54 protein-coding genes, 2 tRNA genes and 1 pseudogene (1 of these 57 cut by a window edge) are annotated in these 55,471 nt (G+C 63.4%); 34 read left to right on the top strand and 23 right to left on the bottom strand.

Annotation, left to right across the window (positions count from 1 at the left end; all coding sequences use genetic code 11):
- The 3 genes from NKJ15_RS13675 to NKJ15_RS13665 all read left to right on the top strand — a co-directional run.
- Window positions 1-644 carry the end of a DUF445 domain-containing protein gene (locus tag NKJ15_RS13675; protein ID WP_352614010.1) on the top strand. Its footprint begins 661 nt before the window's first position, so the window shows 644 of its 1,305 coding nt (coding positions 662-1,305); the start codon falls outside the window, past its left edge; it ends in the stop codon at window positions 642-644.
- Window positions 645-727: 83 nt separating this feature from the next.
- Window positions 728-1,156, top strand: a complete 429-nt coding sequence (locus NKJ15_RS13670; protein ID WP_352614011.1) for a phasin family protein — start codon at window positions 728-730, stop codon at window positions 1,154-1,156.
- A gap of 138 nt (window positions 1,157-1,294) precedes the next feature.
- Complete coding sequence (locus tag NKJ15_RS13665; protein WP_023676428.1) at window positions 1,295-1,792, top strand: MaoC family dehydratase; 498 nt, start codon at window positions 1,295-1,297, stop codon at window positions 1,790-1,792.
- A 30-nt stretch (window positions 1,793-1,822) separates the two neighbouring features.
- Here NKJ15_RS13665 and NKJ15_RS13660 read toward each other — a convergent pair whose 3' ends face one another.
- Window positions 1,823-3,226, bottom strand: coding sequence for an aminotransferase-like domain-containing protein (locus NKJ15_RS13660; RefSeq protein ID WP_352614012.1), 1,404 nt, complete (start codon window positions 3,224-3,226; stop codon window positions 1,823-1,825).
- A 104-nt stretch (window positions 3,227-3,330) separates the two neighbouring features.
- On the opposite strand from NKJ15_RS13660, the gene NKJ15_RS13655 reads away from it, so the two are divergent.
- The gene (locus NKJ15_RS13655; protein WP_352614013.1) at window positions 3,331-4,224 is read left to right on the top strand and encodes a DMT family transporter; all 894 of its coding nucleotides are present in this window, start codon (window positions 3,331-3,333) and stop codon (window positions 4,222-4,224) included.
- Between the two features lie 43 nt (window positions 4,225-4,267).
- Here NKJ15_RS13655 and NKJ15_RS13650 read toward each other — a convergent pair whose 3' ends face one another.
- On the bottom strand, window positions 4,268-5,719 hold the full coding sequence (locus NKJ15_RS13650) for an MFS transporter (protein WP_502906900.1): 1,452 nt from the start codon (window positions 5,717-5,719) through the stop codon (window positions 4,268-4,270).
- A 139-nt stretch (window positions 5,720-5,858) separates the two neighbouring features.
- Between NKJ15_RS13650 and NKJ15_RS13645 the strand changes: the two genes are divergently transcribed.
- Complete coding sequence (locus NKJ15_RS13645; RefSeq protein ID WP_352614065.1) at window positions 5,859-6,752, top strand: LysR family transcriptional regulator; 894 nt, start codon at window positions 5,859-5,861, stop codon at window positions 6,750-6,752.
- Window positions 6,753-6,771: 19 nt separating this feature from the next.
- Here NKJ15_RS13645 and NKJ15_RS13640 read toward each other — a convergent pair whose 3' ends face one another.
- From NKJ15_RS13640 to NKJ15_RS13630, 3 genes are read right to left on the bottom strand one after another with little or no spacing between them, the layout of a single operon-like run.
- Window positions 6,772-7,812, bottom strand: coding sequence for a zinc-dependent alcohol dehydrogenase family protein (locus tag NKJ15_RS13640; RefSeq protein ID WP_352815711.1), 1,041 nt, complete (start codon window positions 7,810-7,812; stop codon window positions 6,772-6,774).
- Between the two features lie 34 nt (window positions 7,813-7,846).
- Window positions 7,847-8,497 carry a maleylacetoacetate isomerase gene (gene maiA, locus NKJ15_RS13635; RefSeq protein WP_352815709.1) on the bottom strand — a complete coding sequence of 217 codons (651 nt, stop codon included), beginning with the start codon at window positions 8,495-8,497 and terminating at the stop codon, window positions 7,847-7,849.
- Entirely contained in the window at window positions 8,494-9,204 is a 711-nt protein-coding gene (locus NKJ15_RS13630) for a fumarylacetoacetate hydrolase family protein (protein WP_352451939.1), read from the bottom strand. The genes maiA and NKJ15_RS13630 overlap by 4 nt, the downstream gene beginning before the upstream one ends.
- Before the next feature lie 372 nt (window positions 9,205-9,576).
- On the opposite strand from NKJ15_RS13630, the gene NKJ15_RS13625 reads away from it, so the two are divergent.
- A complete protein-coding gene (locus NKJ15_RS13625; RefSeq protein WP_352815707.1) occupies window positions 9,577-10,599 on the top strand; it encodes an acyltransferase family protein in 1,023 nt (340 codons plus the stop codon).
- A 19-nt stretch (window positions 10,600-10,618) separates the two neighbouring features.
- Here NKJ15_RS13625 and NKJ15_RS13620 read toward each other — a convergent pair whose 3' ends face one another.
- Together NKJ15_RS13620 and NKJ15_RS13615 are read right to left on the bottom strand one after the other, a co-directional pair.
- A complete protein-coding gene (locus NKJ15_RS13620; protein ID WP_352815705.1) occupies window positions 10,619-11,116 on the bottom strand; it encodes a GNAT family N-acetyltransferase in 498 nt (165 codons plus the stop codon).
- A 19-nt stretch (window positions 11,117-11,135) separates the two neighbouring features.
- Window positions 11,136-11,900, bottom strand: a complete 765-nt coding sequence (locus NKJ15_RS13615) for a copper homeostasis protein CutC (RefSeq protein ID WP_352815703.1) — start codon at window positions 11,898-11,900, stop codon at window positions 11,136-11,138.
- Between the two features lie 241 nt (window positions 11,901-12,141).
- On the opposite strand from NKJ15_RS13615, the gene NKJ15_RS13610 reads away from it, so the two are divergent.
- On the top strand, window positions 12,142-12,597 hold the full coding sequence (locus tag NKJ15_RS13610; protein ID WP_352771471.1) for a carboxymuconolactone decarboxylase family protein: 456 nt from the start codon (window positions 12,142-12,144) through the stop codon (window positions 12,595-12,597).
- A 27-nt stretch (window positions 12,598-12,624) separates the two neighbouring features.
- On the opposite strand, the gene NKJ15_RS13605 is transcribed toward NKJ15_RS13610, so the two are convergent.
- Window positions 12,625-13,533, bottom strand: coding sequence for a LysR family transcriptional regulator (locus NKJ15_RS13605; RefSeq protein ID WP_352815701.1), 909 nt, complete (start codon window positions 13,531-13,533; stop codon window positions 12,625-12,627).
- Window positions 13,534-13,661: 128 nt separating this feature from the next.
- Here NKJ15_RS13605 and NKJ15_RS13600 point away from each other — a divergent pair, with 128 nt between their 5' ends.
- From NKJ15_RS13600 to NKJ15_RS13585, 4 genes are all read left to right on the top strand, one after another.
- Window positions 13,662-14,165, top strand: a complete 504-nt coding sequence (locus NKJ15_RS13600) for a nuclear transport factor 2 family protein (protein WP_352614021.1) — start codon at window positions 13,662-13,664, stop codon at window positions 14,163-14,165.
- 59 nt (window positions 14,166-14,224) lie between these two features.
- A complete protein-coding gene (locus NKJ15_RS13595) occupies window positions 14,225-15,208 on the top strand; it encodes an alpha/beta hydrolase (RefSeq protein ID WP_352614022.1) in 984 nt (327 codons plus the stop codon).
- The gene (locus NKJ15_RS13590; protein ID WP_352815699.1) at window positions 15,205-15,759 is read left to right on the top strand and encodes a nuclear transport factor 2 family protein; all 555 of its coding nucleotides are present in this window, start codon (window positions 15,205-15,207) and stop codon (window positions 15,757-15,759) included. Before NKJ15_RS13595 ends, NKJ15_RS13590 begins: the two co-directional genes overlap by 4 nt.
- A 130-nt stretch (window positions 15,760-15,889) precedes the next feature.
- Window positions 15,890-16,336, top strand: a complete 447-nt coding sequence (locus NKJ15_RS13585) for a nuclear transport factor 2 family protein (RefSeq protein WP_352815697.1) — start codon at window positions 15,890-15,892, stop codon at window positions 16,334-16,336.
- Between the two features lie 55 nt (window positions 16,337-16,391).
- Here the strand turns inward: NKJ15_RS13585 and NKJ15_RS13580 are convergent, their stop codons facing one another.
- Both NKJ15_RS13580 and NKJ15_RS13575 read right to left on the bottom strand, forming a co-directional pair.
- Entirely contained in the window at window positions 16,392-16,847 is a 456-nt protein-coding gene (locus NKJ15_RS13580; RefSeq protein WP_352815831.1) for a cupin domain-containing protein, read from the bottom strand.
- A 45-nt stretch (window positions 16,848-16,892) separates the two neighbouring features.
- A complete protein-coding gene (locus NKJ15_RS13575) occupies window positions 16,893-17,723 on the bottom strand; it encodes an AraC family transcriptional regulator (RefSeq protein WP_352614024.1) in 831 nt (276 codons plus the stop codon).
- A gap of 84 nt (window positions 17,724-17,807) precedes the next feature.
- On the opposite strand from NKJ15_RS13575, the gene NKJ15_RS13570 reads away from it, so the two are divergent.
- Window positions 17,808-19,007, top strand: coding sequence for an amidohydrolase (locus tag NKJ15_RS13570; RefSeq protein ID WP_352815695.1), 1,200 nt, complete (start codon window positions 17,808-17,810; stop codon window positions 19,005-19,007).
- Here NKJ15_RS13570 and NKJ15_RS13565 read toward each other — a convergent pair.
- The 7 genes from NKJ15_RS13565 to NKJ15_RS13535 form a co-directional block, all read right to left on the bottom strand.
- Window positions 18,946-21,207 (bottom strand): xanthine dehydrogenase family protein molybdopterin-binding subunit, encoded by a 2,262-nt coding sequence (locus NKJ15_RS13565; RefSeq protein ID WP_352815693.1) that lies wholly within the window; start codon window positions 21,205-21,207, stop codon window positions 18,946-18,948. The genes NKJ15_RS13570 and NKJ15_RS13565 overlap by 62 nt on opposite strands.
- Window positions 21,204-22,193 carry an FAD binding domain-containing protein gene (locus tag NKJ15_RS13560; RefSeq protein ID WP_352815691.1) on the bottom strand — a complete coding sequence of 330 codons (990 nt, stop codon included), beginning with the start codon at window positions 22,191-22,193 and terminating at the stop codon, window positions 21,204-21,206. The genes NKJ15_RS13565 and NKJ15_RS13560 overlap by 4 nt, the downstream gene beginning before the upstream one ends.
- The gene (locus NKJ15_RS13555; protein ID WP_352614066.1) at window positions 22,190-22,675 is read right to left on the bottom strand and encodes a (2Fe-2S)-binding protein; all 486 of its coding nucleotides are present in this window, start codon (window positions 22,673-22,675) and stop codon (window positions 22,190-22,192) included. Before NKJ15_RS13555 ends, NKJ15_RS13560 begins: the two co-directional genes overlap by 4 nt.
- 667 nt (window positions 22,676-23,342) lie before the next feature.
- On the bottom strand, window positions 23,343-23,489 hold the full coding sequence (locus NKJ15_RS13550; protein ID WP_352815829.1) for a hypothetical protein: 147 nt from the start codon (window positions 23,487-23,489) through the stop codon (window positions 23,343-23,345).
- Window positions 23,490-23,551: 62 nt separating this feature from the next.
- Window positions 23,552-23,755, bottom strand: a complete 204-nt coding sequence (locus NKJ15_RS13545) for a cyclophilin-like fold protein (RefSeq protein ID WP_352815690.1) — start codon at window positions 23,753-23,755, stop codon at window positions 23,552-23,554.
- A 66-nt stretch (window positions 23,756-23,821) separates the two neighbouring features.
- Window positions 23,822-24,868: an alpha/beta hydrolase gene (locus NKJ15_RS13540; protein WP_352685030.1), complete on the bottom strand. Its 1,047-nt coding sequence runs from the start codon at window positions 24,866-24,868 to the stop codon at window positions 23,822-23,824.
- Between the two features lie 50 nt (window positions 24,869-24,918).
- Window positions 24,919-25,146 (bottom strand): hypothetical protein, encoded by a 228-nt coding sequence (locus tag NKJ15_RS13535; protein WP_352470377.1) that lies wholly within the window; start codon window positions 25,144-25,146, stop codon window positions 24,919-24,921.
- A 186-nt stretch (window positions 25,147-25,332) separates the two neighbouring features.
- Here NKJ15_RS13535 and NKJ15_RS13530 point away from each other — a divergent pair.
- Window positions 25,333-26,236 (top strand): annotated as a pseudogene (locus NKJ15_RS13530) (LysR family transcriptional regulator).
- Window positions 26,237-26,493: 257 nt separating this feature from the next.
- On the opposite strand, the gene NKJ15_RS13525 reads toward NKJ15_RS13530, so the two are convergent.
- A tRNA-Asn gene (locus NKJ15_RS13525) sits at window positions 26,494-26,568 on the bottom strand.
- Window positions 26,569-26,788: 220 nt separating this feature from the next.
- Between NKJ15_RS13525 and NKJ15_RS13520 the strand changes: the two genes are divergently transcribed.
- Window positions 26,789-27,049 (top strand): hypothetical protein, encoded by a 261-nt coding sequence (locus NKJ15_RS13520; RefSeq protein ID WP_023676401.1) that lies wholly within the window; start codon window positions 26,789-26,791, stop codon window positions 27,047-27,049.
- Between the two features lie 63 nt (window positions 27,050-27,112).
- Here the strand turns inward: NKJ15_RS13520 and NKJ15_RS13515 are convergent, their stop codons facing one another.
- Window positions 27,113-27,313 carry a hypothetical protein gene (locus NKJ15_RS13515; protein ID WP_352451402.1) on the bottom strand — a complete coding sequence of 67 codons (201 nt, stop codon included), beginning with the start codon at window positions 27,311-27,313 and terminating at the stop codon, window positions 27,113-27,115.
- A 217-nt stretch (window positions 27,314-27,530) separates the two neighbouring features.
- Between NKJ15_RS13515 and NKJ15_RS13510 the strand changes: the two genes are divergently transcribed.
- From NKJ15_RS13510 to NKJ15_RS13475, 8 genes are all read left to right on the top strand, one after another.
- Window positions 27,531-27,604: transfer RNA gene (locus NKJ15_RS13510), tRNA-Cys, on the top strand.
- Between the two features lie 89 nt (window positions 27,605-27,693).
- The gene (locus NKJ15_RS13505) at window positions 27,694-28,362 is read left to right on the top strand and encodes a protein-L-isoaspartate O-methyltransferase family protein (RefSeq protein WP_352815687.1); all 669 of its coding nucleotides are present in this window, start codon (window positions 27,694-27,696) and stop codon (window positions 28,360-28,362) included.
- A 187-nt stretch (window positions 28,363-28,549) separates the two neighbouring features.
- A complete protein-coding gene (locus NKJ15_RS13500; protein ID WP_352470406.1) occupies window positions 28,550-29,941 on the top strand; it encodes a TolC family outer membrane protein in 1,392 nt (463 codons plus the stop codon).
- 199 nt (window positions 29,942-30,140) lie between these two features.
- Entirely contained in the window at window positions 30,141-31,001 is an 861-nt protein-coding gene (locus NKJ15_RS13495; protein ID WP_352815685.1) for a DUF2497 domain-containing protein, read from the top strand.
- A gap of 389 nt (window positions 31,002-31,390) precedes the next feature.
- Window positions 31,391-34,174, top strand: coding sequence for a valine--tRNA ligase (locus NKJ15_RS13490; RefSeq protein WP_352815683.1), 2,784 nt, complete (start codon window positions 31,391-31,393; stop codon window positions 34,172-34,174).
- A 425-nt stretch (window positions 34,175-34,599) separates the two neighbouring features.
- Window positions 34,600-35,820 (top strand): OmpP1/FadL family transporter, encoded by a 1,221-nt coding sequence (locus NKJ15_RS13485; RefSeq protein WP_352470410.1) that lies wholly within the window; start codon window positions 34,600-34,602, stop codon window positions 35,818-35,820.
- Window positions 35,821-36,100: 280 nt separating this feature from the next.
- Entirely contained in the window at window positions 36,101-37,825 is a 1,725-nt protein-coding gene (ilvD, locus tag NKJ15_RS13480) for a dihydroxy-acid dehydratase (RefSeq protein WP_352470411.1), read from the top strand.
- Entirely contained in the window at window positions 37,812-38,648 is an 837-nt protein-coding gene (locus tag NKJ15_RS13475; protein ID WP_023678939.1) for a tetratricopeptide repeat protein, read from the top strand. Before ilvD ends, NKJ15_RS13475 begins: the two co-directional genes overlap by 14 nt.
- A gap of 24 nt (window positions 38,649-38,672) precedes the next feature.
- Here the strand turns inward: NKJ15_RS13475 and NKJ15_RS13470 are convergent, their stop codons facing one another.
- The 4 genes from NKJ15_RS13470 to erpA all read right to left on the bottom strand — a co-directional run bounded on the left by NKJ15_RS13470 (window position 38,673) and on the right by erpA (window position 40,632).
- Window positions 38,673-38,990, bottom strand: a complete 318-nt coding sequence (locus NKJ15_RS13470) for a hypothetical protein (protein ID WP_023678938.1) — start codon at window positions 38,988-38,990, stop codon at window positions 38,673-38,675.
- 77 nt (window positions 38,991-39,067) lie between these two features.
- On the bottom strand, window positions 39,068-39,862 hold the full coding sequence (xth, locus tag NKJ15_RS13465; RefSeq protein WP_023678937.1) for an exodeoxyribonuclease III: 795 nt from the start codon (window positions 39,860-39,862) through the stop codon (window positions 39,068-39,070).
- Window positions 39,863-39,892: 30 nt separating this feature from the next.
- Complete coding sequence (locus tag NKJ15_RS13460) at window positions 39,893-40,282, bottom strand: VOC family protein (RefSeq protein WP_352815681.1); 390 nt, start codon at window positions 40,280-40,282, stop codon at window positions 39,893-39,895.
- A gap of 2 nt (window positions 40,283-40,284) precedes the next feature.
- Window positions 40,285-40,632, bottom strand: a complete 348-nt coding sequence (gene erpA, locus NKJ15_RS13455; protein ID WP_254818314.1) for an iron-sulfur cluster insertion protein ErpA — start codon at window positions 40,630-40,632, stop codon at window positions 40,285-40,287.
- 73 nt (window positions 40,633-40,705) lie between these two features.
- Between erpA and NKJ15_RS13450 the strand changes: the two genes are divergently transcribed.
- From NKJ15_RS13450 to NKJ15_RS13395, 12 genes are all read left to right on the top strand, one after another.
- Entirely contained in the window at window positions 40,706-41,920 is a 1,215-nt protein-coding gene (locus NKJ15_RS13450; RefSeq protein ID WP_352766796.1) for a deoxyguanosinetriphosphate triphosphohydrolase, read from the top strand.
- Between the two features lie 61 nt (window positions 41,921-41,981).
- Window positions 41,982-43,739: an arginine--tRNA ligase gene (gene argS, locus NKJ15_RS13445; protein ID WP_352815679.1), complete on the top strand. Its 1,758-nt coding sequence runs from the start codon at window positions 41,982-41,984 to the stop codon at window positions 43,737-43,739.
- Window positions 43,740-43,842: 103 nt separating this feature from the next.
- Entirely contained in the window at window positions 43,843-47,508 is a 3,666-nt protein-coding gene (locus NKJ15_RS13440) for an SPOR domain-containing protein (RefSeq protein ID WP_352815677.1), read from the top strand.
- Between the two features lie 116 nt (window positions 47,509-47,624).
- The gene (gene nagZ, locus NKJ15_RS13435; protein ID WP_352815675.1) at window positions 47,625-48,644 is read left to right on the top strand and encodes a beta-N-acetylhexosaminidase; all 1,020 of its coding nucleotides are present in this window, start codon (window positions 47,625-47,627) and stop codon (window positions 48,642-48,644) included.
- Between the two features lie 58 nt (window positions 48,645-48,702).
- Window positions 48,703-49,503: a segregation and condensation protein A gene (locus NKJ15_RS13430; RefSeq protein ID WP_352815827.1), complete on the top strand. Its 801-nt coding sequence runs from the start codon at window positions 48,703-48,705 to the stop codon at window positions 49,501-49,503.
- Window positions 49,500-50,279, top strand: coding sequence for an SMC-Scp complex subunit ScpB (gene scpB / locus NKJ15_RS13425; RefSeq protein ID WP_352500872.1), 780 nt, complete (start codon window positions 49,500-49,502; stop codon window positions 50,277-50,279). Before NKJ15_RS13430 ends, scpB begins: the two co-directional genes overlap by 4 nt.
- Before the next feature lie 178 nt (window positions 50,280-50,457).
- Entirely contained in the window at window positions 50,458-50,679 is a 222-nt protein-coding gene (locus NKJ15_RS13420; RefSeq protein WP_352490594.1) for a twin-arginine translocase TatA/TatE family subunit, read from the top strand.
- 28 nt (window positions 50,680-50,707) lie between these two features.
- Window positions 50,708-51,394, top strand: a complete 687-nt coding sequence (gene tatB, locus NKJ15_RS13415) for a Sec-independent protein translocase protein TatB (protein WP_352815673.1) — start codon at window positions 50,708-50,710, stop codon at window positions 51,392-51,394.
- Complete coding sequence (gene tatC, locus NKJ15_RS13410; protein WP_352539741.1) at window positions 51,391-52,254, top strand: twin-arginine translocase subunit TatC; 864 nt, start codon at window positions 51,391-51,393, stop codon at window positions 52,252-52,254. The genes tatB and tatC overlap by 4 nt, the downstream gene beginning before the upstream one ends.
- A gap of 293 nt (window positions 52,255-52,547) precedes the next feature.
- Window positions 52,548-53,852, top strand: coding sequence for a serine--tRNA ligase (gene serS / locus NKJ15_RS13405; RefSeq protein WP_352815670.1), 1,305 nt, complete (start codon window positions 52,548-52,550; stop codon window positions 53,850-53,852).
- A complete protein-coding gene (gene surE, locus NKJ15_RS13400; protein ID WP_352815668.1) occupies window positions 53,852-54,610 on the top strand; it encodes a 5'/3'-nucleotidase SurE in 759 nt (252 codons plus the stop codon). Before serS ends, surE begins: the two co-directional genes overlap by 1 nt.
- On the top strand, window positions 54,607-55,272 hold the full coding sequence (locus NKJ15_RS13395; protein WP_352500868.1) for a protein-L-isoaspartate(D-aspartate) O-methyltransferase: 666 nt from the start codon (window positions 54,607-54,609) through the stop codon (window positions 55,270-55,272). The genes surE and NKJ15_RS13395 overlap by 4 nt, the downstream gene beginning before the upstream one ends.
- The last annotated feature ends 199 nt before the right edge of the window (window positions 55,273-55,471 follow it).

Below are 55,471 nucleotides of genomic sequence, written 5' to 3'. Positions count from 1 at the left end.
AGGCGCTGGCGACGATGCGCGAGAAGATCCGCGAGGAACTGCCGTCGCTGTTCAACCTGTTTCGCGCCGACGCCTATCTGTTGAAGAAGATCGTTGCGTCGGCCGGCTCGCTGCTCGATGAGGTGCGCGCCGATCCGCACCATCCGATGCGCGCCGAATTCGACCTTTTCGTCGAAACCTTCGTCGAGCGGTTGAGGACATCCAAACAATATGCCAGGCGCGCCGAAAAGCTGAAGCGCGATTTCCTTGCCCGGCCAGAGCTCAGCGCGCTGGCCGGCGATATGTGGGACAGCCTGCGGCTGTTCATCGAACAGGACGCCAAGGCGCCCAATTCGATGATCCGCGACCATCTCGCCACCATGTTCGTCGAGGTCGGCCGCCATCTTGCCGACGACGCGCAGATCAGGGCCGACATGAACCAGGGCTTCATCGTGGCGCTGGCCTCCTTCGTCGAAAGCCAGAAGAGCGGCGTGTCGAAGTTCATCGCCGACCAGGTCAAGCGCTGGGACCTCGCGCAACTGACAAGGCTTATCGAAATGAACATCGGCAAGGACCTGCAATATATCCGCTTCAACGGCATGATCATCGGTGGCCTTGCCGGCCTCGTGCTCTACACTGCCGAACGGCTGTTTCTTGTCGGCTGACTCGTCCGAATGGACCGCTGAGCTTCGCTGCACTATCTTCCGTGCAGTGGCGGCGTTCGCGGCAACAGGGGGAGAGAACCAGCATGGCAAAACGACCGGAGTCCGAGTCCTTCATCGACATGTTCGGCAAGTTCGGCCGCGACCTGAAGCTGCCGAATGTCGATGTCGAGGCGATCCTCGCCCACCACGCCAGGAACCTGGAAGCGCTGGAGAAGTCGGCCAGGGCGAGTGCCGCCGGAGCGTCGGCGCTGTTGTCAAGGCAACGCGAGATGCTGCAGGACACGCTGCGCGAAATCACCGACATGGCACAAAGCTACAGAGCGCCCGGCAATCCGCAGGAAATGATGCAGAAGCAGGCGGCGTTCGCCAGGAAATCCTTCGAGACCGCGCTGAAGAATGCCGGCGAGATGGCCGAACTGGCAAGGGCGTCCGGCACCGAATCAATTGAAATCCTGCGCAGCCGCATCAAGGAGGCGATGGAGGAGATCCGCGCCGGCCACGACAAGAGGTAAGCTGTTCCCCGGCGGCACGCTTGCCGGCAGCGAAGACCGGCGGTTCGCGGCCGAAGATTATGGGCTGGAATCGCACTGGCGAATTGACAGGGGCGGCCCGTCGTGGTCCGGAACAGGCAAGCGATCGGGAAAGCAGGAATGACGCAGATACGGCCGAGGACGCCGCCGACCTTCGAGCAACTCAGGGCGATGGCCGGGCAGGAGTTGGGCGTTTCGGACTGGACGCTGGTCGATCAGCACCGCATCGACCAGTTTGCCGAATGCACGGGCGATCATCAATGGATCCATGTCGATCCCGAGCGGGCGAAGCGGCAAAGCCCGTTCCGCACCACGATCGCGCATGGCTATCTGACTCTGTCCATCATCGGCGCGCTGGCGCTCGAGATGGGGATCGTACCCGAAAACACGCAGGCCGCGTTCAACTACGGTTTCGACAAAGTGCGCTTCGTGGCGCCGGTCAGGGTCGGCTCGCGAATCAGGCTGCGCACCACGCTGTTGTCGATGGAAGACAAAGGTCCGGGGCAATATCTGATGAAGGCCGCCAATACGGTCGAGATCGAAGGCGAGCAGAGGCCGGCGCTGACCGCCGAGACGCTCGTCATGCTTTATGCACGCCGCAAGCGGGCAGGGGCCTGAGAGTTCAGCCTCAGTTTTGCGGCAGCGCAATCAACGCGACATCGCCTGTTCAAGCGCCCTGAAAACCCGGTCGTCTCCCGATTGGGCGACGTTGAAGCGCATGTAACGGCTGGCCGACCGGGACAGGCTGAACGCATTGCCGGGCGCGAGCACGACGTTGGCCGACAGGGCATGGCGGGCGACATCCGCGGCATCTATCCCCTCCGGCAGCCTGCACCACAGAAACATGCCGGCCGGCTGATCTATCCATGGCACGATGCCGATCGCCCTCAGGCGGGTGCTGGTTTCCTCCATTGCGCGCGAAAGCCGCGCGCGCAGCAGGTCCACGTGCTTGCGATAGAGGCCATCCTTCAGCAGCGTCAGTACCAGTTCGGATGCAAGCCGACCGCTGCCGAACGACGTGGCGATCTTGAGATCGGTCAATCCTTCCATCCAGTCGCGAGGAGCGGCGATGAAGCCGCAGCGCACCGATGCCGACAGCGTCTTGGAAAAGCTTCCGATGTGGATGACCCGGCTGAGGCCGTCGAAGGCAGCCAGCCGGGGCGCGGGCGTGTGTTCGAAATCGGCGAAGATATCGTCCTCGATGATGGTCAGCCCTGACTGGTCGGCGAGCTTCAGCACCCGATGGGCAACGACCGGGGACAATATGGCGCCGGTCGGATTGTGGAGCGCCGAATTGGTGATGTAGAGGCGCGGCCGATGCTCGTTCAGTGCCTGCGCGAACAGCTCGATGTCCGGACCCGAGCGCGTGTAGGGGACGCTGATCACCTTGGCCCGATGGGCGCGCAACAGGGCATGGAAGTTGAAGTAGCAGGGATCGTCGACCAACACCGTGTCACCCGGTTCGAGCAGGAACCGGCACAGCAGGTCGATCGCCTGAGTGCCCGATTCCGCCAGCATGATCTGGTCCGGGGAGGCTTCGATACCGTGCTCGGCCATGCGCCGCGCCAGCAGATGGCGTAGCGCCGGCAAGCCGAGCGGCGTGCCGTAATCGGTCAGCGCTGCGTCGTCGGCGCGGGCCATCGTCCGCAGCGCGCGACGCAATCCGGCCTCGGGCATCCATGACGCCGGCAACCAGCCGCAACCCGGTTTCAGGACGCCGTCGCCGGCTTCCAGCGATTGGCGCGAGACCCAGAGCGGGTCGACAGCACGGTCAAGCCTGGGGCCGATCTCGGCCAGCGACAGCGGAGCCAGCGGTCCGGCGGCATAGAAGCCCGAGCCCGGCCGCGAGCGGATCATGCCTTCCGCCGCAAGACGCTCATAGGCTTCGACCACGGTGGATTTGGAAACCTGCATGGCCTTGGCGAACGCCCGGATCGAAGGCAGCCGCATTCCCGGTGTGAGGCTGCGCGCGGCGATCCTGTGCCTGATCGTCGCCATGACGCTTTCGACAAGCGTCCGGCCGCCCTCATCTGTTGTCGTCTGCTCATCCATCCGTACTGCTCGCCCTACCATAACGGTTTTGTCAAACTGTACCTGATTGTCTCTGGCGGAGCCATACGCCCGGCCCGATAGAGGGCGAAATCAGCGGGGCATCAATGAACAAGGCGGCGAGTCGTTGGGCGGCGAGTAGTTGGGCGGCGAGTGGCTGGGTTAACGGGTTCATAGGCGTGCTGATCTTCAGCGGTTCGCTTCCGGCGACGCGCGTGGCGGTGATGGATTTCGATCCGGTGTTCGTAACGGTCGCCCGTGCGGCTTCGGCGGGCATCCTCGGCCTGGCGCTGCTGCTCATTTTTCGTCAGAAGCGTCCGGAGCGGCGAGATCTGTTCCCGCTGGCGATCGTGGCGCTTGGCGTCGTGGTCGGCTTTCCCCTGCTGACGGCGCTGGCGCTCAAGCACATCACGTCGGCTCACTCCATCATCTTCGTCGGCCTGTTGCCGTTGGCGACCGCGATCTTCGGTGTGGTTCGAGGCGGTGATCGCCCGAAGCCGGCGTTCTGGCTGTTCTCGTGCCTCGGCAGCGCCCTTGTCGCCGGTTTCGCAGTCACCCAAGGCCTGTCGGTCTCGCCGCTCGGCGACATCTTGATGCTGGCCGCCATCATCGTGTGTGGATTGGGCTATGCCGAAGGAGCGGCGCTGTCGCGCAAACTCGGCGGTTGGCAGGTGATTTCGTGGGCGCTGGTGCTGTCGCTGCCCCTCATGCTGGCGCTGACGTTCATCACTTTGCCGCCGTCGCTCGAAAGTGCCGGCAGGGGCGCCTGGATCGGTCTGGCCTATGTTTCGCTGTTCAGCATGCTGATCGGTTTCGTGTTCTGGTATCGCGGCCTGGCGCAAGGCGGCATCGCCGCCGTCGGGCAGTTGCAACTGCTGCAGCCCTTCTTCGGCCTCGGGCTGGCGGCAGCGCTGCTGCATGAGCAGGTCAGTCCCGCCATGATCGCCGTCACCGCCGCCGTCGTACTTTGCGTCGTCGGTGCCAAGAGATATGCGAGATAGGTGCGCCAGCTGCCGGAGTTGCATGCGAACGGGGTGGAAACCCTCAAGGATGCTTGGCAACGATATCAGTTCGCCCGGCCGTGGCGCGGGCTGAAAATACCGCAAGGATCAGCGCCATCAGCACCAGGCCCGTCGCCAGCTGGAAAGTGACCTGCATCCCTCGTGCCGCTGCCGCAGGTGCCAACACTGCCAAGCCAGTGCCTTCCCCAGCCGATGCGAAGGCGAACACCGCGCCCATCACCGACGCACCGGTGATCAGGCCGAGATTGCGCGACAGATTGAGCAGGCCGGAGACGACTCCACGCTGGTCGGATGCGACGCCCGTCATCACGGCCGAATTGTTGGAGGTCTGAAACAGGCTGTAGCCGGTGCAGACGATGATGATTGGTACGACATAGCCGGCAATACCGAATTCCGCCCGCGACAGACCAAAGGTGCCAATAGCGAGATCGAACAGGCCGACGATCATCATCCGGCTCGCCCCGAAACGATCGACCAGGCGTCCGGCCGGCAGCGCCGCCAATGCGGTAACCAGAGGGCCGGTCGACAGAACCAGCCCGACCATGGCCGCGTCTAGCCCAAGCGCGCGCGACAGATAGAATGGTGCGACCACCAGCGTCGCCATCATCACCGTGGCGACGATCAGGTTCATGGCGAGGCTTGCGTTCAACGCCTGGTCGCGGAACCTCGCAGGTTGAATCAAAGGGTTCTGGACCCTTGTCTGCGCAATGACAAACAGCAGGCCAGCCACGGTTGCGGCAATCAGCAAGCCGACATTGAGAGAACCAAAACTGCCACGCCCAAGGGTCATGGCGAGCGCATAGGCGGCTAGCGTCAGCGCGAGCAAAGCCGTGCCGATCCCGTCGAAACCGCGCCGACCTGGCGTCTTTTTTCCGGCCGGCAGGAAGCGCCAGGCAAGCGCAAAGGCCAGCATCCCCAATGGCAGATTGATGAGGAAGATCGCGCGCCAGCCGAGGCCGGCGATCAACTGTCCGCCAAGGGAGGGGCCAAGCGTGGTGCCGATCGCCGACATGGCGCCGAGCAGGCCCATGGCGCTGCCGGTTTTATCCCGGGGAACCGTGTCGGCGACAAAGGCCAGCGTCAGAGCCATCATAATGGCCGCGCCGAGCCCCTGTGCCGCCCGAGCGGCAATCAGCAGCCAGAGCGTCGGCGCGAGCCCGCAAAGCACCGATGCGAACGTGAACAGGGCAATGCCGCCGAGCAATAGCGGTCGGCGGCCGAATATGTCGGCGAGCCGCCCGACGCTGACGATCAAGGTGGTGATGGCGAGCAGATAGGCCAGGACGACCCATTGCACGAGCTGGAACGATGCGTCGAACGCCTGCATCAGCGATGGCAGCCCGACGCTGGCGATGCTGGTGGCGAGCGACGACAGCAGCGTTGAAAGCGACAGGCTTGCCAATGCCCATCGGGTCGAGCGTGCGCCGCTCACCGGGGCAACTTCGTCCCAGGTCTTTTCAGCGGTCGATGCCAAGGTGAACTCCTTTGCCGGCAGCCCCCAATCGGAGCTGTCGGACGCTATTCCCTCGCCTGATGTGGCGGAAGGCGCAGTATTTGCATCTTATTCGTGCATGAAACGCCACATCGCGGCCGAGCTGTGCTACGGTCCGTCGATGTCGTCGCCAGATCTCAATCTGCTTGTCGCCCTCGATGTGCTGCTGACCGAGGGCAGTGTGGCGCGCGCGGCCGGGCGGCTGCGCCTCAGTCCCTCGGCGATGAGCCGGACGTTGGCGCGGTTGCGCCAGGCGACAGGCGACCCATTGTTGGTCCGGGCCGGCCGTGGCCTGGTTGCGACGCCGCGCGCGCTCGAGTTGCAGCAACAGGTAGGCCGCGTCGTTCAGGATGCGGAAGCGCTGCTGCGCCCGGCCAAGCTCCTCGACCTCTCTGCTCTCGACAAGGTCTTCACGCTGCGCGCCAACGAAAGTTTCGTCGAGGAGTTCGCACCGCGTCTTCTGACCCGTGTCGAAGCGGATGCGCCTGGCGTGCGGCTGCGTTTTGCGCCGAAATCCGACAAGAACGACATGTCGTTGCGTGGCGCGGCGGTTGACCTCGAAATCGGGGTTGCCAGTGAAACGAACCCTGAAATGCGCATTCAGGCGCTGTTTCGCGACCGCTTCATCGGTGCGGTGCGAACGGGTCACAGCCTGGGCGAGGGCCCAATGACGCCGGAACGCTATGCGGCCGGCCGCCACATCAGCGTTTCGCGGCGTGGCCGCGAAAAGGGCCCGATCGACGAGGCCTTGAAACTGCTCGGTCTCCAGCGGACGATCGTGTGCATGGTTTCCAGCTTCTCGGCCACGCTCGCCATGGCGCGCGCCTCCGATCTGATCGCCAGCGTCCCCGAACGGCACACGCTGGGCGCGCGCACGGGCATGTACAGCTTCCCGTTGCCGGTCGATATCGAGGAGGTCACCATTTCGATGCTGTGGCATCCGCGACTCGATGCCGATCCGGCACAACGCTGGCTGCGAGCCTGCGTGCGGGAGGTCTGCGCGTCGTTTCGCTGATCCAGGCTCAGGGCGTGATCTAGAATCTGGTCACCACGCCGATGCCTATGCCTTCGAAGCCGCCCATCGCCATCAATGCGGCCGGCGCCTCTTCGAGGCTGATCTTCTTGCCGACCAGCAGTTCGGGTTTCAGCTTGCCGGTGCGGATCATCTCCATCATCGCCTGGTAGCGAAACGCCTGCATGCCGTGGCTGCCGCGGATTTCGAGCTCGAATGCGATCACCTTGTCCATCGGAATCTGCGGCCTGGCATGGTCGCCGAGCATCAGGCCGACCTGCACGTGGCGCCCGCGGCGGCGCAGGTTTGCGATCGAGTTGAACGAGGTACTGGGGTGGCCGAGCGCGTCCATCGACATGTGCGCGCCGCCATTGGTGATCTGCTTGACCGCCTTGACCACGTTCGGCGTCTTTGCCGCGTTGATCGTCGCCACCGCGCCGATCTTTTTGGCAAAGTCCAGCTTCTCGTCGGTGAGGTCGATGGCGACGACATTGGCGCCCATGACGCTGGCGATCATGATCGCCGACAGGCCGACGCCGCCGCAGCCATGCACGGCAACCCATTCGCCGGGGGTCACGCGGCCCTGATCGACGATGGCGCGGAACGAGGTGACGAAGCGGCAGCCGAGGCTAGCGGCGGTGGCGAATTCCATCTCGTCGGGCAAGCGTACGAGATTGGTGTCGGCATGGTCGATGGCGACATATTCGGCGAACGAACCCCAGGCGCTGAAGCCGGGCTGGAACTGATGTTCGCAGACCTGGTGGTTGCCCGACGTGCATTCGAAGCAGCGGCCGCAGCCGACGGCAAACGGCACGGTGACGCGCTCGCCGCCCCTCCAGCGGGTCACCTGGTTTCCTGCGGAGACCACGACGCCGGCAAGCTCGTGGCCGGGCACATGCGGCAGGCGGATGCCGTCGTCGTGCCCCATCCAGCCATGCCAGTCGCTGCGGCAGAGGCCGGTGGCCTCAACCTTGATGACGACGCCTTCCGGCGCCGGCTCCGGATCGGGAACGGTCTGGATCGTTGGCGTTTCGCCGAACTTTTCGAAGACGACGGCTTTCATCGGCAGTTCCTCATGACTTCATGCAATTTGCGGTCTATTCGGCATCGATCTGGTTCTCAGGCGCGGCCTTCTGGAACGCCGGCAGCGCCATGCAGGCGGCATTGATGCGCGAGATCGTCGGGTAGGGCGTCATGTCGAGGCCGAAGCGGGCATTGCTGGTGACCTGTGCGACCAGGCAGATGTCGGCCAGCCCCGGCGTGTCGCCATGGCAGAATGTCTTGGTCTCGGGCGAGGAAGCCAGAATCTTTTCAAGCGGCTGGAAGCCTTCGTTGACCCAGTGCCGGAACCAGTTGACGACATCCTGGTCGCCGGCGCCGAACAGTGTGCGCAGCGAGGTCAGCACGCGCAGATTGTTCACCGGATGGATGTCGCAGGCGATCATCTGCGCCAGCATCCTGACGCGGGCGCGGCCAGGCGCATCCTTGGGCAGCAGCGGCGGCTCAGGCGTGGTCTCGTCGAAATATTCGATGATCGCCAGCGATTGCGTCAGCAGCGTGCCGTCGTCCAGGACCAGTGCCGGCACCAGCCCTTGCGGATTGACCGCGAGGTAGGCGGGTTCGAGATGCTCGCCGTGGCGCAAATGATGCGGCACGTAGTCGTAGGACAGGCCCTTCATCACCAGCGCGATCCGCACCCGGTAAGAGGTCGAGGAGCGGTAATAGTTATGGAGGACGATGTCGCTCATCGGATCGGTTGGCCGATGGTCAGTTCGATTTCGCCGATGCCGTCGACGCCGCCGGTGATCTTTTCGCCCGGCCCGACGGCGCCGACGCCAGCCGGTGTTCCGGTGAAGATCAGGTCGCCTGGCCGGAGTTCTACCGCCTCGCTGCAAATCGAGACGATGTCGGGAACCGGCCAGATCAGTTCGGCAAGGTCGCCGTCCTGCCTGATCTCGCCGTCGACCGCGAGCCAGATGCAGCCCTTTTCGGGATGACCGGATTTTTGCGCCGGGACCAGCGGGCCGCAGGGCGCTGAACGGTCGAAGGCTTTCGACCAGTCCCACGGCCTTGCCGCCTTTTTCGCTTCGTCCTGAAGGTCGCGGCGGGTCAGGTCGACACCGACGCCGTAACCCCAGACATGGTCCAGTGCGCGCTCGCGCCGGATGCGGAAGCCGGCTCCGCCGATCGCGACGACCAGCTCGATTTCGTGATGCAGGTTTTGGGTCAGCGGCGGGTAGGGGATAATCGTACCCGAACCGACCGCCGCATCGACCACTGCGTCGCCTGGCTTGGTGAAGAAGAAGGGCGGGTCGCGCTCATCATTGCCGAGCTCGCGGGCATGAGCGGCGTAGTTGCGGCCGACGCAGAAGATCCGGCGCACCGCAAAACGCTCCGGCGAGCCGGCCACGGCCACCGACGGGGTTGCGGGCAGGGGAAGGACGAAGCCGGTCATGCACTGTCTCTGTTCAGTGGATCTGTCCGCGGCACATTCGGCCGATTTGGGCAAACGGGCAAGGCATTGGATGGCGGAAGAGCAGGCCTGCCGCACGGTGCCGCGGAAATCGCCGGTACATTTTGCTCTGCCGGCCAAGATGGAGATGTACTATTTGCCGTCAGGCTGGCCATGGCGCGCAGCGCCTGCCGCCAACGCTTGAGACTGTCGACCGTTGGTTTCGAGTAACGGACGTGACAGCCCCTTTTCGGTCCGCCCTGTACTTCGGGCGTGTCGTTATCTCGCACTTGCACAAAGTTCTGGTGCGCTGCAATATAGCTGGAGGAATGCGGCCTCCAGCCCGCCTTTCGCAGGTTCAATGAAGGGACCGGCATGACGGACATCTCCGCGACGCGTCTTGTCGTGTCCAGGCCTGTGGCCGATAGCTCGGCAAGAACCAGGCTTGCCTATCTCGACGGCTGGCGCGGCCTGTCGATCGCGCTGGTGCTGATCGGCCATTTCTTCCCCGTTCCCGGCATCAATCTCGGCGTCCTTGGCGTCGAATTCTTCTTCGTGCTCAGCGGCCGGCTGATGGCCGAGATCCTGTTTGTCGAATACTATCCGCTGAAGAAATTCTTCAAGCGCCGGTTCTCCCGCATCTACCCGGCACTGCTGATTTTTGTCGTCGCCGCGATGGTTGCCCTGTCCGGCACATTCATCGCCTTCAAGTGGAAGGCGGCGCCGACGGCGCTGACGTTCACCTACAACTATGCCGGAATTCTCGTCACCCGCGCCGGCGCGCTCGACCATATCTGGTCGCTCTGCGTCGAAGAGCACGCCTATATCATCCTGGCGCTGATCAGCGTCGTCGTCTCGGGGCGGTCCCGGGTCATCATGTTGCTCGGTGCATTGTCGGTGCTGGCCATGGCAAACGGCGCCATCTCCTACTGGGTGCTCGCAATAGGCTACGAGGGCACCTATTGGCGCACCGACGTGCACATCGCCTCGATCCTGCTGTCGGCGGTGATATGCCTGCTCAAGGCCGACGACAGGCTGCCGGCGCTGTTCAAGGGGCCGCATGTCGCCCTGGCGGCCTCAGTACTGGCTGTGCTCCTTTTCATGGCTGCCGTGCCAACCCCGATCCACTATCTGGTCGCGGTGCCGCTGCTGGCACTCGCCGTCAATTCGCTCGACTTCGGCAGCCGGTATCTGACCGGGTTTCTATCGTCCCTGCCGATGACGATGCTGGGGCTGTGGTCGTATTCGCTCTATCTTTGGCAGCAGCCCTTTTATCAATTCGTCGACATAAAAGGCAGTTCGCCGTGGTTGATGCTTGCGGCGGCGTTCGCTTGCGCGCTGTGCAGCTACTACATCATCGAAAAGCCGGCCCGCTCCTGGCTGAACCGCAATTGGTAGGGCGTACGGCGCCCGCCGTTCAGCCGGCGATCCGTCTTGCATAATACCGCACGGCTTTCCTGCCGCCGTGGATTACCGCGTCGCCCACTTCCGCAAAGCCGAGTGCGGCATGGAAGGCGTCCGAAGCCGGATTGGGTGGCTCGGCATTGACTTCGCAGGTGACGATCGCCTGGCCCGCGCGTGATGCCTGCTCGAACAGATCCTCGTACAGCCGGCGGGCATGGCCGCGCCCGCGCGCTGCGGCGGCGACCACGACGCGATCGACATAGACGAACCGCGGGTAACGCTGGCGAAACCACAGGAAGTTCGGGCTGTCGTAGCTGGCGTCCTGGTCGAAGGTCATGATGAAGGCTTCGAGCGTACCGATGCGGCGCGTGTAAAACGCTTCGGCGAGCAGGAAGGACAGGCGCTCGGGTTCGAGCCACGACAATTCGGCGGCATGCTCGTTGTTGAGCGCGAGGATTGCGGACTCATCACTCGGCGAAACCCGTTCGATCGGCAAACGCACTTCGATCATGTTGTTCGATCTTCCAGGATCACAGCCGGGCGGCTGCGATGGTCGCCGCCACCAGCGCCTCGTCGGTCACGGTGTTGCGGTATTCGCGGTCGAGGTCGGTGCCGCCCATGCCGACTTTCGGGTTGCGGTAACGCATGGCACTCGGCACGTCCTTGAGCGCGGCGAAGTGCATTTCGCTCAACCCGGTTTTCCTCCGCACCTTGCCGATGTTCTCGGGATCAAGCCCGCCGCAGCCCAGGATGATGATGCGGTCGCCGGCCTGCCTGACAACATCGGCGAGCAGGTCAGCGCCCTCGAGCGCCGTGTCGCGCTGGCCGCTGGTCAGCACGCGGCCGACCTTGCAGCGGATCAGCGCTTCCAGCGCCTCTGTCGGATCGCGGGTCATGTCGAAAGCGCGGTGGCAGGTGACGTTCAAGCTTCCCGCCGCCTTAACCAATTCGCTCATGCGCTGTTCGTCGATGGTGCCGTCGGCAGTGAGGCAACCGACGACGACACCGGCGACGCCGAGCTCGGCAAGCGCGCCGACATCGGCGAGCATCGAACGATATTCGGCTTCGCCATAGAGAAAATCGCCGCCGCGCGGCCGCACGATGACGTGGAAGGGGATCGTCGCCAGCTCGAGCGCCGTGCGCACCGTGCCGAAGCTCGGTGTGATGCCGCCCTCGATCAGGCTGGCACAGAGCTCGACACGGTCGGCGCCGGCGGCTTGCGCGGCCAGCAGGCCGTCTATGCCTTCGACGCAGATCTCGATCAGCGGCAGGCGAGGGCGTTCGGTCTCGATCATAGGCGATCCGTCGATGATTTCAGCTGCCCAGCGGTAGCATCGGGCATGGTGCGATGAAAGCCGGAACTGTTGGCTCAACACGCGACAGGGCGGCCGGCGGTGCTCCAATTTTGCCGCTTGACACATCCATAACCGTTCAGCTATATGTCGATTCATAGCCAGCGAGTTATTGATTGATTAACAGCACAGCCGACCGAAAGCTAAATGTGCGGCCGGCAGAAACGCGCCTAAGGAGACCACCATGCAAGCACGGTTGAAAAACCCGGTGATGCTCATTCCCGGCGCCTTGCAGGCACTGCTCGCGCTGGACAAGTCGACCGAGACGGCCGACCTGTCCTATGTGACGCGCAAGCTCGTCCATCTACGCGCCAGCCAGATCAACGGATGCAGCCTCTGCGTCGATATGCATGCGCGCGAATTGAAGAAGGCCGGCGAAAAAGACGAGCGCATCTTTGCCGTGTCCGCATGGCGGGAGACACCCTACTTCACCGACGCCGAACGCGCCGCGCTGGCACTGACCGAGGCGGCAACCCGGTTGGCCGATCGGCCGGATCCGGTGCCGGATGCAGTCTGGGACGAGGCCGCCCGGCACTATGACGAAAAGGCGCTTGCCGCCCTGGTCGTCCAGATTGCCCTGATCAACGCATTCAACCGGCTCAACGCAACCACCAGGCAGATTGTCGGCGCCTGGGGCTGAACGGGGCTCGCTTTTCGCAACGGCACGTCAGATCCGCAACTCGTGAGCGTTCGCGCGGACGAAGTCGATGAAGGCCCGCAGCTTCGGCGGTACGAGGCGGCGGCTCGGATAATAGAGGTGGAGCGGCTCGTAAGCGGGACAGAAAGGCTCCAGCACCTTGACCAGCGCGCCTGAGGCGAGAAGCGGCGCGGCGAGGCCCTCGACCGCGAAGGCGAGGCCAAGCCCTTGCGCGGCGGCGGTAATGCACAGCGGAAGCGTGTTCACGATCAGGCATGCGTCCGGCGTAAATGCGACTTCGCGTCCCTCCACAATGAATTCCCAGGGTGAAATCGTGCGGGTGCGGGTGAGGGCGAATGCGATGCAGCGATGGGCGGCGAGGTCTGCCGGCCGCTTCGGCGTACCGTTGCGCGCCAGATAATCGGGGCTGCCCACCACGACCATCTGCAGGGGCCCGCCCAGGCGCGCGCCGATCATATCTCTCTCGAGAAGCTCGCCGATGCGCAGGCCGGCATCGAAGCCCTCGGCGGCGATGTCGACGAAGCTGTCGTCGAAAATCAGACTAAGCCGCACTTCGGGATAAGCATCCATGAACGGCCGCATCAGTGGCTCTATCAGCAGCGGCGCGGCGATCCAGGGCAGGCTGAGGCGCAGCGTGCCGGCGGGACGATCGCGAGCTTCGCGCAGTGCCGCGCCAGCCGCCCAGATATCTTCGGCTGCCGGGCGCACGTGGTCGAGGTATTCAGCGCCAGCTTCGGTCAAGCCAACGCTGCGGGTCGTCCGGTTGAGCAGCCGCACCCCCAGGCGCTCCTCGAGCCCCTTGATCGCCTCGCTTAACGAGGCCGGAGCGACGCCGAGCTCGGCGGCGGCGCGGCTGAAGCTTTTGGCCTCGGCGACTTTGACGAAGGCGACGATGCCGCTGAACTGGTCGAGGCGCATTGTAAGGATTTTCCAAATAGCCCTGTCGAATTCTACCGGTTTTTCCGGCGAACGAAAGGCGTCATGTTGGGTCTGACGAACGGGCCTCGGTGTTGGGAACGGCTCGAACAGGCAAGGAGACAGGACCGATGACCAGGCTTGCTTTACTCGCCGCCGGCACTCTTCTGGCGGTGTCTGCCGCCCCGGCGCACAGCGGGCCACTGGAAGACCGCAATATCCAGCTCATCAAAGGCTATTACGCAGCTTACGCGACCGGTAATCCCGAGGCCGTGCGGCCCTTCCTCGCGCCTGATATCGTGTGGCGCATTCCCGGCCATCATCCGCTCGCCGGCGACAAGCGCGGGCCGGACGAGGTGGTCGCCTTCTTCCGCGGCCTGGCCGATGGCAAGTTCAAGGCCGAGCCGATCTTCTTCCAGGCGCAAGGCGACCTCGTTGTCGACGTCCATCGCGGCTGGTCGAATGTCGGCTCAGGTCCCGAGATCGACCAGTTCTACGCGCTGATGTTCCGCATCAAGGACGGCAAAATCGCCGAGGCACAGAATTTTTTGACCGACATGTACCAGTCGGACGCTTTCTACTGGGCGCATTACCCGCTGAAGCCGCTGCCCGGCCGACTGGCTGGCGAGCGCTGAGACGGCGGTCTTTCTCGCAACGCGCAGCGCTTCTCACTCCAAGCCAAAGGAGACTTGCGATGTTTAAAACCCTGACACTTGCCGTAGCAACCACCGCCGCGCTCGCCGTCACCAATGCCGTCGCCGCACCGCGCGTCGAGCACGTCACATTCTCCTCGCATGGTGAGCAGCTTGTCGGCGAGCTCTATCTGCCGGAGGATATGGACGCGGCAAAACCTCGGCCGGCGCTGGTCGTGACCGGCGCCTGGATGACGGTGAAGGAACAGATGCCGGCCCGCTACGCCCGCGAGATGGCCGATCGTGGCTTCGTCGCCTTGACCTTCGATTTTCGCGGTTGGGGCGAAAGCGGCGGCCTACGCCGCCAGTACGAGGATCCTAGGGCCAAGATCGCCGACATCGAAGCGGCGGTCGCCTATCTCTCGAGCCGGCCCGAAGCCGATCAGGACCGCATCGGCGGGCTCGGCATTTGCGCCAGCTCCGGCTATATGGTCACCGCCGCCGCCGAAAACGCGGCGATCAAATCGGTCGCCCTCGTTGCGCCCTGGTTACAGGATGCCGAAGTGGTCGAGCAGGCCTATGGCGGCAGGCATGGCGTCGCCAGGCTTGAAGCCACGAGCGATGCGGCAGAGGCGGAATATCGCCGCACCGGCAGACAGGCATTCCTTCCGGCCGCGAGCCTGACCGACGAGCGCGCGATCATGTTCAAGGTGCCTTACTACACCGAACCCGATCGCGGCATGATCCCGGCCTGGCGCAACGAGGCCGATCCGGCGTTCTGGCGCGGCTGGCTGACGTTTGACGCCATCCAGGCTGCTCCGCGCCTGCGCCAGCCTTTTTTGATGGTGCACAGCGAGGCGGCTGCCATTCCGAAGGGGGCGCACAAATTCTACACGCGGCTGAACAGTTCCAGGCGGGAGCTGTGGCTCGACAACGTCACCCAATTCGATTTCTACGATCGTGCCGCGCCGGTGGAGGCCGCAAGCGATGCCGTCGCCGCGCACTTCCGCGCGACGCTGGGCAGTGCGGGGGAGGCGGGACAATGAGCCTCGTCACGCGCCGGCATGTCCTGGCCTCGGCGGTTTCCGCTGCGATGATTTCCGCCGTCTCGGCGCCCGCCTCGAGCGCTCCGGGAGATGCGCTGACGGTCAAAGACAGGATCGCAATCGCCGAGGCGATTGCCGGGATCGGCCTCTATGCCGATCTGCGTGAATGGAACCGGGTCAGATCCTATCTCGCAGCCCGTGTCACGACCGACTACACCAGCCTCTTCGGCGGCAAGGTCACGACTAGCGGCCGCGACGCGTTGATCGCGCAGTGGCAAGGGCTGCTGCCGGGCTTCGACGCCACCCAGCACCTCATAACCAACATCACCGTCGAGGGCGCGGGCAATGACGCGGTCGCACGCAGCCATGTCCGCGCAACCCACTGGATCGGCGGGCGGTTCTGGACGGTCGGTGGCAGCTACCTCCACCGGCTGGTGCGGACGCCGGAAGGTTGGCGCGTCAAGGCAATCTCCATCCGCCGCTTTTACGAAGAGGGGGATCGCGCCGTGCTGGCCGCCGCTGCCGGCCGGGTAAAGGCGGAGGCCAAATGAGTGTTCGGGTTTGCGCAGGCCCAGTCGCGCGGCGAGGTTGCTCGGAGCATCGGCAACGTGAATATTGATCGAAATGTCGGGGCAGGCTTGGCGCATGCGGCATTAGTGCCGCCAACCGCGGAGACAGGACATGACCCTTTCATTGCAGGAGGTTTCCGATAGGCTTGAGATCGAACAGCTGCTTGTTCGCTATTGCTATGCGGTGGACGATCGCGACTGGGAAGCCTATCGCAAAATATTCACACCCGATGCCTTGCTTGACGACACTGTAACAGGTGGAATCAGGAGCGGTGTGGATGAGCATGTTCCTTACATGAAAGGCGCCCTTTCCAAGATATTGATCTCGCAGCACGCCATTTCGACAATCCTTCTGGATCTCCGAGGGGATGAGGCCAGCGCGCGCGTGCATTGTTCATGCCCGATGGTGGTAGACCTCGGCGAAGGCAAAAGGCAGGTCTTCTTCCAGGGGCTTTGGTATCGAGACCGCGTCGTACGCACGTCCGAGGGCTGGCGCATAAGTGAACTTGTCGAGGAAGGCTATTGGAATCACAATTTGCCGGAGGGGTTCGCGTTCTGACGTCTGTTACGCGCTGTGCTGGATCCGCCCCGGACGCCGTTCTCAGACCTGGCAGCTACTGGCGCAACACCGTGTTCTTGGTGCCTTCTTCGACCTGGTCGATGACCAGCAGCTTGACCGGGTCGGCGCCGACATTGGTCGCCTGATGCCATTGCCCGATCATCTCGATGATGAAATCACCTGTTTGATAGGTGTTGCTCTTGCCGGTCTCGACATTGGTGACCTGAAGCGTGCCGGCCTCGACATAGGCATAGCGCGGAAACGGATGCTTGTGGACCGGCAAGGTCGCGCCCGGCGCGATCTGATAGGCCGAGACCAGGACCTGGACGTTGTTCTGCGGCAGCGTGATCGGCTGGCCGGACGCGGTCTCGGTGCGAGAGGCAAGCGGGGTCACCACTACCGGCATCCCGCTGGCATCCAGCGCCTGGGCAGCCGTTGCGGATAGAACTACCGCGAGCAGCAGCGTCGATACCAAGATTTTCGCATGATTCCCCCCGAGCTGCGCCAGCATTGCGCAGCGCGCATTGGCGCGCAAGCTTGTCCTGTTCAGCAGCGTTTATCCCGCTTTTCTGAACATGCCTGGCGTCATGCCATGCATGGCCCGGAATGTACGGGACAGATGGCTCTGGTCGGCGAAACCGGCCGCGATGGCGGCGTCGGCAAGGCCAAATCCCTGTTCGATCAGCGTGCTCGCCCGGCGCAATCGCCGGTCGCGGATATAGGCCGCCGGCGTCAGGCCAATTGCCTTGTTGAAGTCGCGGATGACCTGGAACCGGGTCACGCCAGCCGCGCCGGCAAGCCGCTTGAGATCGAGCCGTGAGCCAAGCTCGTTTTCGACAAGATCGCGGTAGAGCGAAAATCTTCGCTGTGATCCGGAGCTTTCGATCTCTTCGGCCTGTCCGCTCGAATCGCCATGGCGAACGATCAGCCGTCGCAGCGCCACGAGCAGAGACGTCTCGGCCGTCATCGTGTCCGGGGATGTCGAGCCCTGGTGCGCTGCCGTCAATACTGCAGCGAGACTGCTGTCTTCGATCGTCGCGCGCGAAAACACCGGAGCGCCGTAGCGGCCGAGTTCGCGGGCAAGCGCGCTCATCAGCGGCACCGAAGGATAAAACGTCCGGTAGGCCCAGCCTTCATCCGCCCCGCGTTCGCCGTCATGCCACTCCTCGGGATTGACGACGGCAATGGTGCCTGCCGGAGCGAGAACGCTTTTGCGGCCGATGCGAATGCGCTCGCAGCCAGAGGTGATCAGGGCGATCACATAGGTCGGGTGCGTGTGCAGGTCGTAGCGGTGCCGGGTGAAGCGCGCCTCGAACAGGCCCAGGTCGGGAAAACACGGATGGCGCCAGTATTTCCCGGTCTCTGCCGCTTCGTTTGTCCTTGCCATGGTCAATCCGGTTCAAGACGCCTCTCGCCGGGCCTTCTATGGCTGGCAAACCAAGCCGCTTTTTGTCGGCGGAAAGGAGGCATCATGCTGCATAATGACCCCATCGCCGCGCTGACACCAGAGGTCATAGGCTGGCGGCACCATATCCATGCCAATCCGGAGCTCGGATTCAATGAATACGAAACGGCGCGTTTCGTTGCAGAGAAGCTGCGCTCCTTCGGCGTCGATGAGGTGCATGAAGGGATCGGCGGCACCGGCGTCGTCGGTGTCCTGCGCAGCGGCGCTGGAACGTGCGCTATCGGCCTTCGCGCCGAGCTCGACGCGCTTCCGGTGCTGGAGAAAACCGGCCTGTCCTATGCTTCGAGGCAAGAGGGCGTGATGCACGCCTGCGGCCATGACGGCCACGCCGCGATGCTGCTCGGCGCCGCCAAATTGCTTAGCGAGTCGCGCACCTTCGACGGCACCGTCACTTTCATCTTTCAGCCGGCCGAGGAGAGCGAGGGCGGCAGCATGCGCATGATCGAGGACGGCCTGTTCAAGCGCTTTCCGGTCGAGGCGGTCTATGCGGTCCACAACTGGCCGGGCGTCAGGCTGGGGACGATCGCCGCCCGCGCTGGTGCGCAAATGGCGGCCGTTGATAATTTCGAGCTGACCTTCCAGGGTCTTGGCGCGCATGCCGCGATGCCGCAGCTCGGCGACGACCCGATCCTGGCCGCCAGCGCCTTCGTGCAAGCCGTCCAGCGCATCGTCAGCCGCTCGGTCGACCCGCAGAGCGCGCTTGTCGTCAGCATCACGCAGATCCATGGCGGCAATGTCGGCAACATCGTGCCGGGCAAGGTCTGGCTGCAAGGCACCTGCCGCTTCTTCGAGCACGGCCTTTCCGACCATTGCGAGAGGCTGATCGGCGAGATCGCACAAGGTATTGCCGCCGCGCATTCGCTCAAGGCCAGGCTCGACTACAGGAAGGGCTATCCGCCGCTGATCAATACGGCGGATGCGACGGCCCGCGCCGTCGAGGCCGCCGCCCCCGTCGTCGGCCGGGAGAATGTCTTGACCGAGTTCAGCCCCAGTCTCGGCTGCGAGGATTTCGCTTTCATGATCCGCGACGCCGGCGGCTGCTATGCCTGGATCGGCGCCGGCGAGGCTGGCCCGGGCAAAGGCCTGCATGGCGACCGCTACGTTTTCAACGACGAGATCGTGCCGACGGTGATGCGCTATTACGTCAACCTGGTCGAGCAGACGCTTCCGCGGGCCGATCCTTCGACAGCAGTTTTTCCGGCGTGATCGGCAACTCCCGGATCCGCTTGCCTGTGGCGTCGAAGACGGCGTTGGCAACAGCAGCGGCAACGCCGGTGGCGCCGAGTTCGCCGATGCCTTTGCCGCCGATCGGGCTGGCATGCTCGTCCACCTCATCGACGAAGTGGATTATGATGTCGCCGGGAATGTCGGCGTTGGCCGGAATGGCGACCCCGGAAAGGTTCTTCGACAGGAACCGCCCAAGCACCGGTTCGTGCCTGCTCTGCTCCATGGCCGCCATGCCCCAGCCCCAGATGATGCCGCCCGTCATCTGGCTGCGTGCGGTGCGGGGATTGACGATGCGGCCGGCGCTGTAGCTGCCGACGGCGCGACGGAGCCTGAGCAGGCCGAGCCCCGGATCGACGCCGACCTCCATGAAAATCGCGCCGAAAGTGCGCATGGCGAGGCCTTTGCCATGCTGCGCCGGATCGAACGAGCCGGAGCCGACGATCTCGCCGATGTCGGTATGGCTCATCACATCGGCGATCGTCTGACCGCCGGCAGCGCCCCTGCGGCGAATCTTGCCGTCCTGCATCTCCACCTCGTCCGGCAGCAGATTGGCAAGACGGGCAAGCTGCGAACGCGCATCTTCGGCGGCGGCAAGCACCGCCGCGCCCACCCCCATGGTCGATGACGAGCCATAGGTCGGTCCCGCCTCCGGCAGCTGCGTATCGCCCATTTCCAACTCGATCTTCTCCATCGGCAGGCCCAGCACGTCGGCTGCGATCTGCGGAAAGATGGTGAGTGTTCCGGTCCCTATGTCCTGCGTGCCGGTGCGGATGAGCACCGTGCCGTCCCTGTGCAGCCTGACCTCGGCTGCAGGCGTCGGGTGGCGGAAACAACCCATGGTACAGGTCGCCATGCCGTAGCCGATCAGCCAATCGCCGTCGCGTTGCGGCTTGCGCGGGCGTTCGCGCCAGCCGAACAGGCGGGCGCCTTCCTCATAGGCCTCGCGCAGCTTCTTCGATGACCAGGGCTGGCCGGTGGCCGGATCCGTGTCCGCACGGTTGATCAGACGCAGGTCGAGCGGATCGACGCCCAGGCGGTGGGCGAGCTCGTCCATCGCGCTTTCGAGGGCCCAGGTGCCTGGACCCTCGACCGGCGCGCGCAGCGCCGTCGGCATGGCGACGTTCGCGCGCTCGACGCGCTGGCTGAGACGCATCGCCGGCGTGGCGTAGAGACCCTTCGAGGCTTCGGTGGCGAACTCGACGAAATCGTCGCTCACGGTGGTCAGGTTGATCACGTCCTGTTGCACGGCGGTCAGCTTGCCCGAGCTGTCCGCAGCCAGCACGATCTTCTGTGCCATGCGCGGCTGGTAGCCGAGGCAGGAATAGGCATTGGCGCGGCTGAGCGCCAGCCTGACCGGGCGCTGCATGATGCGCGCGGCGGCGGCGGCCAGCACCTGATGCGGCCAGATCCAGCCCTTGCCGCCGAAGCCGCCGCCGGTATGGCGGGAAATCACGCGGACGTTCTCGGCCGGGACATTCATGCGGGCGGCAAGCACCTGGCGGACACCGTAGACGTGCTGCGTGGCATCGTGCAGCGTCAGCTCTCCGTCATTCCACTCAGCGAGCGTTGCCGAGGGCTCCATGGCGTTGTGATGGCGCGACGGCTGCAAATAGACGGCTTCGACCGTGGCGGCGGCGTCGCTAAGCCCGCGGTCGACCTCGCCCTTCGTAAACGTCGGCTCCAGGAACAGGAAGCCGCTCTCCCTCGGCACGACCGCAGCCTTGTCGATGGCGGTCCACTCCGGCGGTGCCGGCAATTCCGGCTCGGCGAACTCGTAGCGCAATGCGACGCGGCGGGCGCCGGCCTCCGCCGCCTCCAGCGTCTCGCCCAGCACAATGGCAAGCGGCTGGCCCTCGTGACGTATCTCGTCGCCCTGCATGGGCATGAAGCTCTGCGCGGCCGGCGGGCCTTCGGCCTGCTGCATCTGCGTATCGGGCTCGGCCCTCGGCGATGCGAACCGGCCGAATTTGGGCATGTCCTCATGCGTGAGCACACGCACGACGCCCTTATCGGCGAGCGCGTCGTCGACCATGATCGACGTCACGCGGCCGGCCGGAACGGGCGCGGTCACGAGTACCGCATAGAGCAGGTCGGGGGCGAAATAGTCGGCCGCATAGCGGGCGCGGCCGGTCACCTTGGCGCCGCCGTCAGGGCGGGCAACAGGCTGGCTGATCATCATGACGGCATCCTCGCTGCTCTTTCGATCGCCCGCAAAGCGGCGGTCTTGGCCAGTTCGATCTTGTAGGCGTTCTGCGACAAGGGACGCGCTTCGGCGAAGGATTGCTCGATAGCGGTGCTCAACGCCTCGCGATCGCCGATTTCGGCACCGGCGAGCTGCTCCTCGGCGGCGCTCAGCCGCCACGGCCGCAGCGCGACGGACCCCAACGCCAGGGCCGCCCGACGGATAGTTTGGCCGTCCATCTCCAGCACAGCGGCGGCGGAGACGATGGCGTATTCGTAGGATTCGCGCTCGCGCACCTTGAGGTAAGCCGATCGCGGCGCCGGCGCCGGCAGCTCGATTGCCGTGATCAGTTCGCCTTGCTGCAACACATTGTCCGCCTCGGGCCGCGTATCGGGAAGCAGGTGGAATTCGGCTGCCGGAATGCGCCGGCCGCCGCTGCGGTGCGCGGTGACGATGACCGCATCAAGTGCTGCCAGCGCCACGGCCGGGTCGGATGGCTGGGTGGCGACGCAATCCTCGGTCCAGCCGAATATCGCGTGATTGTCGTTGATGCCATGCAATGCCGAGCAGCCGGAGCCGAGCTGACGCTTGTTGCATGGCAGCTGCTCTTCGGCGCGGAAATAGGCACAGCGCGTCTTCTGCAGCAGATTGCCGCCAATCGTTGCGAGATTTCTCAGTTGCGGCGACGCCGCGTTGAGGATCGCCTGGCTCAACACCGGATAATTGCGCATCACCAGCGCATGCTGCGCGACATCGTTGAGATGCGTCAGCGCGCCGATCGTCAAGCCGCCGCCGGGCAGTGCCTCGATCTGATCCAGCCCGTCGAGGCGGGAGATGTCGATGATCCGCACCGGCTCGGCAATGCCAAGGCGCAGCCAGTTGAGCAATTCGGTGCCGCCGGCGAGAAAGGCGCTGTCCGGCGCTGCACCGGCCGCGATCGTTTCGCCCAGGCTATCGGCGCGCGCGTAGACGAATGGGGTCATTGGCTCACCCTCCCGGCCGCCGCGCGCACCGCCTCGGCGATTTGCGGATAGGCGGAGCAGCGGCACAGATTGCCGCTCATCCATTCGCGGATCTCGGTATCGGAGCCGGTGTGTCCCTCCTCGATCAGCGCCGCCGCCGACATCACCTGGCCGGGCGTGCAGAATCCGCACTGGAAACCATCATGATCGATGAACGCCTGCTGCACGGGATGAAGCGCGTCGCCGTCTGCCAGCCCTTCGATCGTCGTGACCTCGCGTCCCTCGCAGGACACGGCAAGTATCATGCAGGCATTCACACGCCGTTCGTCGAGATGCACGGTGCAGGCGCCGCACTCGCCGAAATTGCATCCCTTTTTCGTTCCGGTCAGATGCAGCCGCTCGCGCAGCAGGTCGAGCAGCGTGACGCGGGGATCGAGATCGGAAAGGCTGTGATCCTCTCCGTTCACCCGCAACCTCAATAGGTGCCGATCGTGGAAGTTCATGTGAGGTTACCTCGAAGCACATGCCGTACTCGTCGCAGGGACTCGTCCAGCAAGCAGCCACCCACCTGTCGAGGCGAAATAGGGCGGTCAATTCCGGTGAAAAGGCGCTGCCGGTCAGGGAAGGCTAAAAACGCGCATTTGAGATTTGCGGCGGAAACGCCCTGAATGCCGCCGCAAAGTGTCACCGTAATTCCGTAATTCCCGTCATTCAGGTTGGCTTGGCGGCCTACATTGGGAACATTGCCGCGCCGCTGTCCAATCTAGGGCAGGCGGCTTTCCAGGGCAGGGCGGCCTTGCGACTGGCAATGTCGTCCGGCAAATGAAAGATGAAGCTGAGAACTACGAGTTCGCGATCGGACGACGCCAGGATTCGCCGCAAGCGCACAGGAAACGAAACGTGACCGTGATCGCACTGAGGCGCTACTCGTTGCCGGCGGGCCGTGGAGGATTGCTCGTGAAGGTCGGCTAGGGACGGTATCGCGCGGCAGTGTTGAACGCGGCCTGGGGATCAGTACGATCACGAGGGAAATCAGGGAGCGGGTCGCCGCGGTGGCAAGGAGGTGCTCCATGCCGGTCGTGGCGTCTGTGACCGCAGGGGCAGGCGCTGTCGAAATCCGCACCCGGCTCATGCCGCTGTTTCCCGTGATGCCACCGCGCTGCACACGCCTCAGCCAGCACGTTCAATTCTCACCGTGACGGAACCGGGACGATCAAAGATCGAAACATCGCCGGCGACCTTCCCGAGCACAACGATGCCGGGCGACGGGACGCGACCATTCCGATAGTAGATCACGAAATGATCGGAACTCCACAGCCCGAGCGTGCCGACCGAGAAGTCGCGCTGCCGTGTCTGTTCCGGAAATGGAGCCGGTAGATTTACCGGTCTTCTTCCTGGCGAAGGTGGTCGCTCATCTCAATGGCAAGCGGCAACATCTGAGCAAGAGATTTTGCGGCTTCGTTATCGGCAAGATCGGCCGTGACCTCGCCCCAGTCTGATGAAATGCCAATACGTTCTTGAGCCATCCTGGGTCCAACCATTCCAAATGCAATAACGCCAGCGCTCAGCAGTGATTTCAGCACGGGTCATTCCTCCGTTTTCTAGGCAGATGGAGACCGCCCCAGCAAACACAGGCTCCATCTCGTCAGTCACGCGGAGAGGTGCTGATTGAAGAAGCTGGTAAGCCTGTCGAACGGAATCAGGTCCACACGGTCGTAGAGATCGACGTGACCGGCGCCCTGGACCCAAACCAGTTCCTTGGGCTCGGCTGCCAGTCTGTAGGCTTCCTCGCTGAATTCCCTCGAATGCGCCTGATCGCCGCTGATGAACAGCATTGGGCGCGGCGAGATCGTCTCGATGTCATTGAACGGGTAGAAGTTCATGAATTTGACGTTGCTGGTCAGCGTCGGCTTAGTCGTTATCTGGTCGGAGACACCCGCCGGGGTAAACTCTCCGCGGGGTGTCCGATAGAAATCGTAGAACTCGCGCTGGATGGGATGCGTCGACGCGGTCAGTTCGAGATCAGTGCCGCCCGTATACTGGACTTGGCCGCCTTCGAATTCGGAGTAGCGCTGTTCGGCGGCCGCTGCGATGATCTGCTTCCGTTGCTCGACGCTTAGCGAGTGATTGAGTGCGTTTCGGTTCGCCGCGCCCATGTCATACATGCTGACCGTGGCGATGGCGCGCATGCGCGGGTCGATCTTGGCGGCGCTGATGACGAAGCTGCCGCTGCCGCAGACACCAATCGCGCCAATGCGGTTGCGGTCCACGAACGCGTGTGTCCCGAGGAAGTCCACCGCCGCGCTGAACGCCTCGGCGTAGACATCCGGTGAAACGATCTGTCGGGCTTCGCCCTCGCTCTCGCCCCAGAATGGCAGGTCGATCGCCATGGCGATGAAGCCCTGCTCGGCCATCTTGGTGGCATAGAGGGTCGCGCTTTGCTCTTTCACCGCGCCCATTGGATGGCCGACGACGATGGCCGGATGACGTGCATTGCGGTCGAGGTTCTTGGGAACGAGCAGATTTCCCGCAATATTCATCTGGTATTGGCTTTTGAAGGTCACTTTCTCCAGCGTCACCTGACCGCTTGTATAGAAATTGTTTGCACCGTTTGACATGTCTTGAGCCTTTGCGAAGGGAAAGTTGAAGAGTGACGCCCCACTGAAGGCGGCGATGCCGGAGCCGGTCAGCTTCAAAAGCTCCCGCCGGTGGATTTCACGCGCTGGTATTTTCGTATCAGGGGTATTCAAAGGCATTTCCGATCTCCTGTAAGTTTGGGTTGGAATTGAACCACTCGCCACTTTGGCCAGTCCTCTTCGAGTTTGAGCAGACGCCGACCGTTGCCGATCAGCGCGATTGCGAAGCCGGCCAGAACCAAGCTGCCGATGAAGATCGCGGAGATCGTCAGACCATACAGCAGCACCCCTCCGACTACCGCGCCCAGAAGGATCGAAGCCTGGATCGCCGCGACCATCAGGCTTGCCGGCGGCCTCGGCCGCATTTTGCGACATCCATGTCATCCAAATCACCGACATCGCGGTAATGCATTGTTGCAGTGCAAACCTAATGGTTTTGCCATAAAGCGATTACCCCTATAAATCGGCATGAACCTATCGACTATATCGAATAATCCGCTGCAAGCGACGGAGAGAGAAACTTCATGGCCAGAACCGATCTCAACCAATTGACGTGGTTTCAGGCTGTCGCAGAAGAGCGCAGCTTCACCAAGGCGGCGGCAAAGCTCGGCGTCGCGCAATCGACGCTCAGTCACACGATCAAGCAGCTCGAAACACGCATGCATACGCCTTCTGACCCGCACGACGCGTAATGTCGCGACGACCGTTGCGGGCGAAAGGCTGCTACAGACGATCACCCCGCGCATTGGTGAAATCGAAGACGAGATCACAGCGCTGATGGCGCTCCGCGAAAAGCCGTCAGGCTCGATCAGGTTGACCCTGTCCGACCACGCGCTCGAAAGCGTGGTCTGGCCGAAGCTTAAGCCGGTCCTCAGCGGCTATCCCGACATCGGCGTCGAACTGATCCTGGACAGCACCTTCCGCAACATTGTCGAGGAAGGCTTTGATGCCGGTGTCCGGCTTGGAGAGAGCGTCGAGAAAGACATGATCGCGGTCCGCATCGGCCCGGACTGGCGCTTAGTCGCCGTGGCTTCGCCGCGATACTTCGCGGCGCACAGCGTGCCTGTGCATCCGCAGGATCTGGTCCGGCACGTCTGCATCAACATGCGTCACGAAACCGCCGGTGGTCTGTACGCATGGGAGTTCGAGAAGGATGGACAGGCGCTGCGTGTCCGTGTGGACGGTCAACTTACCTTCAACAACTCCTACGCCATGATCGACGCTGCAGTGAGTGGCTATGGCATCGCCTATGTTCCCGAGAACATCGTGGAGCGGCACGTCGTCTCAGGATTGCTGGTGAAGGTCCTCGACGACTGATCACCCTTCTTCGATGGCTATTTTCTCTATTATCCGAGCCGCCGCCAAAACCTTCCTGCGTTCAAGATCATTGTCGACGCGTTGCGGCATCGGGATCCGTCGGGATCGTGATGTTCCCTTCGTCATATTGTACTCAGGGGCGTGGTCGATAGCGGCTCATTCCTGAATCTCGATAGGCGCAGCAGGAAAGGCATAGGTCGAGGTCCGGTATCCAACTCGAAACGTTAGTTATAACCAGAACATCGCGTCGATGCTTGCGCGAAGGTTGGCCACAACTTTCTTCCCCATCGCGCCGGCTGGAGCGAAGCGCATGATCCTACAGGGAAATTGAATAGGTCCGCGGCCGCATCGCACCGCAGCGTAGATGTTGGCTCCCCGGGCCGGATTCGAACCAGCGACCAACCGGTTAACAGCCGGTTGCTCTACCACTGAGCTACCGGGGAACAGAGGCTCTCATGTGAGTGGGGCAGCCTATAGCAAACCCGTTTCGGCTTTGCAAAGAAGCATTTCGCATTTTTTCGATGCTTTTTGGCGCGAGGCTTGCTGGCAATGGCCGGCGAGCGCCCTCATATGAGCTGTCTCTCGCCTGTCAAGGAACAGAAAAGGCCGTTGCGGCTTTCTCCGGCTGATGGTGCTACTGATGCAAACGGATCGACATTTCACATGACGGCAATGAGCGACGAACAGCCACCGGCCCGGAAAATCTCGGTCTTCGGCCGCCAGTTCACCATGCCGCGCTCGCGCGGCCTCAGGATTGCGATCGGCGTTGTGCTGATCATCGGCGGCATTCTCGGCTTCCTGCCGATCCTGGGTTTCTGGATGGTACCGATCGGACTGCTGGTGCTCTCCTACGAATTTGCCCTGGTGCGTCGTCATCGGCGCCGCTTCGTCGTCTGGTGGGAGCGACGGCGCCGGCCTGACTGAGACTGCCCTGCTGACAGGCCGGTATTCGGCAATTGTTTTGAGAGCGGCGTGGTCGTCCAGGCCTCACCGAGGCTGGTCGAAACAGCTTTCCAGGCGTTCGCAAAGCTCCTTGAGAACGGCGGTAGCCGATGCCAGCCGCGCCCGGTCGCGCGGCGGCAGGGTGTTTGCGCCTTCTATGCTGAGGCGGTCGATGGCATAGCGCACAAGCTCTGCAGACTGCGACAATCCGCGCGACGTGCCGTCCTTCGTAGCTGCTCGACGCATGGCGGAGCCTCCTCTTTGCCCAACGTGGCCGCCGGTTTCGGGTTCCCGTCGCCCAGAATCATGCTTAACGATAAGCTAATATGTTATTGCTAAGATGGGCATTGCGTTGATAAGGCAGGGCATGGAATGTCGAGGAACCGTTGGGAATGCATGGTGGCCGCTTGACGGCATTTTCGCCGCAACCTATTGGAGCCGGGTGGAACGCCGGGAGCAATGAGGCCTCGTGGCGGAGTGGTTACGCAGAGGACTGCAAATCCTTGCACCCCGGTTCGATTCCGGGCGAGGCCTCCAATGCCCGAGCTCCCGCGCGTCAGCGTCAGGGGGCTTCAGTTCCGGTCGAAACAGCCGCGGCCTTTGCGCGGCAAGCGGATGGTTGGAACATGAGCGCTGATTTTGCCGAACGCCGGGTGAAGATGGTCGACGGCCAGATCCGCACCACCGACGTGACCAGCGCGACGTTGCTCGAGGCGATGCTTGTGGTGCCGCGCGAGGCCTTTGTTGCCCCCGGCCAGCGCGATCTTGCCTATATCGACGAGGACATCCGCATTGCCGATACGGCCGATGGCCCGCGCTATCTGATGGAACCGTCGCCATTGGCCAAGCTGATGCAGCTGGCCGATATCGGCCCAAGCGATTCGGCACTCGATGTCGGCTGCGGCACCGGCTATGCGGCGGCGATCCTGTCGCGGCTGGCAAGGTCCGTGGTGGCGCTGGAAAGCGATCCGGCGCTGGCCGAGACCGCCACTTCGACGCTTGCGGCGCTGGGTTGCGGCAATGTCACGGTGGTCCACGGGCCGCTGCCGCAAGGCCACGCAGAGAAGTCGCCTTACGACGTCATCCTGATCGGCGGCAGCGTCGGCGAGGTGCCAGCGGCGCTGTTCGACCAGCTTGCCGAAGGCGGCCGACTCGTCGCCGTTGAAGGGCAGGGCAATTCGGGCGTAGCCCGGCTTTTTTTTAAGACTGGAGGGGTTGTAACGGGAAGACGCGCATTTAATGCGGCAATTAAGCCACTACCGGGATTCGAACGCATTCCCGCCTTCGAATTCTGAGTGATTTTGCCTTGCAGCGAAGGCGCTGTCATGATCGCTTGCGTTTGAACAATCGTTGCTGATCTGCATAACCGGGTGTTTCTTGGGGGCTTTCAGCGGGGGAACGATAAAAAACGCGGCGCCGGCTGATCAGAAGGAGAAGCCAGCGTGGCGCAGTTCCCGTGCAAAACGAATGAGGGAATATAACGTGCCGTCTGTACGCAAGTTGCTTTTTACCGCTGTCCTCGTTTCGGCGACCGCGCTTTCTCCAATGGCCGCCTCGGCCGAAACCATTCTCGGGGCACTTTCAAAGGCCTATCAGAACAATTCCTCTCTCAATTCTTCACGCGCCGGCGTTCGCGTCACCGACGAGGGCGTTGCCATCGCCAAGTCCGGCTGGCGCCCGACCATCACCGGTTCCGGAAGTATTGATTATACCGCCAGCCACAGCAACCTGTTGCACCGAAACATCTCGTTGACCACCGGCAACTTTGGCGTCGAGATCGACCAGACGCTGTTTGACGGTTTTCAGACCAGGAACAATGTGGCGGCCGCCGAATCGCGGGTCCGCGCTTCGTTCGAAAGCCTGCGCAACGCCGAAGAAAACACTCTTTTCAACGCGGCAAGCGCCTATATGGACGTCATCCGCGACCGTCAGGTCGCCGTGCTGACCGAACAGAACCTGCAATTCCTGACCGAGCAGGCGCGTGCGGCGCGTTCGCGCTTCGAGGTCGGCGAAGGTACCCGCACCGACGTCGCGCAAGCCGACGCCCAGCGTGCCTCCGCGGTGGCGCAGTTGAGCGCCGCCCGCGCTACGGCGCTGGCAAGCGCCGCGACCTATCGCCAGATCGTCGGCGACGAGCCGGGCAGGCTCAGGCCGGCTTCGCCGGTGTCGAAGCTGTTGCCGTCGAGCCTCGATGCAGCGATCGCGATCGCATCGGCCGAGCATCCGGCCATCCTCGCCACCGCGCATCTGGTCGACGCGGCGGCGTTTTCCGTGAAGTCTGCCGAAGGCGCGCTGCTGCCGCAACTCTCGGCGTCGGCGGGTGTTTCGAGCGCCTATCGCGGCACCGCGCCCGGCTCGCTCTCCTCGACACAGGATGGCGTAACCAATTCGGCGAACATCGGTGCGACATTGACGATACCGATCTATTCCGGCGGCCGGACCTCGGCATTGGTTCGCCAATCAAAGGAATCACTTAGCCAGGCCCGTATCGAGGTCGATGTCAGCCGCGACACCGTGCGCCAGGCGGTGACCTCGGCATGGTCGCAATACACCGCCGCGCAGCAAAGCGTCACGGCCAACCGGCAGGTGGTCGCCGCCGCGCAGCTTGCCCTGAACGGCGTCATCGAAGAGCGCAATGTCGGCCAGCGCACCACGCTCGACGTGCTCAACGCGCAGGCGACCCTCATCACCGCCAAGATCAATCTTGTCAGCGCCGAACGCGACGTGGTGGTGGCGAGCTATGCCATCCTCTCGGCGGTTGGCCATTTGTCGGCAGACCGCCTTGCGCTCAACGTGACGAAGTACAGGCCCGAAGAGCATTACAACGCCGTCAAGGACAAGTGGATCGGTCTGCGCACGCCGGACGGCCGCTGATCGCCAGGCCGTGTTTTCAGCCCGCGCTCGAACGACGCGCGGGCTTTCAACTCCCGACCCTAATCTGTTGAAATCAGAGATGTCGCCAGATTGGGGATTCTCGCAAGCCGTTCCGTCGGTTACGCTGTTGCCATGATTCGAATCCGGCATTGCCGGACAGGAAATCTGAGAACGAGTCACAAGGGCGGCGGATGTGACGATGGCGACGGCAAGCAGCGTACAGCGCGAACCTTCCATGGAAGAAATACTGGCTTCCATCAGAAGGATCATCGAGGACAGCGATACCGGCCGCAAGCAGCCGGGCGACGCGGACGAGCTGCGCCAGGATCTGCAACCGGCGCCGGCAGCCGGACGGGCAGCGGAGGGGGATGCGTTCCGCTCCGAACTGCGCGGCGGGCTGGAGATCGCCAAGCCGGCCACGCGCGCCGAGGTGCAGCCAACGGCCGCGCCGGTCATTGAGCCCCTGGAAACGCCGCTGCGCGCCGGCCGGGTAAAGGCAGCGGTTACGCCGGCTGAGGTGAACACCGCTCCCGCAAAGCCGGATCGGCCTGCGACAGCCAAGGCTGCCGAGACGACCGACACCATCATAGCCGATTGGCGGCGCGAGATCGCCGCGGTCGGCGACGCGATGGCCAAGCCGGAGCGCGCCGAGCCACTCCGGACGCCGGACGCCGAGCCGAAAGCCGAGGTTTTCGAGAACGAGGCGACTGCTGGACCTGTGCCGGAGCCTTCGGAAATTGGGCCGGAGCCTTCGGAAAGCGGCCCGGAACCTTCTAAAATCGGCCCGGAATCTTCTAGAATCGGATTGGCGCGTCCGGCGGCCAGCGAGGCGCCGTCCCTTCGGCCGGCGATCCTTTCGGAGCATGCGGGCCGGCAGGTTGCCGCCGCCTTCGGTGAACTTTCGGACGCGTTTGCCAGCCGCAGCAAGAAGACCTTCGACGAGATGGCCGAGGAGATGCTGCGGCCGATGCTGCAGGACTGGCTGGACAACAACCTGCCGACGCTGGTCGAGCGGCTGGTGCGCGAGGAAATCGAGCGCGTCGCGCGCGGCGCGCAGTAGCAATTCGGAGAGCCGCCAATGGGCGGCGCTCGACCGGCGAATTGTCGAAGTCGGCGCTGCCCCTCATCCGCCTGCCGGCACCTTCTCCCCGTATAGTGACGGGGAGAAGGGGTTGACCGCAATTTAGGCGCCTTTTCCGCAACGTTCGTGACTGGCGAAAGCTTCAGTGCAGGCGTTTTTCTCCCCGTCACTATACGGGGAGAAATGCCCGGCAGGGCAATGAGGGGCAGCGCAAACCTGAAGCGATTGCCTTGCAACATTCAGTCCCGCGAGTTGCACCGAACCATCCCGGCGCTATCTATTGGCCATGCCGCCCTTGCGGTTGACTTGGCAACAACCTTCCGATTTACACCGGACCACAAATTCCGGACAGCGCGGACCGTTTTCCCATGCTCGAAAAGACCTACGACGCCAAAGCCGTCGAGCCGAAGATTGCCAGGATCTGGGAAGAGGCCGACGCCTTTCGGGCCGGCGCCGGGGCCGAGGAGGGGGCTGAAGCCTTCACCATCGTCATCCCGCCGCCGAACGTCACCGGCTCGCTGCATATGGGCCACGCGCTCAATAACACGCTGCAGGACATTCTGGTGCGCTTCGAGCGCATGCGCGGCAAGAACGTCTTGTGGCAGCCGGGAATGGACCATGCCGGCATCGCCACGCAGATGGTGGTCGAGCGCCAGCTGATGGAGAAGCAGATCCACCGCCGCGACCTGACCCGAGATGAGTTCATCGACAAGGTGTGGGAATGGAAGGCCGAATCCGGCGGCGCCATCCTCAACCAGTTGAAGCGGCTCGGGGCCTCGGCCGACTGGAGCCGGGAGCGCTTCACCATGGACGAGGGCCTGTCCAAGGCCGTGCTCGAAGTGTTCGTGACGCTCTACAAGGAAGGGCTGATCTACAAGGACAAGCGCCTTGTGAATTGGGACCCGAAGCTGTTGACCGCCATCTCGGATCTCGAGGTCGAGCAGCAGGAAGTCAACGGCAACCTCTGGCACTTCCGCTATCCAGTCGAAGGCATGACCTTCGATCCGGAAAATCCGAGGACCTTCATTACCGTTGCGACGACCCGCCCGGAGACGATGCTGGGTGATACGGCTGTCGCCGTCCACCCCGACGACGAGCGTTTCCGGCATCTTGTCGGCAAGAACCTCATCCTGCCGATCGTCGGCCGCAGGATCCCGGTGGTGGCGGACGAGTATTCCGATCCCGAAAAAGGCAGTGGTGCGGTCAAGATCACGCCGGCGCATGACTTCAATGATTTCGAGGTCGGCAAGCGCCACCGGCTGCCGGCGGTCAACATCCTCACCGTCAATGCGGCGGTGAGCCTCAAGGACAATGAGGACTTTCTCGCCGGACTGGACGTGACGCCGGAGCGCCAGGCCGTCTGGGACAGCCTCGACGGCCTCGACCGTTTCGATGCGCGCAGGAAGATCGTCGAGCTGATGCAGGCGGGCGGCTTTCTCGAGAAGGTCGAGCCGCATCGCCACACGGTGCCGCACGGCGACCGCGGCGGCGTGCCGATCGAGCCGTTTCTGACCGACCAGTGGTATGTCAATGCGGCGGAACTGGCCAAGCCGGCGATCGCCTCGGTGCGCGAGGGCCGTACCAATTTCGTGCCCAAAAACTGGGAAAAGACCTATTTCGACTGGATGGAAAACATCCAGCCCTGGTGCATTTCGCGCCAGCTCTGGTGGGGCCACCAGATCCCGGCCTGGTACGGGCCGGACGGGCATGTCTTTGTCGAAAAGACCGAGGAAGAGGCGCTCGGTGCCGCCGTCGAATACTATCTGGCGCTGGAAGGGGCGTGGAAGGCCTGGGTCGAGGACAAGCTTGAGAATTTCCAGCCTGGCGAGATCCTGACCCGCGACGAGGACGTGCTCGATACATGGTTCTCGTCGGCGCTGTGGCCGTTCTCGACGCTTGGCTGGCCGGACCAGACGCCGGAGCTGAAGACCTATTACCCGACCGACGTGCTGGTGACCGGTTTCGACATCATCTTCTTCTGGGTCGCCCGCATGATGATGATGGGCCTGCATTTTATGGACCAGGAGCCGTTCCATACGGTCTATGTCCACGCGCTGGTTCGTGACAAGAACGGGCAGAAGATGTCGAAGTCGAAAGGCAACGTCATCGATCCGCTCGAGCTCATCGACGAATACGGCGCCGATGCGCTGCGCTTCACCTTGACTGTGATGGCAGCGCAAGGCCGCGATGTTAAGCTCGATCCGGCCCGCATTGCCGGTTATCGCAATTTCGGCACCAAGCTGTGGAACGCGACGCGCTTCGCCGAGATGAACGAAGTGGCGCGCGACGACGATTTCTGGCTGCAGGACGCCAAGCTGGCGGTCAACCGCTGGATCCTGACGGAGCTGACGCGAGCCGCGCGCGACATAACGGACGGCATCACCTCATACCGCTTCAACGAGGCGGCGGGTGCCGCCTACCGGTTCGTCTGGAACCAGTTCTGCGACTGGTACCTGGAACTGCTGAAGCCGGTGTTCATGGGCGCCGACGAGGCCGCCAAGGCCGAGAGCAGGGCATGCGTCGCCTTCGTACTCGACGAGATCTACAAGCTGCTGCATCCGATGATGCCGTTCATGACCGAGGAACTGTGGGCCGAAACCGCCGGCGAGGGCAGGCAACGGCAATCGCTGCTTTGTCATGCGGCATGGCCGTCGCCCGACTTCGAGGACGAGGCGGCCGCCGCCGATATCAACTGGCTGGTCGACCTTGTCTCCGGCATCCGCTCGGTGCGTTCGGAGATGAACGTGCCGCCGGCGGCTATCGCACCGCTCGTGGTGATCGGCGCCAACGACGCGACACACGAAAGGCTCGAGCGTCAGGGCTCGGCTATCAAGCGTCTGGCGCGGGTCGGCGACATCTCGCTCGCCGAGGCGCCACCCAGGGGATCCGCCCAGATCGTGGTCAACGAGGCGACGATCTGTCTGCCGCTCGGCAGCCTGATCGACCTTGCCGCCGAGGCAGCGCGCCTGCACAAGGAGCTTGCGAAGGTGACCGAGGAAATAGCGCGGCTCTACAAGAAGCTGTCCAACGAGAAATTCGTCGCCAACGCGCCGGAAGAGGTGGTGGAGGCCGAGCGTGAAAAACTCGCCGAATATCGCGAGGCGCAAGAGAAGCTTTCGGTGGCATTGGCGCGGGTGCGCGATGCCGGTTGATCGAATAGATTGGGCCGGTTGATCGAACAGATTGGGCCGGCTGATCAAACAAATTGGGCCTGCTGGCCGCAATAGATTCGCCGGTCACGAATCTGCCTTCCAGACAGGCCGCCTGCCACGAAAACGGGCATTCCGCAGGTTAAATCTTGAGGCAAACTGAATGTTTTTGCCCCATTGTTGCCGTAATGTAACAATGGCTAATTGGGCACGCAAAATGCCCTGTTTTGTAGTGATTTAGGGGTTTTTCCCGAGTTTTCTCGTCGATCTGTATTGTGGCGGCCATTTTCCCGCCTCGGTAAGAAGGCCGACACCTTGTCGGAAATGCGTTCAGCCAAGCTGTACATGTACGCACGGCGAATTCGTTGTTGCGCCGTTAACCTGAATTGGTTCTAGCTTGATGCAAGGATATTTCGGGGAGGAGATTCATGTGTTATTCACGTCTCAAAGTGCTGCTGGGCGCGGGGGCTTTTTCGCTGGCTTTGGCTGGGACGGTGCAGGCCGGGGGCTTTGACCGGGGCGGCGTCAACATCGACCAGCTGTTCGACGCGGCGCCATATTCGTTCGACGCAGGCGTCACCTATGTTTCGCCACAGCGCAAACTCAAGAATGTGCAGCGCCTCGATGGCTCGGGTTTGTCGACATCGGCGGTGGACGTTGGTGGCGATTATGCGGTGCCGCATGTCGGCATCAAAGCCAACATCTTTGAGCCCGTAGACTGTCTTGCCACCTATACGAGACCGTATGGTGCGGACGCGAATTTCGGCATGAACAACGCCTATTCGCCGACGGCGGTCAAATACGCCGTCGACACAGACGATTTCGGTCTCACCTGCTCCTATAAGGTGAACGTCGGCAAGGGCGCCATACGATTCATCGGCGGTGTCTCCTACCAGCAGGTAGACGCGTTTCTTTCCCGTCAGACACTGCTCGCCTTCGGCAATACCGGCCTCGGTGTCTTCAAGCTATCCGACGAGGCATGGGGTTGGCGTGCGGGCGCAGCCTATGAGATCCCCGAGATCGCTCTGCGCGCCAGCCTGATGTACTCTTCGAGCTACAAATATGACGGGCTGTCGGGAACCGTCGACACGACCGGCTTCAGGGGCGCCTTTCCAGCGGATCTGATTCCCGGCTCTACCGGCGTGTACCCAGTCTCGGCGTCGGCTGAGATACCTCAGGCTCTGGAATTCAAGCTGCAGAGCGGCATAGCTCCTGGCTGGCTGGCCTTTGGTTCCATCCGCTGGCAGGAGTGGAGCAAGCTTGGCGTCATTGCCATCAATGGCGTGCGCAGTCCGGTAACCGGTTTGCCCTCGCCCGTTTCATTCGACCTGCTTTATCGCGACGGCTGGACGGTCACGGGCGGTATCGGGCACAAGTTCACCGATCAATTGTCGGGCGTGGTTTCGCTGACCTGGGATCGCGGCACCTCGACGACCTCCGGCTATCAGTCGGATACCTGGGCCGTCGCCAGCGGCGTCTCCTATTCGCCGAACGACCAGGTCGAGGTCAGGCTCGGCGGCTCGATCGGTGTGCTGACGAGCGGGTCATCGACTTTCAGCGGTGTCGGCGACGTGGCAAATGCCGTTACCTACACCTACGGCAACGACCTGCTTCTCGCTGGTTCGGCTTCCGTCAAGATCAAGTTCTAACTATTGAATTTTAAACGACAAAACGGCCGGGCGCTGCCCGGCCGTTTTGTTCGGTGCGTCATCCGGCATTCGGCCAATGCAACAAATTGCCCCCGATGATGTTCGCTCCGATAATTGTGACGTTTTGGCAACAGTTTCTGAACAACCCTCGCGTCGCCCGGCCGCCCGGGAACATTGCCTATTTCCCGCCATAAACCCGGCGCACCTCGAACCTGTCTCGGGACATGCGCCAAAAGGCTAGGCGAAGAGGCAGGCCGCACCGCCCGCGGCAAGGACGAGTATGGACGCCAGAGCGATCTCCAAGGCCAAGCTGCCGAGCCGCCACGTGACCGTTGGTCCCGAGCGGGCGCCGCATCGCTCCTACCTTTATGCAATGGGGCTGTCGGCGGCCGAGATCGCGCAGCCTCTGGTCGGTGTCGCCAGCTGCTGGAACGAGGCCGCGCCCTGCAACATCTCGCTGATGCGCCAGGCGCAAGTGGTCAAGAAGGGCGTGGCGGCCGCCAACGGCACGCCACGCGAATTCTGCACCATCACCGTCACCGACGGCATCGCCATGGGTCATCAGGGCATGAAGTCGTCGCTGGTGTCGCGCGAGGTCATCGCCGACTCGGTCGAGCTCACCATGCGCGGCCATTGCTACGATGCGCTGGTTGGATTGGCCGGTTGCGACAAGTCGCTGCCCGGCATGATGATGGCCATGGTGCGCCTCAACGTACCGTCGATCTTCATCTATGGCGGCTCGATACTGCCCGGCAGCTACCGTGGCCGGCAGATCACCGTGCAGGACGTGTTCGAGGCGGTCGGCCAGCATTCGGTCGGCACGATCGGCGACGCCGAGCTGCTCGAGATCGAGCAAGCCGCCTGTCCGTCGGCCGGCTCCTGCGGCGCCCAGTTCACCGCCAATACCATGGCCACCGTCGCTGAGGCGATCGGCCTGGCGCTGCCCTATTCCTGCGGCGCGCCGGCACCCTACGAGATGCGCGACCGCTTCAATTTTGCTTCCGGCGAAAAGATCATGGAGCTGATCGCAAGGAACATCCGCCCGCGCGACATCGTTACCATAAAAGCGTTGGAAAATGCCGCGACCGTGGTCTCGGCCACCGGCGGCTCGACCAATGCGGCGCTGCATCTGCCGGCGATCGCGCACGAGGCCGGGATAAAGTTCGATCTTTTCGACGTGGCCAGGATATTCGAGAAAACACCCTATATCGCCGACCTCAAGCCGGGCGGCAAATACGTCGCCAAGGACATGTTCGAGGCCGGCGGCATTCCGCTGTTGATGAAGACGCTGCTCGACCATGGCTATCTTCATGGCGATTGCCTGACGGTGACCGGCCGCACTTTGGCCGAAAATATGGAACATGTTGCCTGGAATGACAGCCAGGATGTGGTCCGTCCCGCCAATAGGCCGATTACCCAGACCGGCGGGGTCGTGGGCTTGAAGGGTAACCTTGCCCCCGAAGGCGCGATCGTGAAGGTCGCAGGCATGGCGGAACTCAAATTCTCGGGTCCGGCACGCTGCTTCGATTCGGAAGAGGAATGTTTCGAGGCTGTTACGCACCGTAACTATAGCGAAGGCGAGGTTCTCGTCATCCGTTACGAGGGTCCGCGCGGCGGCCCGGGCATGCGCGAAATGCTGTCGACGACGGCGGCTCTCTACGGCCAGGGCATGGGCGGCAAGGTAGCGCTCATCACCGACGGGCGTTTTTCGGGCGCAACGCGCGGTTTCTGCATCGGCCATGTCGGGCCGGAAGCGGCAGTGGGCGGCCCGATCGGGCTGCTTAGGGATGGCGACTTGATCTCGATCGATGCGGTGAACGGCACGATCGAGGTTGCATTGTCCAAGGCCGAACTGGCGGCGAGGGCAAAATCATGGAAGGCGCGCACGACCGACTATCAGTCGGGCGCGATCTGGAAATACGCACAGACGGTCGGACCTGCCCGCGACGGCGCGGTCACCCATCCCGGCGGTGCCAAAGAAACACACTGCTATGCGGACATCTGAGTTGTTGAGGTCGTCTGTCCTTTCGGCACTGGTTGCGCTCGCCACGTTTGGCGCGACCTTGGGCGCCGTCGGCCAGGCCATGGCCTTCGACGACAAGGTGTTCGACGACAAGACCGGCGTGAAGCCGCAGTCGAGCCCGTGGGCGGTGTTCCAGTTCGGCTTTTCCGCCTACAAGAACGGCCATAAGGAGCAGGCTGCGGAAGCCTATAAATATGCCGCCGAGAACGGCCAGATCGGCGCCACCTGGAAGCTTGCGCGCATGTATGCCGAAGGCGATGGCGTGGCGCGAGACGACTACGCGGCGTTCAAGTTCTTCAGCGAGATCGTCGACCAGGATGTCGAGCCCGGTTCGCCCGAGGAAAGCTATGTTTCGGACGCGCTGGTGGCGCTTGGCGACTATCTGAGGAAGGGCATTCCCGGCAGCCCCGTCGAGGAGAACGAGGTGGCGGCCCAGGAATATTACATGCGCGCCGCCGCCAACTACCGCAACCCGAACGCCCAGTTCGAGATGGGCCAGATGTTCCTCAAGGGTGAGGGCGGCGTCAAGGCCAGCGTCAAGCAGGCCGGACGCTGGTTCCAGCTGGCGGCCGAAAAGGGCCATGCGGGCGCGCAGGCGACGCTCGGCAACCTGCTCTTCCAAAGCGGCAAGATCGTGCGGGGGCTGGCGATGATGACCGCGGCGCTCGAACGGGCCTCACCCGCCGACCAGCCATGGATCCGCGGCATGCAGGAAGAAGCGTTTGCGGCCGCCGGCGAAGCCGACCGCCGCACCGCGATCTCGCTGGCCGACGACATCCTCACCAAGGGTGGCGGCGACCAATAGGTCGGCAGAATTTCCGTTTTGAGATCAATTGTCGGTCGGTTCCGCCGGCATGCCGCTGGGCGCCGGTGTTGAGATCGGCGTGCCCTGCAGATGTGGGGCCAGCGTGTTCTCCGGGCAGCCATCCCGCTGCTTTGTCCAGGACGTGTTGTTGAGCACCATCTCGCAACGGGCGAGGTAGCTTTGGCCGGCAAGCGTCAGGCAGGCGACCCGGCCGATCTGGAATGATTTGCCGTTAGCCAGGCACTCTGCATCGGCAAAAGCCGGCGTCGCCACCGCCATCGCAAGCGCGCAGCCGATCGGGCAGAGTGCAAATCGAGTAGTCATGGGAACCCCAGCCACCATGATGATTTCTCATCAAGCGCGCGATTTGTGGCGATAAGAGGTCAATTTATCAATGTGCCGCCGGACAGCAGCTCCGGTCAGGCCGGCTGCAGCGCCAGATCGATCGCCACCGGCACGTGGTCGGAGGGTTTTTCCCAGGCGCGCACCTGCTTTTCGATCGAAGCCGAGGAAAACCAGTTGGCGGCTTCGGGCGACAGCAGCAAATGGTCGATGCGAATGCCGTTGTTCTTCTGCCAGGCGCCGGCCTGATAGTCCCAGAACGTAAAAATGTCCGGGGCGTCGGTGACGGCACGCACGGCTTCGGTGAAGCCGAGATTCTTCAGCCGCCGGAACGCCTGCCGCGTCGCGGGCTGGAACAGCGCGTCGCTTAGCCAGTTTTCCGGATATTTCGCGTCGATCGGCTCGGGAATGACATTGTAGTCGCCGGCCAGAACCAGCGGCTCTTCCAGTGCAAGCCGCTCCTCGGCCCAGCGCTCAAGTCGCGCCATCCAGGAAAGCTTGTAGGAGAACTTCTTCTCGTCGTCGATCGGGTTGCCGTTCGGCAGATAGATCGAGGCAACGCGCAAGGCGCCCTTGTCGGTCGAGAACACGCCCTCGATGAAACGCGCCTGCTCGTCGGCATCGTCGCCCGGCAAGCCGCGATTGACCTCGTCGAAACGCAGCTTCGACAGGATGGCGACGCCGTTGAAGCCTTTTTGGCCGTAAGTCTCGACATTGTAGCCGAGCGCCTCGATCTCGGCGCGGGGAAACTGCTCGTCGACCGTCTTGATCTCCTGCAGGCAGGCGATGTCGGGCGCGCTTTCCGTCAGCCAATGGGTCAAGTTGCCGATGCGGGCGCGAACGCCGTTGATGTTCCAGGTGACGATTTTCATGACGGCCTCGATAGGCTGGTGGTCCGGAGACTAGCGATCCGGTGGATGACGTTCGACAAGGCCGATCGTATTGCCTGCCGGGTCCTTTAGGAAGGCCATCCATTCGCTTTCCCCCGCCTGGCCGAACAGGCCTTCGGTGTCGCAATGGACGAGCGCCGGCGGCGCGGTGAAGGGAACACCGGCGGCCCTTGCCGAAGCGTGGAACTCGTCGAGGCCCGATATGTCGAGATAGACGGTGCCGGCAGGCAGGCCGTCGGTGAAAAGCAGGCGCACGTCACCGGCCATGATAAAGGCGATGCCCGGCGGATCGAAACGCGCATGCAGGTTCATGCCGAGCACCTCGCGCCAGAACGCCAGCGTCGCATCGAGGTCGCGCCCGGCGGAAAGCGCGACCTGACGGACCGCGCCGATGTCGGGCATTTCTAGATCGAGAAGCTGGTGCCGCAGCCGCAGGAGGCGACCGCATTGGGGTTTCTGATCTGGAACGACTGGCCCATCAGATCGTCGACGAAATCGATCACCGAGCCGCCCATATAGACCAGCGACAGGTCGTCGATCAGCACGGTGGCGCCGTCCTTCTCGATGGCGACGTCGTCGTCATTGCGCCTGTCGACCAGGTCGAACTTGTAGGAGAAGCCGGAACAGCCGCCGCCCTCGACCGAAACGCGCAGCGCCGTCTTGCCGGCTTCGCTCGCCACAATCTTGGCGATCCGCCTGGCGGCGGCGTCGGTCATCTCGACTTTCATGGCGGTCTTGGCATCAGCGCCCATGGGCGTCACCTTGCATTCGGTTTCGTATGATAGGTATGAAGCGCGACGGGGCAAGTCAACTGCGGCATACGCTATGACCAACGAGTTGGGCGACATCGGATTCGGCTATCGGCCGCGCGCGGCCTATGCCAGCGACCCGGCGAAGTCGCGCGGGCGGCTGTTCGACGAGGTGGAAAGCCCGACGCGCACGCCGTTCCAGCGCGACCGCGACCGCATCATCCATTCGACGGCGTTCCGCCGGCTGAAGCACAAGACGCAAGTGTTCGTCGCGCACGAAGGCGACCATTACCGCACGAGGCTGACGCATTCGATCGAGGTGGCGCAAATCGCACGCGCTCTGGCGCGGGCGCTGCGCGGCGACGAGGACCTGGCCGAGGCGGTGGCCCTGGTGCACGACTTCGGCCACACGCCCTTCGGCCATACCGGCGAGGACGCGCTGAACGACAAGATGGCCGCCTGGGGCGGCTTCGACCACAATGCACAGTCGCTGCGTGTGGTGACGCGGCTGGAGCGGCGCTATGCCGAGTTCGATGGGCTGAACCTCACCTGGGAAACGCTGGAGGGGCTGGTCAAGCACAATGGCCCGCTGACCGATGCCAAGGGCAAAGGGCTGAAGGGGCCGGTGCCGCAGGCTATCCGCGACTATTCCGAACTGCACGACCTCGAGCTCGACCGCTTCGCTGGTATCGAGGCGCAGTGCGCGGCGATTGCCGACGACATTGCCTACAACACCCACGACATCGATGACGGCTTGAGGGCAGGGCTGTTGACGCTCGATATGCTGGAGGGCGTCTCGCTGCCGGGGTCGATTCTCAAGGGCGTGCGTCAGCGCTATCCGGCGCTCGATGACGTACGCACCGGCCACGAGCTGATGCGCCGGCAGATCACCATCATGGTCGAGGACGTGATCGTCTCGACGACGGCCAATCTGGCGCGCATCCAGCCCGGCAGCGCCGAAGCGGTAAGGGCGGCCGGCGAGACGATGGTGAGCTTCTCCGCCGACACGGCCGCATCGGAAAAGGAGCTGAAGGCCTTTCTCTACAAGCACCTCTATCGGCATGCGGAGGTCATGCGGGTGCGCGCCGATGCCGACCAGATCGTCAGGGACCTGTTCGACGTCTATTTCGCCGATCCGCGCGCCATGCCGGATGGCTGGCGCGAAGGGCTCGACCGGGCAGAGGACCGCGTCAAGGCGCGCAGTGTTGCCGATTTCCTGGCCGGCATGACGGACACTTATGCGCTCAAGGAACACAGGCGTTTGTTTGACCATACGCCGGATTTGAGCTAGGGCGGGCGCGATTTTGCCGGCCAACGCGCCGGATCCATGCAAAACCGTCAGAGCCATAGCAATGAACATCTTCGCCGATTTCAACGCGCGAATCATAAAGGCCGTCGAAGCGCTTGATTTGAAAGACAAGGATGGCGCGTCGCCGGACCTGTCGCGCATCGCCGTCGAGCCGCCGCGCGATGCCAGCCATGGCGACCTCGCGACCAACGCTGCCATGGTGTTGGCCAAGCCGACCGGCCAGAGCCCGCGTGCGCTGGCCGAAAGGCTGGCCGAGGCGCTGCGCGCCGACGAGGATATCGCGGCCGCCGAGATCGCCGGCCCGGGCTTCGTCAATCTCAGGCTCAAGGACGGTTTCTGGCAGGCGCATCTGACGGCGCTGCTCGGCGAAGGCCGCAACTACGGCCGCTCGACTATCGGCGGCGGCAAGAAAACCAATGTCGAATATGTCTCGGCCAACCCGACCGGCCCGATGCATGTCGGCCATTGCCGGGGTGCTGTGGTCGGCGACGCGCTGGCCAATCTGATGGCCTTCGCCGGTTACGACGTGACCAAGGAATACGTCATCAACGATGCCGGTTCGCAGATCGACGTGCTCGGACGCTCAGTCATGCTGCGCTACCGCGAAGCGCTCGGCGATGAGATCGGCGACATTCCGGCCGGGCTTTATCCAGGCGACTATCTGATCCCCGTTGGTCAGGCGCTGGCCAGCGAATTCGGCCGCTCCCTGCTGCAGATGCCGGACGAAGAGGCGCTTGCCATCGTCAAGGACAGGACGATCGATGCGATGATGGCGATGATCCGCGAGGATCTGGCGCTGCTCAACGTGCATCACGACGTCTTCTTCTCCGAGCGGACGCTGCATGCCAACAATGCGAAGAAGATCCGCTCGGCGATCAGCGACCTGACGCTGAAGGGCCACATCTACAAGGGCAAGCTGCCGCCGCCCAAGGGCGAGAAGCCGGACGACTGGGAGGACCGCGAGCAGACGCTGTTCCGCTCGACCGCGGTCGGCGACGACATGGACCGGGCGCTGGTCAAGTCGGACGGCACCTTTACCTATTTCGCCGCCGATGTCGCCTACCTCAAGGACAAGGTCGATCGCGGTTTCGTCGACCTGATCTATGTGCTTGGCGCCGATCATGGCGGCTATGTGAAGCGGCTGGAAGCGCTTGCCCGGGCGATTGCCGGGGACGAGGTCAAGCTTACCGTGCTGCTTTGCCAGCTGGTCAGGCTGTTTCGCGCCGGCGAGCCGGTGCGCATGTCGAAGCGGTCCGGCGAGTTCGTGACCTTGCGCGAAGTGGTCGAGGAGGTTGGCCGCGACCCGATCCGCTTCATGATGCTCTACCGCAAGAACGACGCGCCGCTCGACTTCGATTTCGCCAAGGTGACCGAGCAGTCGAAGGACAATCCGGTGTTCTACGTGCAGTACGCCTCGGCGCGCTGCCATTCGGTGTTCCGGCAGGCGAGCGAGCAATTGGGCGAGGCCATGTTCGACCGCAACCAGCTGGCCGCCCAAGTGGCTTTGCTGACCGACGAGGGGGAGATCGGCCTGATCAGGAAGCTCGCCGAATATCCTCGGCTGATCGAAGCCGCGGCGCTCGCGCTCGAGCCCCACCGGCTGGCATTTTACCTTTACGAACTCGCTTCCAGCTTCCACGGACACTGGAACCGGGGCACCGATAATCCCGACTTACGTTTTGTTAAGGTTAACGACCGACAATTGACGCATGCCAGACTAGGGCTGGTGCAGGCTGTTTCGGACGTTTTGACGTCCGGCCTGACGCTGATCGGAGCCAATGCGCCCACCGAAATGCGTTAGGTTTGAGTAAAAAACCTGTCACCTTTTGCCCACATTGCGCTGGTAAGGGCCAACCCTACGCGACGTCCATGGCGTCCGAATGAGTGCGAGTTCGGGAACAATAATGGCAGACAGAACCCAGCTGAGAGCAGCCGACCACAACGACATCGCCAACGATGATCCGTTCGCGGAACTGACCAGGATCATGGGGTTCGACCCGCGCCAGCCGGTCAAACCGCAAACGCCGGCCCAGCCGAAAACCGCTGCCGCCGAACCGTCGCTGGACGAGGGCGATTTCGAGATCGATCTCGAGAAGGAGTTGATGGGCGAATTCGGCGCCGACGCCAACGACAATGCTTCCCCTGCCAAGCTTCGCGAGCCGACACCCGAACCGGCCGCCGCCGACGAAATGGAGGACGCGCTTGCTGCCTCGTTCGAACAGGATTTCGCGTTCGACGACAGTGGGGCGGATGATGCTGCTCCTGTTGCAGCCACTTCTGTTGCCGCCGACGAAATTGCCTCCGCCCCCGAAAGGGCGTTCGCTCCCGCCGTCGAGCCGGAGCTCGACGACGATTTCGATAACGCCGTCGCCGGCTCGCTCGAAGACGTATCGCCATTCGAGGACGACCTTTCGAGTGACGACAAACTTGCCGCCTCGCTCGACCAGGATTTTCGGCACGACGACGATGTGACGGCCAAGATCGCGGTGACCGGTGAGGATGAACCCAGGGCCGCAGCCGAGGCGATCGAGCCGGTCGACGAGCCCGCCTTCGACGATGAGTTCGACGATGCCGTTGCAAGCTCGCTCGAAGACGAGCTGATGTTCGACAAGCGTGAGCCGATGGAGCAGACCGTCGCCGTTGAAACCGCCGCGCAAGCGGCCGCGCCTGCGTTCGATGACGAGTTCGACGATGCCGTGGCAAGTTCGCTCGAAGACGAGCTGATGTTCGACGAGCATGAGCCGGCGGAAAACGTCGCCGCCCCGGCATCGCCGGTTGAGGCGGTTTCGGCCGATGAGGATCTTGCCGGCCATTTCGATGATGCCATGGCCGATGTCGACATGGACTTCGACGTTCGCTCGGACGGGCCTGCCGAAATCGAAGAACCAGAGTTTATCGAAGAGCAGTCGATCGAAGAGCCAGAGGCCGCCCGGCTTTCCGGCACGGCCGCTGAAGCGGCGTTCGACGACGATTTCGATCTGAGCTTCGACGATGCGCCTGCCGAGGAAGCTGAAGAGCCCGTGGCGCAGGTTGCGGCCGAACCAGCGGCGCCGGCCGCTGTCGTCCCGACGGCCCCAGTGGCTGAGGAACGCAGCCTGGAAGACGAACTGAACGCGCTGCTCGGTGCGATGAGCACACGGCCTGCACAAGCGGTCAACGAACCTCAGACAAGCCCGCAGACTGCCCAGAAGCCCGTGATGGCTGTTCAGCAGCCCATCGCGCCGGTAGTTCAGAAGCCAGCAGTGGCCGCCGAACAGCCAATGGCGGCGGTCAAAGACGTCGCCAACGAACCGGTGCATGCTGTCGACGAGCTGGATTGGGAACTCGACGAGCACGAGCCCGCTGAGCCGCAGCAGTCCAGTGCCGCCGATGACGCCGATCTTGGCAGTGTCCTCCTCGATGAGCTTGAAGGCGAGGATTTCGGTGTTGAAGCCGCTGCCGGACCCGCGGATGATCTCGACAGCGATGCGCTCGATGCCGACTTCGCCAGGAATATCGGCCTGGATCACGACTCGGCCGACAAGAGTGCGGCAGCTGCTGCCGAAGAAGACCCGCTCGATGCGCTGAACTGGCTGACGACACGCGCCACGCCGCCCGAGCCGGCCCGCTCGTGGAGCCGCGTGACACCGGTCGCACAGCCTCAGCCCGCTTTTGCAAGCCAGCCGATGGCTTCGGCGCGTTCGGCACCACCGCCGCAGCCGGCTGCAACGCCGTCCTATCGGGCCGCACCGGTCGAAGAGAGGCCGTCCTATGAAAGCCAGGCATCCCGTGAAGAGAGGCCGTCCTATGAAGATCGGCCCGCCTACACGGAAGCTGCACCAACTTCGCGTCAACAGCCTTCCGCCTATGACGAGATGCCCGATGTCGAGACGGTCGACGTGCCCGAGCGCGTCGTGGCGCTGGCGGACGATCTCGACATTCCGGAGCTCAACTTCGACGATGACGAGCCGGTGGCGCCCGCCTACGACGATCTCGATGCCGATTTTGCCAGCCTTCTCACCGAAATGAATGCAACGGATATAGCGCCTGCCCCGGTGCGCAGTGCTGGCTATGACGATGAATACGATGCCGGCTTCGCGTCTGGCTACAAGCAAGATCGTAGCGAGACGCGCGCCTATGGCGCCAAGCCTGCGGAAGCCCCCGTCAGCGCGGCGGCTGCTTCCTATGCCGATGCAGCGGACGGTTTCGATCTGGGCCCATTGCCCGGTGGCCAGCCGGTTTCGCAGGCCGACGATTTCACCTTCGATGAGCTCGACTACGATCCCGAACTGGACGAGGAGATGTCGGTTCCGGGCCTTGCCGAACGCGGGGCCGAAAGGCAGCCGCGCAGGCGCGGGCTGCTGATAGGTGCGGTGGTCGGCGCCGTGGCGATCGCCGGAGGCCTTGGCGCCTTTGCGTTGACCCTCGGCGGCAAGAGCGGCGGCGATGCGCCGGTTATCGTCAAGGCCGACAACAGGCCGATCAAGATCAAGCCGGAAAATCCAGGCGGCACCGTCGTGCCGAACCAGGACAACAAGGTTTATGACGCTGTGGTCAAGGGCACCAAGCCCGCCGAGCCGGTTCAGCAGAAGCTGGTCACCAACACCGAAGAGCCTGTGGACCTGAAGGCCAACGAACCGGAGAGCCGCGTCGTCGATCTTTCGCCCAATGACCCCGATGCCGCGGACGATATCGACGCGCCCGGCACCGCGGCGTCCGACACCGGCGGGTCTGGCACCAATGCGCCCGGCACCAGCGCGTCTGACTCCAGCACGCTTGGCGCCAGTGCGGCTGGCGCTGCCGAAACCGCCGCCGCACCGGCGCCCAAGTCCGAGGATCGCATCGCGCAGGTTCTGCAGGAGGCCGAGAAGGGTGCAACCCCCGAGATCGTCGCCGTTGCGCCGCGCAAGGTACGGACCATGGTCGTGAAACCTGACGGCTCGCTGGTGGCGCGCGAGGATCCGGCGCCTGCCGCCCCGCAGATGGCTGCTGCCGAGCCGGCCGATCCGGCGCCGCAGCACGTGGCTCCGTCGGCCCAGGCCGACGCCGCCGCGCAGACCGGCACCGTGCCGCTGATCGACCAAATAACAAGCGATCCGAAGATTGATGACCAGCCGAGTGGCGACCAGGCGAGCGGCGATCAGGCCGAAACCTCCAAGCTGCAGCCGGCGCCCAAGCCCGACACAAAGGCTGAAGCCAAGGCCCAGGCGTCAGCCAGCAAGCAGTCCGCCAGCACCCCGGCCACGGTTCCGGTGGCGCCGCAGCGCCCGTCCGACCAGCCGGTCGATGTGGTTGGCGAGGTCAAGCCCGATCAGGTCGCTTCCATCGATCCGGCCGCGGCCGGGGCTGGTTCGTGGTCGATACAGATCGCTTCGCAGCCGACAGTCGAAAGCGCCCAGGCGACTTACCAGGATCTGCAGCGCCGCTACGGCAGCGTGCTTTCCGGCCGCACCGCCAACATCGTCAAGGCCGAGATCGCCGGCAAGGGCACCTTCTACCGCGTCCGCGTTCCGGCGCAGTCTCGCAACGAGGCGATCAAACTGTGCACCAGCTACAAGGCTGCCGGCGGCAATTGCTTCGTGTCCCACTAGGCACCAAGGCCCCTCGAAAAGCCGGCGTCCGCGCCGGCTTTTTTGCGTGAACGGAAACCTCTGAAGGCAATTACGGGCGATTCCCTTTGTCGGCGCGAAGCTCTAAACTGTTCCGCATGACCGAATCAAAATCCATGATCCTCGGCTGCGCCGGGAAATCACTGACCCGCAACGAGATCCGTTTCTATCGCAACGAATGCCCGTGGGGCTTCATCCTGTTTGCGCGCAATATCGGCGAGACCGAGCAGATCCGCGATCTGGTCGCCGCCATGCGCGACTGCGTCGAGCGTGCGGACGCGCCGGTATTCATCGACCAGGAGGGCGGCCGCGTGCAGCGCCTGCGGCCGCCGCTGGCGCCGAACTATCCGGCTGCCGGTGCACTCGGCGCCTTGTGGCGCGACGACCATGACGCCGGCACCCGTGCCGCCTGGCTGATGGCGCGGCTGCATGCCTTCGACCTGCTGCGCTACGGCATCACGGCGGATTGCCTGCCGGTGCTCGATGTGCCGATCGAGGGCGCCAGCGACGTCATCGGCGCGCGCGCCTATGGCAAGGAGCCGCGCGCCGTCATCGAATTGGGTCGCGCCGCGGCGGAAGGCCTGATGGCGGGCGGCGTGCTGCCGGTGATGAAGCATATTCCCGGCCATGGAAGGGCCTTCGCCGATACGCATTTCGAACTGCCGACCGTCGACGCCTCGATCGGCGACCTGCAGCGGCATGATTTTGCCCCGTTCAGGGAGCTCAACCATTTGCCGATGGCGATGACGGCGCATGTCGTCTATAGCGCGATCGACCCGAAGAACCCGGCCACCACATCCGGCAAGGTCATCGAAGAGATCATCCGCGACGAAATCGGCTTCGACGGCCTGTTGATGAGCGACGACACCTCGATGAAGGCACTTTCTGGGGATTTCCCGTCAAAGGCGGCCGCGATCCTTGCGGCGGGCTGCGATCTGGTCCTTCACTGCAACGGCGTGTTCGAGGAGATGGCCGGCATTGCATCGCGCACGACCGGGCTGGAAGGCAAGTCGTTTGAGCGCGCGGAGCGGGCGCTGACCTATATCAGGAACCGCGACGTGGCGGACGAAACCGAGATTCGGGCCGAATTTGCCAGTTATTTCGACGCGGTGGCCTAGCATCAAAGGAAGCGAAGTGGCGGAAACATTGGACCTGAAGGCCGGCAAGGCCGCACCGATGGACCGCTTGTGGGCCGAGAACGACGATTCCCGGCTGACCGGCGATCCGGCGTTGGTTGTCGATGTGGCCGGCTTCGAAGGTCCTCTCGATCTTCTGCTGCATCTTGCCCGCAATCAGAAGGTCGACCTGTCGCGCATCTCGATCCTGGCGCTGGCCGAACAGTATCTGGCCTTCGTCGAGAAGGTGAGGGCGCTGAGACTGGAGCTTGCCGCTGACTATCTGGTGATGGCGGCGTGGCTGGCGTTTCTCAAGTCGAAGCTCCTGATCCCCAAGCAGCCCGGCGACGATGGCGAAAGCGGCGAGGAACTGGCGGCGGTGCTGCAGTTCCGGCTGAAGCGGCTGGAGGCGATGCGCGACGCGGCGGCACGGCTGGTCAACCGTAACCGGCTCGGACGCGACGTGTTTGCACGCGGCATGCCGGAAATGGTCATCGTCGAGAAGCGCAATGCCTATTCGGCCTCGCTCTACGACCTGTTGACCGCCTATGCCCAGCAGCGCCAGAAGCAGGCAATAACCAATGTGACGATCGCCAGGCGCGGCGTGTGGTCGCTCAAGGATGCGCGCGACGTGCTGACCAGGCTGATCGGGTCGCTACGCGACTGGACGGCGCTCGACAGTTTCCTGGTCGAATATCTGGCCGCCCCGGAAGAGCGGCGCACCGCGGTTGCCAGCTCGTTTGCGGCGACGCTGGAACTGGTGCGCGAAGGCAAGATGGAAATGCGGCAGGACCAGGTATTCGCGCCGCTTTATCTGCGCGACCGCGCCCAGGCCATCAAGATAGTCGAGGTAACACCATGAACGAACGCGCCAACGCTTCGGTCATTCCGTTCAAGGTCGACGACGACGCCGAGCAAGGCGCGGTCGCCGAAAACCCGGCACAAAATCAGGGGCAGAATTTGTCGCGGAATCCTGGCGAGCGGCTGCATATGGCGGAGGCCGTAAGGATGGCCGAGGCGATCGTATTCGCCAGCGCCGAGCCGGTCAGCGAAAAACAGCTCACTTCGCGACTGCCCGACGGCATCAACATTGCCGCGGCAATGGCCGAACTGCAGCAGATCTATGCGCGGCGCGGCGTCAATCTGGTGCGCGTCGGCGATGCCTGGGCGTTTCGCACCGCCGGCGACCTCGCCTTCCTGATGAGCCGTGACACGGTGCAGCAGCGCAAGCTGTCCCGCGCCGCCCTCGAAGTGCTGGCGATCATCGCCTACCACCAGCCGGTAACGCGCGCCGAGATCGAGGACATCCGCGGCGTCGAGACGTCAAAGGGGACGCTCGACACGCTGATGGAGACCGAATGGGTGAGGATGCGCGGCCGGCGTCGCACGCCCGGCCGTCCCGTCACTTATGGCACCACCGACATTTTCCTCGACCATTTCGCACTGGAGGAGATACGCGATCTCCCCGGCATGGAGGAATTGAAGGGTGCCGGGCTGCTGTCCGGCCGCATGCCGTCGAATTTCTCGGTGCCGCTGCCGCCGGCCGACGCCGATGCGCTCACCGACGACGAGGATCCGCTGACCGACATCGACCTCGAAGAACTCGGCCTTTTGACGCCGCGCGTCACGGAAGATTGAGCCGAGCGCCATCTTAAAGCCACAGGCAGGATGGAACTGCGCCGATTGGTAGCGGGCCGCCGTGCCGAAAGTGCGTGACTTCGGCGACTCATTCATGAACTCTGTCGCAGTTCTGTTTGAATCCGAACCCGAAAGCGCATAGATCAGCGTCTGGGAAACCGTTCGAGAGAGATTTGCTATGGGTTCATTTTCGATTTGGCACTGGATGATCGTTCTGGTGATCGTGCTGCTGGTGTTCGGCCGCGGCAAGATCCCCGAGTTGATGGGCGACATGGCCAAGGGCATCAAGAGCTTCAAGAAGGGCATGGCGGACGACGAGACTGCCGAGGACAAGCGTACCGTTGAACACCGTGCCGACGAAACCGTTTCGGTACCGAAGGAAAAGGCCAGCAAAAGCTGAGCCCAAACTTTAGTCGGAACGTATAGCCATGTTCGAAGTCGGCTGGACCGAGATGCTGGTGATCGCGATCGTCATGATCGTGGTCGTCGGGCCCAAGGATTTGCCCAACATGCTGCGCACCTTCGGCCGCACGACGGCGAAGCTGCGCGCCATGGCGTCCGATTTCCAGCGGCAGTTCAACGACGCGTTGAAGGAAGCCGAGCTCGACGACGTCAAGAAGTCGGTCGATTCGCTGAGAAGCCTCAATCCGGCAGCCGAGATCAGGAAGCAGCTCAATCCATTCGAGCAGGCCGCCGCCGACGTCCGTTCCGGCGTCGACGCAGTGATGAAACCCAAGCCGGCCGTCGATGCCGCCGCTTCGACGGAGCAGGCAGCCGAGCCGCTTAAGAACGGCGCAACGACGATGCCGGGCGTCAGCCCGCCGGAGCCGACGCCGGCCACGCCGATCTTTCCGGCGATGACGGACGAGTCCGTCGTAGCGCCGGCAGTGCAGGCGCAAACGGCTGCAGCGGCCGTGCCGAAAAAAGCACCTGCGGCAAAGAAGAAGCCAGCGCCCGCGAAAGCCGCGGCCGCCGCGCCGGCCAAGCCGGCAAAGACCGCTGCGCCGAAGGCCGCCGAAAAAGCTGAGCCGAAACCGCAGTCGTCAGCAGCGAAGAAGCCGGCGTCAGCAACGAAGAAGCCGGCCGCCAGGAAAACGGCGGGAGCCGCCAAGTGAGCGTTTCGGACAAGGAAAAGGACGAGATAGAAAAATCGTCGGCTCCGCTGATGGAGCACCTGATCGAGTTGCGCCGGCGGCTGATCTGGTCGATCGGCGGTTTTTTTGTTGCCTTCCTGGTCTGCTTCTTTTTCGCCAAGCGGCTGTTCAACCTTCTGGTCGTTCCGTTCAGATGGGCGACCCAATGGGCCGGGCTCGACCCGCACAAGGTCGAGCTGATCTATACGGCGCCACAGGAGTTCTTCTTTACCCAGGTCAAGCTCGCCATGTTCGGCGGCATGGTCATCGCCTTTCCGCTGATCGCCACGCAGATCTACAAATTCATCGCGCCCGGCCTCTACAAAAACGAGCGCAACGCCTTCCTGCCGTTCCTGATCGCCTCGCCGATCCTGTTCCTGATGGGCGCGTCGCTGGTCTATTTCTTCTTCACGCCGATGGTGATGTGGTTCTTCCTCGCCATGCAGCAGACCGGCACCAACGACCAGGTGCAGATTTCGCTGCTGCCGAAAGTGTCCGAATATCTCAGTCTGATCATGACGCTGATCTTCTCCTTCGGCCTGGTGTTCCAGCTGCCGGTGGTGACAAGCCTGATGACGCGGGTCGGCATGCTGTCGTCCACGGCCCTGGCCGAGAAGCGCAAATGGGCGATCGTCATCGCCTTCGTCGTGGCGGCGGTGCTGACGCCGCCCGACCCGATGAGCCAGATCGGCCTCGCCATTCCGACGATCCTGCTCTACGAGGTCTCGATCTGGTCGGCCCGGCTGATCGAACGCAGCAAGGAGCGCGACCGTGTGGCCCGCGAAAAGCAGGACGCCACCGAAGAGGTGGCCGAAAAGCCGGCGGACGCGTCTTCGACATAGGTTCGGTTGAAACGGGCAGCATTTTTTGCCGGCCATAGCAACTTTGTTCTTGCTTTGTGCCGGCAGCTATGCTACTAATTTAGGTATGGTGCCAATTGGCTCCAAAAACCCGCCTCTCGAGGCGGGTTTTTGTTTCCAGGGTTCTTTCGATCGAACGTTGCGCGTGCTGCCTACCTGAGGTCGGCGCGAAGGAACTCTGCCTTGACGTCTTGTATCGATGCGGTTTACGCCCTCTGGTCTTTGTTTTGGGCATTTCCTTGCGCCGAAACCGCCGTGCCGAGGACGAACAGACCATGCTTGACATCAAATGGATTCGCGACAACCCGAGGGCCCTTGTCGAAGCGCTCCAGAAGCGCTCGTGGTCGGTCGGGGATGCGCAGTCCACGGTCGACGACCTGATCGCCGCGGATGAGGCGCGGCGCGAGCATCTGACCGAGCTGCAGACCAGGCAGGAACGCCGCAACGCCGCATCGAAGGAGATCGGCAATGCCATGCGCTCGGGCGATGCAGCTCTTGCCGAAAGGCTGAAGGCCGAGGTCGGCGAGATCAAGGCCTTCATCCAGAATGGCGAGGCGCGCGAGCGCGAGCTCGACAAGGCGCTGAACGATGCGTTGGCAGTGCTGCCAAACGTGCCGTTCGACGACGTGCCGGTCGGCAAGGACGAGCACGACAACGTCGTCAAACGCGTCGTCGGCAAGGTGCCGACGCGGCCGAACTGGGTGAAGGAGCATTTCGAGATCGGCGAAGCGCTCGGCATGATGGATTTCGCGCGGGCAGCACGGCTTTCCGGCTCGCGCTTCACCGTGCTCAAAAGCGGCCTGGCGCGGATGGAACGCGCGCTCGGCCAGTTCATGCTGGATCTGCACACCACCGAGCACGGCTATGTAGAGATCCAGCCGCCGTTGATGGTGCGCGACGAGGTGCTTTTCGGGACCGGGCAACTGCCGAAATTCGAGGAGGATTTGTTCTTCGTTCGGCACGGGGACGGCAGGCTTGGCCTGATCCCAACCGCCGAAGTGCCGCTCACCAATCTCGTTCGCGACGAGATCACGCCGCACGAACAACTGCCGCTGCGCTATACGGCGCTGACGCCGTGCTTCCGCTCCGAGGCGGGCTCGGCCGGGCGCGACACGCGCGGCATGCTGCGCCAGCACCAGTTCTACAAGGTCGAGCTGGTGTCGATCACCGACCAGGAGACTTCGGTTGCCGAGCATGAGCGCATGACCGAATGCGCCGAGGAGGTGCTGAAGCGGCTCGGCCTGCCGTTCCGCACCATGACGCTGTGCACCGGCGACATGGGCTTTGGCGCGCGCAAGACATACGACATCGAGGTCTGGCTGCCCGGCCAGAACGCGTATCGCGAGATTTCTTCGTGCTCGGTATGCGGCGATTTCCAGGCGCGGCGCATGGACGCCCGCTACAAGGACAAGGACGGCAAGGGCAACCGCTTCGTCCACACGCTGAACGGTTCGGGCACCGCCGTCGGCCGCGCGCTCATTGCCGTCATCGAAAATTATCAGAACGAGGACGGCAGCGTAACCATTCCTGAAGCGCTTCGGCCTTACATGGGCGGTCTGGAAAAGATCGAATCGAAATAATGCGCATCCTTCTGACCAACGACGACGGCATCCATGCCGAAGGCCTTGCATCACTCGAACGCATCGCGCGCACGCTGTCGGACGACGTCTGGGTGGTGGCACCGGAACAGGATCAGTCCGGCTATGCGCATTCGCTGTCGATCTCGGAGCCGCTGCGGCTCAGGAAAATCGGCGAAAAGCACTTTGCGGTGCGCGGAACGCCGACCGACTGTGTCATCATGGGCGTGAAGAAGATCCTGCCCGCAGCGCCTGACCTGATCCTGTCCGGCGTCAATTCCGGCGCCAACATCGCCGACGACGTCACCTATTCGGGCACGGTCGCCGGCGCCATGGAAGGCGCGCTGCTCGGCGTGCGATCGATCGCCATCAGCCAGGCCTATTCCTATGTCGGCGAGGACCGCGTCGTTCCCTACGAGACCACCGAAGCGCTGGCGCCTGCCCTGCTCGAAAAGCTCGTCGCCGTGCCGTTGCCGGACGACGTGCTGCTCAACATCAATTTTCCGAACTGTGCGCCGGAAGAAATCGCCGGAACTGTAGTCACTTCGCAGGGCAAGCTGGTCCACAGCCTGTGGGTCGACGAGCGGCGCGACGGGCGCGGCCTGCCTTACTACTGGCTGCGCTTCGGCCGCGAGCCAGTCGAGGGCAAGCAAGGCACCGACCTCAATGCGTTGCGCAATCGGCTGGTGTCGGTGACGCCGCTGCAGCTCGATCTCACCGCGCATGAAATCCGCGATCAACTGGCCAAGGCGCTCGCATGAACTTGAACCACGCTGCAACGGTCGACGAGCGCGAAGGTTTCGCTGCCTTCCTGCTTCGCCTGCGCGGCAGGGGGACGGTGCCGAAGGCGCTTATCGCCGCCTTCGAGGCGACGCCGCGGCGCGGCTTTCTGTCTCCGCATTTCCACTCGATAGCCTGGTCGGACCGTATGCTGCCGATCGAATGCGGCGAGGCCATCGAAGGCGCCGACCTGCAGGCGGCGGTGATCGCGGCACTTGCCATCGAGCCGGGCAACCGGGTGCTCGAGATCGGCACCGGATCCGGCTACACGGCGGCGGTGATGTCGCGGCTTGCCGCGCGGATCGTCACCATCGACCGTTACAAGACGCTGGCCGAACAGGCCCGGCAGCGGCTCGAGGCGCTCGCCATCGGCAATGTCATCGTGCGCCAGGCGGACGGTTCCAACGGGCTGGCCAACGAAGCGCCGTTCGACCGCATCGTAGCCTGGGCGGCCTTCGACAGCCTGCCGCGCTTTCTCCTCGACCAATTGTCGAGCGGCGGCATCGTCATCGCGCCGATCGGACCCGACGAAGGCGAGCAGGTGCTGGCCAAGCTGACCAAGGTCGGCAGCCGCTTCGAACGCGAGGATATCGGCCTGGTGCGCCTGCAGCCGATCCTGCACGGTGTCGCCGCGGTGATCTGATTCCGGGTACATCGCTCCGCTTGGGGATCAGCCGAAGCCTGTCGTTTCGTCATCCTAGGGCGCAGCGAGGAGCGAAGCGACGCAGCGCAGACTCTAGGATCCATATGTGGACGGCGCCCTGCCTGCAACGGTTGTTTTGCGTCGTTTTCGATCGCTTGCGTCCATATGTCCGGCCTTTGAGCACGGTCCTTGCGGCCGC

Origin of the sequence: Mesorhizobium sp. M0207 (genome assembly GCF_040321995.1) — a bacterium.
GTDB lineage: Bacteria > Pseudomonadota > Alphaproteobacteria > Rhizobiales > Rhizobiaceae > Mesorhizobium.
Note: the sequence above shows the minus strand (reverse complement) of the source record. Positions and strands in the feature narration are given on the sequence as shown.

Bases quoted from the DNA above. Each gene is read 5' to 3' on its own strand.
- NKJ15_RS13495 (WP_352815685.1), top strand. From the start codon at position 30,141: ATGGCGACGGCAAGCAGCGTACAGCGCGAACCTTCCATGGAAGAAATA.
- NKJ15_RS13630 (WP_352451939.1), bottom strand. From the start codon at position 9,204: ATGACCGGCTTCGTCCTTCCCCTGCCCGCAACCCCGTCGGTGGCCGTG.
- NKJ15_RS13450 (WP_352766796.1), top strand. From the start codon at position 40,706: ATGACCAACGAGTTGGGCGACATCGGATTCGGCTATCGGCCGCGCGCG.
- xth (WP_023678937.1), bottom strand. From the start codon at position 39,862: ATGAAAATCGTCACCTGGAACATCAACGGCGTTCGCGCCCGCATCGGC.
- NKJ15_RS13565 (WP_352815693.1), bottom strand. From the start codon at position 21,207: ATGATGATCAGCCAGCCTGTTGCCCGCCCTGACGGCGGCGCCAAGGTG.
- NKJ15_RS13470 (WP_023678938.1), bottom strand. From the start codon at position 38,990: ATGGTGGCTGGGGTTCCCATGACTACTCGATTTGCACTCTGCCCGATC.
- NKJ15_RS13485 (WP_352470410.1), top strand. From the start codon at position 34,600: ATGTGTTATTCACGTCTCAAAGTGCTGCTGGGCGCGGGGGCTTTTTCG.
- NKJ15_RS13640 (WP_352815711.1), bottom strand. From the start codon at position 7,812: ATGAAAGCCGTCGTCTTCGAAAAGTTCGGCGAAACGCCAACGATCCAG.
- NKJ15_RS13660 (WP_352614012.1), bottom strand. From the start codon at position 3,226: ATGGATGAGCAGACGACAACAGATGAGGGCGGCCGGACGCTTGTCGAA.
- NKJ15_RS13605 (WP_352815701.1), bottom strand. From the start codon at position 13,533: ATGCGCCTCGACCAGTTCAGCGGCATCGTCGCCTTCGTCAAAGTCGCC.
- tatB (WP_352815673.1), top strand. From the start codon at position 50,708: ATGTTCGAAGTCGGCTGGACCGAGATGCTGGTGATCGCGATCGTCATG.
- ilvD (WP_352470411.1), top strand. From the start codon at position 36,101: ATGGACGCCAGAGCGATCTCCAAGGCCAAGCTGCCGAGCCGCCACGTG.
- NKJ15_RS13575 (WP_352614024.1), bottom strand. From the start codon at position 17,723: ATGGCAAGGACAAACGAAGCGGCAGAGACCGGGAAATACTGGCGCCAT.
- NKJ15_RS13555 (WP_352614066.1), bottom strand. From the start codon at position 22,675: ATGAACTTCCACGATCGGCACCTATTGAGGTTGCGGGTGAACGGAGAG.
- NKJ15_RS13420 (WP_352490594.1), top strand. From the start codon at position 50,458: ATGGGTTCATTTTCGATTTGGCACTGGATGATCGTTCTGGTGATCGTG.
- NKJ15_RS13610 (WP_352771471.1), top strand. From the start codon at position 12,142: ATGCAAGCACGGTTGAAAAACCCGGTGATGCTCATTCCCGGCGCCTTG.
- nagZ (WP_352815675.1), top strand. From the start codon at position 47,625: ATGACCGAATCAAAATCCATGATCCTCGGCTGCGCCGGGAAATCACTG.
- NKJ15_RS13590 (WP_352815699.1), top strand. From the start codon at position 15,205: ATGAGCCTCGTCACGCGCCGGCATGTCCTGGCCTCGGCGGTTTCCGCT.
- NKJ15_RS13430 (WP_352815827.1), top strand. From the start codon at position 48,703: ATGGACCGCTTGTGGGCCGAGAACGACGATTCCCGGCTGACCGGCGAT.
- NKJ15_RS13395 (WP_352500868.1), top strand. From the start codon at position 54,607: ATGAACTTGAACCACGCTGCAACGGTCGACGAGCGCGAAGGTTTCGCT.
- surE (WP_352815668.1), top strand. From the start codon at position 53,852: ATGCGCATCCTTCTGACCAACGACGACGGCATCCATGCCGAAGGCCTT.
- NKJ15_RS13460 (WP_352815681.1), bottom strand. From the start codon at position 40,282: ATGCCCGACATCGGCGCGGTCCGTCAGGTCGCGCTTTCCGCCGGGCGC.
- NKJ15_RS13475 (WP_023678939.1), top strand. From the start codon at position 37,812: ATGCGGACATCTGAGTTGTTGAGGTCGTCTGTCCTTTCGGCACTGGTT.
- NKJ15_RS13615 (WP_352815703.1), bottom strand. From the start codon at position 11,900: ATGATCGAGACCGAACGCCCTCGCCTGCCGCTGATCGAGATCTGCGTC.
- NKJ15_RS13515 (WP_352451402.1), bottom strand. From the start codon at position 27,313: ATGCGTCGAGCAGCTACGAAGGACGGCACGTCGCGCGGATTGTCGCAG.
- NKJ15_RS13665 (WP_023676428.1), top strand. From the start codon at position 1,295: ATGACGCAGATACGGCCGAGGACGCCGCCGACCTTCGAGCAACTCAGG.
- maiA (WP_352815709.1), bottom strand. From the start codon at position 8,497: ATGAGCGACATCGTCCTCCATAACTATTACCGCTCCTCGACCTCTTAC.
- NKJ15_RS13600 (WP_352614021.1), top strand. From the start codon at position 13,662: ATGACCAGGCTTGCTTTACTCGCCGCCGGCACTCTTCTGGCGGTGTCT.
- NKJ15_RS13570 (WP_352815695.1), top strand. From the start codon at position 17,808: ATGCTGCATAATGACCCCATCGCCGCGCTGACACCAGAGGTCATAGGC.
- NKJ15_RS13585 (WP_352815697.1), top strand. From the start codon at position 15,890: ATGACCCTTTCATTGCAGGAGGTTTCCGATAGGCTTGAGATCGAACAG.
- scpB (WP_352500872.1), top strand. From the start codon at position 49,500: ATGAACGAACGCGCCAACGCTTCGGTCATTCCGTTCAAGGTCGACGAC.
- NKJ15_RS13645 (WP_352614065.1), top strand. From the start codon at position 5,859: ATGTCGTCGCCAGATCTCAATCTGCTTGTCGCCCTCGATGTGCTGCTG.
- NKJ15_RS13520 (WP_023676401.1), top strand. From the start codon at position 26,789: ATGACGGCAATGAGCGACGAACAGCCACCGGCCCGGAAAATCTCGGTC.
- NKJ15_RS13440 (WP_352815677.1), top strand. From the start codon at position 43,843: ATGGCAGACAGAACCCAGCTGAGAGCAGCCGACCACAACGACATCGCC.
- NKJ15_RS13595 (WP_352614022.1), top strand. From the start codon at position 14,225: ATGTTTAAAACCCTGACACTTGCCGTAGCAACCACCGCCGCGCTCGCC.
- NKJ15_RS13625 (WP_352815707.1), top strand. From the start codon at position 9,577: ATGACGGACATCTCCGCGACGCGTCTTGTCGTGTCCAGGCCTGTGGCC.
- NKJ15_RS13580 (WP_352815831.1), bottom strand. From the start codon at position 16,847: ATGCTGGCGCAGCTCGGGGGGAATCATGCGAAAATCTTGGTATCGACG.
- NKJ15_RS13490 (WP_352815683.1), top strand. From the start codon at position 31,391: ATGCTCGAAAAGACCTACGACGCCAAAGCCGTCGAGCCGAAGATTGCC.
- NKJ15_RS13655 (WP_352614013.1), top strand. From the start codon at position 3,331: ATGAACAAGGCGGCGAGTCGTTGGGCGGCGAGTAGTTGGGCGGCGAGT.
- NKJ15_RS13535 (WP_352470377.1), bottom strand. From the start codon at position 25,146: ATGGTCGCGGCGATCCAGGCTTCGATCCTTCTGGGCGCGGTAGTCGGA.
- NKJ15_RS13560 (WP_352815691.1), bottom strand. From the start codon at position 22,193: ATGACCCCATTCGTCTACGCGCGCGCCGATAGCCTGGGCGAAACGATC.
- NKJ15_RS13620 (WP_352815705.1), bottom strand. From the start codon at position 11,116: ATGATCGAAGTGCGTTTGCCGATCGAACGGGTTTCGCCGAGTGATGAG.
- erpA (WP_254818314.1), bottom strand. From the start codon at position 40,632: ATGGGCGCTGATGCCAAGACCGCCATGAAAGTCGAGATGACCGACGCC.
- argS (WP_352815679.1), top strand. From the start codon at position 41,982: ATGAACATCTTCGCCGATTTCAACGCGCGAATCATAAAGGCCGTCGAA.
- NKJ15_RS13670 (WP_352614011.1), top strand. From the start codon at position 728: ATGGCAAAACGACCGGAGTCCGAGTCCTTCATCGACATGTTCGGCAAG.
- serS (WP_352815670.1), top strand. From the start codon at position 52,548: ATGCTTGACATCAAATGGATTCGCGACAACCCGAGGGCCCTTGTCGAA.
- NKJ15_RS13505 (WP_352815687.1), top strand. From the start codon at position 27,694: ATGAGCGCTGATTTTGCCGAACGCCGGGTGAAGATGGTCGACGGCCAG.